Genomic DNA, 52768 nt, shown 5'->3' with positions numbered 1-52768 from the left:
GCCCTGCGCGCGGCGACGTCGTCGGCGAGCAGGTCGGACATGACCTGATCGCGTCCGGCCGGAGCGGCCGGAGCGTGATCGTCGAGAGCCGCGCGCACGAGCGAGACGGCGGCATCCAGCGCATCGAGGTGACCCCGCGGAAGCGGTCGGCTCGCGTCGGCGAGCACACGGACCTGCCCGAGAAGCCCGGCACGACCGGTGACCGGCGCCTCGATGTCGACATCCTCCGCCCTCGACTCGTCGGCTGAGGCGACCGCGCGAAGGTGACGGGTGACGTCGGTTGTCGCGCCGCTGCGCATGCTGATGGCACGGCGCGCGTCGTGGATCACGACAGTGCGATCAAGAAGCGACGCCAGCTCTTCCACCACGTCTCGGAGCGCGTGGACCTGGTCTGCGTATGGTGCGAGGGCAACGTTGTTCATGGACACTTCCCTGCATGCATCGTGTCGCGCGACGCCTCGGCCGAGCCGGCCGACGCGTGTGACCGATTCCCGGACGCGGGAGACGGTCGCAGAACCATTGCACAGCCATCAGGCGACGAGGACCACGCAGAAAGCATGCAGAAGTGAGATGAAAAGCGCTCTCGCCACGGCAGAGCACAGCCCGAGCAATCGTCGAGGGACGGATATCGGAAGGACGCTCGACAGTTGTCGCGTCTTGCATCGCGAGCCGCGCCGTAGCGTCGGAGGACCGCTCCCACAGTCCGAGGCAGGCGAATGGCACCGCGTTTCACCTACGTGCTCGTGCATGGTGCGTTCACCGACGCATCCTGCTGGTGGCCGATCACACTCCGGCTTCTCGGGAGCGGACACCGCGTCCTGGTCCCCCCCGTCGCAATGCGCAGCTTTGCGGGGGACTGCGCGTACATCAGGTGCGTCATCGACAGAATCGAGGGTCCGGTGATCCTCGTCGGACACGGTTACGGCGCCGCGGTCACCGCAGTCTGCGGGTCATCGCCCGCCGTTGCCGCGTTGGTGTTCGTCAACGGGTACGTGCTCGACGGTGGCGAGAGCATCACCGAGCTGCGCGACCTCTTCCCCAGCGTCGACATCGGCCCATTCGTCGTCGCCTCGCTGTTCCGCGAGGAGGGCGACGGGGTGGGCACCGAGCTCAGCCTCGACATCGGACACTTCCCCTCTCTCGTCGCACAAGGCCTCGCCGATGATGAGGCGCAGGTGCTGGCCGTGTCGCAGCGACCCATCGCGCTCGCGGCCCTCTCCGAGCGCGCGCCGTGGGCTGCCTGGCGGACGAAGCCGACATGGGGCGTCCTCTCGGACGGCGACAACACGATCCATCCCGAGCTGCAGCGTTTCGGGTGCAGAAGGGCCCACGCCCGACGCATCCTCGAGCTGGACGCACCGTATTTCGTCATGCGCACGCACCCTGCCCTCATCGTCGATCTGCTGCTCGAAGCGGCCGTCGAGATCGACTCCTGACAGGCCGGCCTTCGGCGGCACTACGCGGCGCCGGATTCGGCCGCGGCTGTGCAGATCTGCAAGCATTGCAGGAGGGACGAATCGCGAGCGCATCCCCACGAAGGCCACCGCAGCTTCGAGGTCCCCGTTGCAAGGAGACGAGACTTCGTGCCGCAGCATCCCTTCGGAGAAGCCTTGCGCCGGCGACGCCAGCAAGCCGACCTCACGATCGAGCTCCTCGCTGAGGCCTCTGGGGTGAGCAGCCGGACCATCAGCGACATCGAGCGTGGGATGAGCGTGGGCCCGCAACGTCGCACCGTGGTCGCGCTCGCCGATGCGCTGGGACTCGCCGATCGCGAACGGTCGGATTTTCTCAGCTCGGCGCGCCCTGGTCGGAGAGGAGCGGCGATCGAGACCGCGTCCGCATCCGTCCGCCCGTTCCGGTTGCCGGATTTCGTCGGCCGGGACGCGGAGATGGACCTCCTGGCGTCGGTGCTTTCCCCGTCGCCCAGCGCGGGCATGGCTCCGGTCCTCATCAGCGGCACAGCCGGCATCGGCAAGACGACTGTCGCCCTGGAAGCACTCCACCGCTCCGCCGACGACAGTTCCGACATTCTGTTCGTCAACGTCCACAGTCCCGATGCCCTTCCGCTGTCGCCACTCCAGGTTCTTCAGGCCCTTCTGCGCCAGACCGGCGTGGCCGACGAACCCGGAACGATGGACGAAGCCGTCGCAGCGTGGCGGCGGGTCAGCACGACCCGGTCCCTCGCCGTCCTGCTCGACAACACGACCACTGAGGCGCAAGTGCGAGCCGTGCTGACGGCGACGCGGCCGGTCCGAGTGGTCTTGACGTCCCGACGATCGCTGACGGGGTTGGAGGGGTGTCGGCGGGTCGTTCTCGGCGCACTGGCGCGGCCCGCCAGCATCGCCCTGCTCAGCCGGATCATCCCCGCTGCCCAGCGCGTCAGCGGTGACGTCGGTGAACTCGCCGAGTTGTGTTCCGATCTGCCCCTTGCGCTGCGGATCGCGGGAAACCGGATCTCGTCGCGGCCTGCGTGGACCGTCGAGGATTTTGCCAAGCGGCTGCGCGCGCACGAGACCCGCCTCCGTCAGCTGGTCGCGGGAGATCTTCGCGTCGAGGCCACGTTCGCGCTGTCCTACGAGTCGCTCACACCGCGATCTCAGCAGGTTTTCCGAAGCATCCCGCTGATTACCGGATCTTCCTTCCGAGCCGACATGGTGGCCGCGATCCATGCGTTCGACGAAGAGACGACGGCGGACATCCTCGATGAGCTGACCGATCTTGCGCTGCTGGAGCCGCTCAGTGGCGACAGATATCGCATCCACGACCTGCTCCGCATCTTCGCCGAGGCGCGGCTGACTGCGACGCAGTCGACGAGCGACATCTACGCTCTGCGTGACCGCCTTCGCCGGTGGACACTCGACACCGCCCGCAGCATGGCCTTGGTCCGGGAGGAGCAGGATGCGGCTGCCGGGCCCGGAGACCCCACGCTCGCATCCGCGCGGGAGTGGCTCCGAGCGGAGTCGGACACGTGGCTGGAGGCCCTCAAAGTCTCCGCAGCAACACCGGCGGACTCGCTGGTCGCGGTGCTGGAGACCGCGAAGGCACTCCTCCGGTTCGCCGAGCGATGGCTCAGCTTCGCGCACTGGCGAACGGTCGCAGGCATCGGGGTCGCTGCGGCAGAGGAGGTGGGAGATCCGGTTGCGCTGGCCGAACAGCTCCACTGGATGGCTGCGGTCGAACTGGCGCAGTTCGACGGAGATGCGGACGTCGCGCGGGCCGCTGCGCTGCGCGCTCGCACGATTGCCCAAACCGCCGACTCCGGCAAGACTGCGACGTGGGCGCTCGTGTCGATCACGTGGAGCGAGGTGCGGCGAGGCGAGTTCGATGCGGCGTTGCAGGCGGGGAGACAGGGACTCGAGGAATCACTCGCCCAACGGGACATCGAAGCGCAGATCCAGTTCCGCTACTGGATGGCCATGGCGTTGATCCAAGATGACCCGGATGGCGCACTCCAGCAGGCACGTGAGACACGTAAGACCTTGGATGAGAACGAGAACACACTCGCTCTTCGGGAGTGGAACAACGCGATCAATCTGGCCACCGCGCTCTCGGCGAAGGTCCTGCTCCGGCTCGAGCGCTACTCGGAAGCCGTCGACGTGGCCAATCAGATCATGGACAACGCATCGTTCTTCCGCCACGAGTCGGATTTTCTCGCCCGCGGCTACCGTCATCGCGGGTTCGCCTACCTCGGGCTGGGAGAGCTCGACAGAGCGCGCGAGGACCTACGGCGTGCACTCGACCTGGTCGAGGAGCACGAGCGCCCCGACTGGTGGGCAGCCGAGATCCAGGATGCGCTGGACTCGCTCGATCAGCCATGACGCTCCGTCGAGCGCTGTGCCCAAGGCGCCCGCGGCCACGCACTGTCCACCCATCCGGCGCGCTCGGTAGCGCGGTCAGCGTATCGGCGTGATTCCCTGCGTGGTGCGCGGGAAGGTGGCCAGGACCGTGGGATCGATGTTCAGGTGTGCCGACACCAGCTGCGGCGGTACGTGCGCGAGCCAGTTGGCGAGGGAGATCTCTTCATAGGTGGGCGCGCGGAACACTTCGAGGAATTGCAGAACGTCCTCGCCCGTGTTCTCCACGTAGTGGCCGAAGTTCTTCTTCACGACACCGACGTCGCCGGCACGGAAGTCTGTGGTGTTGGCGTGCGGCCCGGTGTTGAAGACGGTCATCCGCGCGGAGCCGCGAAGGTAGTACTGCCACTCGTCGGCGTTCGGGTGCCAGTGCAGCTCCCGCATCGACCCGGGTTCGACCGTGACCAGTGCAGCGGCCACGGTGTTCGCGAGTGGGAAGGTGGTGCTGTCGGCGATCTGGATGCTGCCACCGCTGTTCTGGTGGCGCGGCTGTGACCGGGACAGACGGAAGATGACCGGCTCCGAAGCCCCCCAGCCGACGCCTGCGGCATCCTGATCCGCGGCGAGATCGCCAGGCTCGTCAGCGGGGAAGATCCACAGGTTGTGGAGCGGGATGTCGGCGAACACTTCCTGCGCGACCCCGAAGTTCTTCGCGAGCACGTCGGGAGGCGTGTGTGCGAACCAGTCAGTGAGCAGAAGCGTGTTGCTCTCGGACTGATTGCCGTCGTCGAGGGCGAGGACGAACTCTGCGCCGTCGGGGCCGAGACCCTGCAATGAGTGGGGGGTTCCCGCGGGGAAGTACCAGAGATCACCTTCCTCGACGTCCTCGACGCTGGGGAGCCCCGCGCGGCTGAGTGTCGTCACCCGGCACCTGCCCCGGGTCATGACCGCCCACTCCGCCGTCTGGTGCCAGTGCAACTCGCGAACGCCCCCGGGCTCGAGGTACATGTTCACCCCGGCGATCTCTTCCTGGATCGCGAAGTCCTGCTTCGTGAGCTCGCGCGCCCAACCGCCCCTCTGCACGCGACGGGGCGAGATATTGAAGGAGGACCAGAAGAACGCCTGCGTGCTGATGTCGGTCGCGGGCGCGTCGATCTGATTGGGGAACTGGCTCTCGATCACCGGATTCTGCGGACCGTCCATGGTGGTGCTCTTCGGGTGATCGAAGGTGTTGATCTCCCCTTCTGCCGGAAGATCAGGGTTTCCGAATGTCGGCGCCTCGTGATTGGGCGCTGGGCTGTCGGTGGGTTCCATGAGTCTGCTCCTCGATCGTCGACAGGTTCCCGCCAGCATCCATGGCTCGGCGTCCGGATCTCTCCTGCAGATGTTGAAGATGTCTCGGCAGCTGTCGTGGATGCTGACGCGCCGAGGCGGGTGTGATGGTCCCGCTGGCACATTCACCCCGCGCGGAAGGACCGACCGATGCCCTCGGCAATGTCGACAGAACGCATGCGATATCCGCTTCTCGAGCGCCTTTCGGCCGCTATCGCTCTCGCCTTCGCCGCCGGGCTCCTGAACGCGTGGACCTTCGCGCACACGCAGACGTTCGCGACGGTTCAATCCGGAAACGTCGTGACCATCGGCTACTTCCTCGTCGCCGGGGACATCGGGCGCGTCGGGGTGGCCGGCATCTCGGTCCTCGCGTTCTTCGTGGGCGCCTGCGTGTGCAGCATCTTCATCCTGTGGCTGACCCGTCGGAGCCGCCCCTACTCGAGGATCATCCTCGCCCTGGAGGCGATTCTGCTGCTGGTGCTGGCCGCCGCCTCGACGATCGGCTCCGTCGATCCCTGGTGGATCGCGTGGACGATCAGCTTCCTCGCCGGAGTGCAGGGCAACGCCTTCCACCGGGAAACGGGCATGCTGTACGGCAACGTGGCCGTGACGCTCGTCGTGCAGACGTCGGGAAGTCTCCTCGGGCGGGCCATCGGGCGGCGTATCGCATCGGACGGTCAGCCGCATCTGCGGCCAGCGGGTGGGTTCCTGCTCGTGCTGGTGGGCTTCGCCGCAGGCGCTGCGGCGGGATCCGCTGTCGATCCCGTCTGGTCGGGTGGCCCTCTCGTCGCCGCCGCGCTGGTGCTGGCGGTGCTGTCCGTCGTCGCGGCCCGGCATCGTGGCCCGGTGGATCCGGCTCAGAACGCGCCGACGCCCTAGTCGCGGTCAGCGGGTGTGGCTTGTCCGTGGCGCTTTCTTTCGAGGGAGGTCCGGTTCGGGAAAGTAGTGGGTCTCGCTCGGTTCGCCGTCGACGTACGCGTGCGCGGCCGCCCTTATCTCGCGATCGCGGCCGGTGAGCCGCTGCGTCTGTTGCCGGCGATACTCGCCCCACGAGGGCACCATGAAGGACTCGAGCAGAACGTCCTCGACTTCGCCGCTGCGAAGCAGCGACCATCGGTACCCTCCGGTGCGCCGCCGAGATCCCTCGACCAATCGCATGGCATCGCGGAACGCGTCGACGTTCTCGGGATGCACGGTGTACGAGATCTGCACGAGCACCGGGCCGTCGGTCGGATCAGGCTCGATGACGAGCGTCGGAGTGGGCCATGAGGTCGAGACCGTTCGATCGACGGTTCCGGTGCCGGGCAGAAGCGGGAGCCACCGCACGCTCACGGCGACCAAGGCGAGCAGCGCCGCGGCCGAGCACATCGAGATCGGGGTGCCCAGCGCTTGCGCCAAGAGACCCCAACCGAACGAGCCGATCGCCATCGTCCCCATGAACACGAGGATGTAGACAGACGCACCCCGGGAGCGCACCCATTGGGGGAGTGTCAGTTGCAGCGCGGCATTCAGCACGGTGAGTGTGCCGATCCAGGCCACGCCGGCGAGGACGAGCAGCAGCAGCACCGGGACGAATGGCAGGAACGCCGCGGCGAGGGTGCCGATGGCGAACAGAAGCGCACTCACCGTGATCACCGCGTTGTCCGAGTACCGCTTTCGAGCAAGAGGCAACGCGAAGACCCCCAGCACGGCGCCGGCGCCGAGAGCGCCGAGGAGCAACCCGTAGCCGCTCGAGCTGAGCCCCAGTCGTGTGGCGGTCACGGGAAGCAGTGCCCACAGGGCGCTCGCCGGAAGTGCGAACAGGGCCGACCGGAGAAGGATTCGGCGCACCAGATGTGCAGATGCGACATAGCGGACGCCGGCACGGAGCGCGGCGGTGAACGGCTCCCTGTCGTCGAGGCCCATCTGGGGCGGACGTCGCCACCACCAGAGCGCCACGGCGGCTCCGATGAAGCTGAGCGCGTTGATCCCGAAGACGACGGGGGCACCGAACAGGGACAGCAGCACGCCGGCGAGAGCTGGGCCCGCCGCTCGCGCCCCATTCACGGTCACGCCCCCGAGTGCCGACGATGCACCGATGAGCGGGCGGGGCACGAGTTCGGGTTGGATCGCCTGCCACGCCGGCGAGGTGAGGGTCGAGGTGACGCCGAGCAGGAACGTGAAAGCGAGAATCGTCCACGGTGTGAGCACATTGAGGAACGCGATCACGGTGAGTGCCGCGGCGATCACCGCGCTGGCTACGGACCCCCAGATCAGCAGCCTCCGGCGGTCGAGGGAATCGGCGAGCACCCCTGCCGGAAGGGAGAACAGCACGGCCGGGGCCAGGCTGGCCGTCTGTACGAGGGCGATGACCGTCACGCTGGCTGCGGCTTCGACGAGATACCACTGCGCGCCGACCGTCTGCATCCAGCTGCCGATGTTGCTGCCCAGCTGCGCGAACCACAGCACCCGGAATGCAGTGATCGCAAGGGGGGCCCAAGCCGAGACTGCGGTGGGACCAGCGGCAACAGGTGTGGAGCTCATTTGTGCATCACCCTTCAGACTGACGAACCCGCAGAAGTCCCATGGTCACAACCCAACCGAACTTCCTCATCGCCACGTTCCGACAGGAGTCGTGACCTTCAGCGGCTGACTCTACGGTCTGCGGGAACGGTCTTGCGCTTTCCTCGCACGGTAACCTCACTGGCCTGCAATCACGCTGCCGTCGGGTTCTCAGCCACTGCACTCGGCTGCACTCGATCTCCTCAGTTGTTCACGCCGATGTTCACACGCCGCGGGCCGGATCGACTACCGGCGGTCACTCCACGGCCGCCGGGCACTGTGCGGCAAGGTTGGGCCAGTTGCCGCAGTAGATGCTCGGGACGGGGTTCTTCCACGCGCAGAATGCGGTTGAGTGCGGCAAGGTCGTGCAAGGCGGGACGTTTCAGGGCGCCGCTGGCTTTGAACTATCCGACGAGCTAGGCGAACTTCGTTGTCGGCGCTTGGCCGCCGCTTTCCACCCGAAGTCCAGGATCACAGCGAGGGCGATGATCGCAATGAGTGCGATCGCGGTGGCCGGCTCGTCGATGAGCGTAGTCGTACAGAACACGACGAACGTCCCGAGTGTAGCGACCAGCCCGACCACCAGCACGATCACACTTGCACCGGTCTTACGGAAGAGCCGAAGATGCGCGACGGAAACGGCCGAGAAGACGAGGAGTGCCACCGCGCTGCCAATGGAAGCGATCTTGTTCAGGTCGAATCCGATGACGAGGACGATCGCCAACACCGCCATCACGATCAGCCCGACCGGGAATCGGCCGACCGAGCGACCGAAGACCGGGGGGAACTGCCCGACCGACGCCAGGTGCGCCGACATCCCGATCGACGGGTAGAGACCGGCATTCACCGCGCCCGTTGTCGAAAACAGGGCCGTGATCACCATCAGTACATACCCCGCCTGCCCGAGCGTCGGTTTGGCGGCCTCCGCGAGGGCAGTGGTTCCGTACTCCACAACCTGATCTGCAGTGAGCGTGCCGAAGACTCCGAGCGATACGGCGACGTAGACCGTCGTGGCGATCGCGAGGGCGAAGTAGATGGCCTTGGGCAGCTGTCGTGCCGGATTCGGAAGGTCCTTGGCGGTGAAAGTGATGACACCGAACCCGAGGAAGGCGAAGAAGGTGAGTGCGACGCTCGCGATGATCTCTTGAACGCCGGGGTACCCAGCGGGCGAGAGCAGGCTGAGGTCCCAGTTGGCGATCGTGACGACGGCAAAGAGCACCAGGATCACGAGGACGATGACCACGATCACGGATTGCACTCGGGCCACAGCGGTCGACCCGATGGTGTTCAGGCCCGACATCACCAGGATGAGCGCGACCGCGAACACTTTGGCCCAGCCGGCGTCGTCGTCGGTGAGCACGGCGCTCGCATAACCGCCGAACGACGTGGCGATCATCGCAACGACGATCGAGCCTGCTGTGAAGAAAAGCCATGAGCCGATGCCGGCGACGTGGCCCTCGCCGAATCCCCGCGAGAGGAAAGTAAGGATGCCGCCCCCCGACGGGTACGTTGCTCCGAGCTTCGCGAAGGAATACCCCTGGAGGGCGGCGATGATGCCGGCGATCAAGAAGGAAACCCAGACTGCAGAACCCGCCACAGCACCTGCCGCACCCAAGAGGGCGAAAATTCCGGCGCCGACCATGGAGCCGACGCCAATGAAGGTCGCCTGCAGGACGGTCATGCGCTTCTCGGTCTGCGGAACGGACATCACCCGACTCCTGCCTTCTCGTCGCCCCTCACTCTCGGACGGTTTCGGCGAGGTTGCGGATGAAGAGCGTCTGGGCGACGATCATCCGCTCGATCTCTGCGGGATCGACCGATTCGTCGGAGGCGTGGATGCGGGACTGCGCTGTGTCTTCAGCCCCCCAGAGCAGGATCGCCGCGTCGGGCGACACTTTCTTCAGAGAGGCCACGAGCGGGATGGACGCACCGCTGCCGATGTTCTCGACGGGCGCGCCGTACGCCTCTTCAAGTGCGGCCTCGGCTGCGACGATGGCGGGGTGGGACTCGTCGACCGCGAATGCGTGTCCGACCTTCACCTTCTGCACGTCCACTTCGCAGTTCCACGGCCGCTGTGCGCGCAGATGCGCCATCAGAGCCTCGAGTTGAGCATCGCCGTCAGCACCGGGCACGATGCGCATCGAGAGCTTCGCCGTGACTTCGGGAAGGAGGACGTTCGATGCCTCAGCGACGTTCGGCAGATCCATCCCCAGCACGGTCACGGACGGCTTCGCCCAGATGCGATCGGAGAGCGACCCCGTTCCGAGGAAGTCCACCCCGGGGAGGATCGCCGAGCCCTCCCGGTAGACCGCCTCGTCCATGTCGGCGCCTTCCCACCGGGAACTGTCCACCCCGGCAATGGCTGTGTCTCCGTTCTCGTCGTGCAGCGTGTCCAGGATGCGAATCATCGCGGTCATCGCGTCCGGGGCCGCCCCGCCGAACATGCCCGAGTGCACGGGATTGGCAAGCGTGCGCACTGTCACCGTGCAGGCGACGTCGCCGCGCAAAGCGGTGGTCAGACCCGGGCGACCGACGCGCTGCGGTCCGATGTCGGCGATCACATAAGCATCCGCTCCGAAAATCGCGGGATTGTCTTCGACAAAAGCCTCAAGGTGCGAGATCGTCTCCTCCTCACCCTCCACGAGGATCTTCACGTTGCACGGCAGGTCGGCGCCGAGCATCTTCAACGTGCCGTAATGGATGACAAGTCCGGACTTGTCATCCGCGGCTCCCCGCCCGTAGATGCGGCCGTCATCCTTCGTCACCGGCTCGAACGGCTCGCTGGTCCAGTTCTGGCTCTCGGGCGCCGGCTGCACGTCGTAGTGCGCGTACAGGAGCACTGTCGGCGATCCTTGCGGGCCGGGGATGTCCGCGTAGACGCAGGGGTAGCCGTCCGGAACGTCGAGAAGCCTCGCCCCGACGACGCCGGCAGCCTCGAAGAGGTCGACCACCGCCACTCCCATGGCGTGAACGGGCGCCGGGTCGAACCCCGGAAAGGCGATCGATGGAATGCGCACGAGCGCGTCGAGCCGCTGGAGGACATCGGGCATCAGCGCGGCCACAGAGTTCTTGAGGTCCGTGAGGTCGGTCATGATTCTGCCTCTCTTTACGTGGCGCGCGTGCGCGTCGGGCGCTGCGCGTTCCGGATCATGCGGGAATGACGAGCTGGATCAGCAGGCCCGCCACCACTACTGCGACCCACGACACGAGCATCGGGATCGTGAACGAGTGCCAGACCGGCACCTGGGTCAACTTGGTCGACCCGGTGAGGTCGGTCTCGACGGCCGCGATCTGCGAGCCGTTCGCCGGGAACAACCACACCCCGACGAGCGAAGGCCACATTGCGACGACGATGCCGGGCGCGAGGCCTGCGGCCAGGGCGATCGGTATCAGCGTGTTGGTCGTGGCGGACTGGCTTGTGGTGAGACCGGCCACGATGAAGAGGGCGACGGCCAGCCAGAGCGGGTTGTTCTTGATCAACTCTCCGAGCGGCTCGATGATCGTCTCCTCGTTGGCGGAGATGAAGGTGTCCGCCATCCAGGCGATACCGAACAGTGCCACGGCCGCAGTGAAACCCGCCCTGAGCAGAGGCTGCTCGACCACGACAGACGGCTTGACGTGGCGCACCAGGATGATCACGAGCGCAGCCGAGAACATGACCATCTCGATGATCGTCGTCATCCCGATCGGCACGAGTTCGCCGTTCTCGTCGGGGAAGGCCGGACGCAGACCCGGGAACAGCCCGAACAGCACGATGAGGAACGTGCCGGCCACGAAGATCATCGCAGCGGTCTTCCCGCCCTTCGGCACCGGATGCTCGATCAGCACGGGCTTCGCCACCGGAGCGGCCGGCGCATCCGAGCCGCTTCCTCCCACCGAGGGTGCCGCTGAGGAGGTGACCGGGGCGCCTGTGCCCACCATGGCCGCGTACTTCGCCTTGAGTACCTCGGGAACCTCGACCGTTCCCTCCTCGACCCGTTTGAGGTACTTCGGGTCATCCAGCAGGTCCTTACCGATGCGCTGCTGCACGAACGCCGCAACGATGCATGCCACGATCGCGGCAGGAATCGTGATCAGCAGAATCTGCGGCAGTCCGTAGCCGGTGCCCTCCATCAAAACCAGGAACGCAGCCATGGCCGCCGACACGGGGCTGGAGGTGATGCCGAGGGCAGAAGTGACGGTGGACGCGGCGAGAGCCCGCTCCGGGCGCTGCCCATTGCGGTATGCCGTCTCGTAGATCACCGGGATCAGCGCGAGGTAGATGTTCGAGGTGCCCGCGAGCAGCGTGAACACGAACGCCACCAACGGGGCGACGTAGGTGAGCCGCTTCGGATTTCGCTGAATGATCTTGGACGCGATCGACACGAGGTAGTCGATACCGCCCGCCGCCTGCATCGCGGAGGACGCGGTGATCACCGCGATGATGATGAAGAAGGCATCCACCGGGATGGACCCGGGCGGAAGGTGGAAGGCGAACACCAGAACCACGGTGCCGACGACTCCCCACAGACCGAGACCCAGACCGCCGGTTCGCACGCCCATCACGATCGCGCCGATGACGACCGCCCCTTGCAGGGCAACGATTGCGTACTCCATGACTACCCCTTCCCGCCGATCAACCGTGTGACCACGCGTGCACGTCCAACCGTCGTCGCTTCGCGCCACCACGAAGCACGGCCGGAAGTCGAAGGTGAAGAAGAGCCAGACTCGACCTTTTCTGAGCGGTTCTCAAACGCGAGCGGCAAGACTGCTGATTCCGGGGCATCTGCATAGCGGCCGCTGGCCATCCGGGACTGTGCGGTCGGCATCGACGGAATCATCAGCAGTCCATTCGGCGAGAATCGAGCTGGATAGCGCTGACTATACGGCTGTTCGTAAACGTCCGCGAGAGGTCTCCGGTTTCGTCCCTGGGCGCGCCGCTCGTGGTCCCGTGACCGACCCAGCTGATCCACGATTGAGCGACAAGGTGGGTTCGGATGAGTCCCGATGCCCAGAGTTCACATTTTTGCGGCGGACGAAACGATAGCGGGAACTGGCCCACCACATCGATCCGGCATACCGCGCGGGCGGGCTGAGTGTCGAGGTCGTGTTGGGTGCCGTTTCGGGGCTGACGACGAGCGTCAGGGCGATGTTGTCGGGTCTGTTGCTTCGGCGGCTTCGACCTGAGGAGCTACCGCGTCGACTTCGGCAACCGCCTCGTCGCTCGGACTAAGCACGTGTGCGTCGCCACCGAGCTCGGTGAGCTTGTTCATGACCCCCGCCGCCTCGGAGGACTTCACCAGCGCTCCGACGGCCGCCTGGCCGTTGCCCAATGCGGCTGACAGGCGCTCGCGCTCGTCGCTGTCGATGCCGAGCCCCTTGTGATGCAATGCACCGATCAGGCCACCGCCGATGGCCCCGGCCAACAGCCCCACGGGGGTCAAGGCAGCGAGGATAACACCGATACCGGCACCCTTGCCCCAGCTTCGACGACCCATCTTCTGGGTCTTGACCTTGCCCTCGTCGTCGAGCACGAGCACACCGATCGCGTTCAACTTCACGTCGTCGTCGAGCTTGTCCCACTCTTTCAGGGATTGGGCAGCAGTGTCCGCTGCTGCCTCATTCGGAAAGATCGCCAATACGACCTGCTTCTCGCCCATCCGGCTCCCCTATTTCGCGCGCGTTCAGCGCTCTTGCAGAATGGCTGAGGGCCCGTGCGGCGTCAAGGGGGTCTGTCGTGCGGCGCAGAGAAAAGCCCCTGGCGACGACATGACGGCCGCTATCGGCGGTACGCCACGGAACTTCGCATAGGCCGTTCGCGGTGTACGAGCGCTCGCCGCGCACCTTGCGCCGCGGCCAGTGCCACAGCGCCCGGAACTGGTGCGACATCGACCGGTGGGGACGGGGGGGTGACGAACCCCTACGGTGGGGCAGATCCCCACCCCTAGGTCGCGCTGGTCGGATTCGACGGAAGTCCCGTGATTCCGCGGGGTGAGAGCGACCGCCCTCGACTCGAATGCATCGCAAACCGCCTGACTGTGAAGGAAGTGTGAACAACCGCTGTTCCACTTTGTTCACACCCGGACACTGGCGATAACCGCCGAACCACGCGGATTTCCGGCCATGAGACGGGCCCGAAACCTCGGGATTGTTCACACTTCCGTTGAACGGAAGCAAGAACCACCCTCTGACCAGGGATTTATGGCGGTGACGGTGGGATTTGAACCCACGGTAGGGGGTTACCCTACACAACTTTTCGAGAGTTGCACCTTCGGCCGCTCGGACACGTCACCGCCGAAGAGTTTACGTCACGACGCGCGCACCCGCTAATCGGCGGCGCACGCGTGCGGGACTAGAACCGGGGCGGGTTCAGCGGGAGCCACTCCTCGAGGTGCGTGGCGAAGATCTCCGCGCCTTCCACCGGGAGCAGAGTCCGCTCGTCGATCTTCGCGCCGTAGTAGGGAGCGTCGTCGTCCCGGACGACCGTCCGCGAGTCTCCCCGGAACGTCAGTCCCCGCCGGACGAACTCATCGAGACCGAACGCCTCAGGCCCGGCCACCTCGATGTCGCCGACCGGCGAGCCGGCCGCGGCGCGGGCGACGGCGGCGGCCACGTCGTCGGCGGCGATCGGTTGGATGAGCGCTCCCGGAAGGCGGACGGTGCCGCCGTCGGTGGAGATGTCGGCGATGCTGCCGAGGAACTTGAAGAACTGCGTCGCATGCACGAGCGAGAACGGCACGCCGGACTCGCGGACCAGTTTTCTCCTGGGCGGCCTTTGCGGCGAAGTAGGGGATGTGCTGGGGGCGGTCGGTGCCGACGATGGTCAAAGCGACGTGGTGGGTGACGCCCGCTGCCCTCTCGGCCTCGAGGAGATTGGTCGTCGAGGTCGTGAAGAACGACATCACGTCGTCGGGCGCGAACGACGGCGAGTTCGAGACGTCGACGACCACATCGGCGCCCGCGAGCACTTCAGCCACGCCCTCGCCGGTGATCGTGTTCACTCCCGTGTTCGGAGATGCCGCGACGGCCTCGTGGCCGTGTGCCGCGAGCTTCGCGACGACCTTCGAACCGATGAGACCGGTGCCTCCGATGACGATGACTCTTGCCATGTTCCTCTGCCTTTCCGATGGGGTGCCCGAAGCGGGCGTCATCAGGTTCGACCGGAACCCGGCATCCGATGTGACACCGCCGTCACATCGGGTTCCAGTGGTGCAGCTTCTCCGCGTTCACCACGATCCACATCTCGTGCACGCGTCTGCCCCGGCGCACGGCATTGATCACGCCCACAACGCGGCCCTCGCAGTTGATGACGATTCCGGGCCGGCCGTTGATGTGGCCGGGCTTCATATCGAAGCCGGGATACTGTCGCAGCAGGTCGATGATGGCCGCTGCGATCGGCGCGGGAGCGTCGGCGCGGGAAACGCCGGCAACGGATCCGCCGCTGTCGATCGTCAACGCGGCGTCGCGACGCATCAGGCTGGCGACAGCTGGGGGGTCGGCTCCCTCGCATGCCGCGATGAACGCTTCGACCAGGCGACGGGCTCGGCGCGACCACGCTGCGCGCAACGGCGCGCGGGCGCTGTGTCGAGTCATGTCGTGGACGGCGCGACGTGGTGAAGCTTGTCGGGACTCATGATCCACAGCAGCCGCGTGATGCCGTGGGCGGATGCAGTGGTCGCCAGGGCTGTCGTCACGACCCCGTCTTCGGTCAGCGTCACCGCCGGGCGACCATTGAGCTCCACCCAGTCGACCTGCTTGCCGCGCCAGAAGTGAGTCGAGAAGGCGGCGACGAACTTCGCGACGCGTTCGACTCCGCTCACGGGAATCCGCGCGGCGAGCTTCACCCCATTGCCGTCGCTGTAGCTGACGATCTCGGTGGCGAACAGGGATTCGAGCTCGGAGGTGTTCCCGCTCTGCGCCGCTGCGAGGAACGCGCTGAGCAGTCGGCGCTGCTCATCGGAGGATGCGGTTCGCCTGCGCTCGGCGGCGAGGTGCTTGCGCGCCCGGCTGACCAGCTGACGGCACGCCGTCGGTGTGCTCTGCACGATCTGGGCGATCTGCTCATAGGGATAATCCAGCGCTTCTCGCAGCACGTAGGCCGCCCGCTCGGTCGGGGTCAGCTTCTCCAGGAGCAGCAGCACCGCGTACTCCAGCGCCTCTCCGCGCTCGGCGCCCAGGGCGGGATCATCCTGCGTGTTCACGGGCTCGGGCAGCCAGGGGCCGATGTAGGTCTCGCGCCGTGCGTGCGCCGACTGGAGAAGGTTGATGCAGGTGCGCGTCGTCATCGTCGTCAGGAAGGCCTGCGGCTCGCGGATCTCGGCGCGATCCGCCTTCTGCCAGCGGATCCAGACGTCCTGAAGGATGTCCTCGGCATCCGCGACACTGCCCAGCATGCGGTACGCGATCCCGAACAGGCGCCGGCGCCCGGCCTCGAACTGGTCGCTCGCCCAGACGATGCCCGAGGATTCCGTCTGTGGTCCGTTCATCGGCTGCTCCTCCCCTCGTGTGCTCGGCGGGACGACGCGAGGGTCCTTTTTCATGATGCCCCGGGATGCCGTCCGGCCGCGACCCGGGAATGTACGCGCCACCGGTTCACCCGGTCGACGAGATGAGCGCACGGCGCCCTGCCTCCTTGACCGGGGAGCGCGCGGATGTGTGACGGGTGCGCCGAAATCTCCTGTGCGGCTTCCCCCCGAGGTGCCCGCCGGGTCATGCGCGACGGAACTCGCCACGAATCGCCCTAGCCACGCCGACCGAATCAGCGAATGATCGAGGTGACGAAAGGTGCCTCCTCATGGCTGATCCCAACTACACACTCCTCATCGCCGCGTACGACGACGAGGCTTCCGCGAGGGCCGACTTCACCGCGATCAAGGACGTGGACGATGTCGCTGTCGTCGCCGCCGTCGTGCTGTCGCGGGATGCCGACGGCAAGGTCGCAGTGAAGGAGCACGGTGGCGGGCTGATCTCGCGCGGCACGGCGATCGGAGCCGTCGGTGGCCTCGTCGTGGGGCTGTTCGCTCCGCCCCTGCTGCTGTCGGGGATCGTCGGTGCGGGCATCGGCGCCGGTGTCGCGAAGATCGCCAAGCACCACGAGGAGAAGAAGCTCGGCGTCGAGGCCGAGGAGTGGCTTCCGGCCGACTCGTCCGCCATCGTGGCCGTCGTCGACGACCTCTATCTGGACCGGATCGACGCCGCGTTCGAGCAGGCGACCAAGAAGATCGGCAAGGCGATCGACAAGGGCGACTACGACGCCGTGGTCAAGGCGGTGAACGAGGGCGACGAGAAGATCGTCGACGCGATCGACTCCTGACCGATCACATGACCTCGACCCCTGTGACCTCGACCCCTGTCGCGTCGACGCGCACGGAGATCGTGTGGAGCCTCGTGCGGGCACTGCTGTCGATGACGATCCTGGTGGCGCTGTACTACGCCGGGCCGCTCGACGGATTGCGCAGCATCCCGATCGGAATTTCGCTGGCGGTGGCGGTGGCCATCCTCGTCGGCATCGGCGTCTGGCAGGTGCGCGCGATCTCGACATCGGATCATCCCCGCCTGCGCGGCGTCGAAGCGCTCTCGGTCACGGTGCCGCTGTACATCCTGCTCTTCGCGGCCGCGTATTACGCGATGGCGTCGCAGGACGCCGGCGCCTTCGACGTCGCCGAACTCACGCGCACCGACACCCTGTACTTCACCGTGACGGTTTTCAGCTCGGTGGGCTTCGGCGACATCTACGCCGCCAGTCAGGGCGCGCGCGTTCTGGTGACCGTTCAGATGATCCTCAATCTGCTGGTCCTCGGGGCAGGCATCCGGGTGTTCGTGAGTGCGTCACGACGACGCCGGGGCGATGGGACTTTCGGCCCTACACGCGGCGACGGTCAAGGAGTGGACTGAGCACATCGGGGGGCGTCGCGGGCTTCGGATCCCGCACGCAACGCATCGTGCGCCTCGAGGGCCCGTGCGGTCTCCGGGGGGACGCCGCACGGGCCCCTTCTGCGCAGGCGGTCACTCGTGCTCGGGCAGCAGCGGCGTCGACCAGCCGGGGTCGCGTCCGAGCTGGGTGGCGCGCGAGACGGATGCCGTGCCGAATCGATCGCGGACGGCATCCAGCACCGCGTCGAGGCTCGCGCCGTCGTTCCAGTCGATCGGCAGCTCCGGCTGGATGCTGTCGGCCCTGCCGAGCTGCGACAGCGAGACGCCGATCAGCGTGATGCCGCGCTCGGCGATCTCGGGAAGGGCCACGGCGAGCAGTCCCCGGGCGACCGTCACCAGCACGGCCGTGCGGTCGGTGGGGAAGCGCAGGGTGTGCGATCGGGTGGCCTTGACGAAGTCTCCGTATCGCAGACGGAGCACCACCGTCCGGCAGACGCGATCCCGGTCGCGGAGGCGGCCCCCCAGGCGATCGACGATCTGCGCGAGGATCACATCGAGCTCCTCGACGGAGCGGGGACGGCTGCCCAGTGCTCGCTGCGATCCGATGGAGCCCCGGCGTCGCGTCGTGTCGACCGGACGCGGGTCGCGCAGTCGCGCGAGGGCGTGCAGGTGGGCGCCCGTCGCCTTGCCCAGCAGTCTCTCGGCGGTCGCCTCTTCCAGCTCCGCGAGTTCACCCACGGTATGGATGCCGAGACCGTGCAGTTTCGCCGCGGTCACCGCTCCGACTCCCCAGAGCCGCTCGACGGGCAAGGGGAGAAGGAACTGCTGTTCCCTCTCGGGCTCGACCACGAGCAGCCCGTCGGGCTTGCTGACGGCACTGGCGACCTTCGCCAGGAACTTTGTGCGCGCGACTCCGACCGAGATGGCGAGCCCGACTTCGGTGCGCACGCGCTCGCGCAGTCTGACGGCGACCTGTTCGGGCGTCCCCGCGATGCGCCGCAGACCTCCGACTTCGAGGAACGCCTCGTCGATCGAGAGGCCCTCCACGAGCGGTGTGGTGTCGCGGAAGATCGCGAAGACATCCTTGCTGGCCGCAGAGTACGCATCCATCCGCGGCGGCACGACGACGGCATCCGGGCACAGGTCGCGCGCCTGCCGTCCGCCCATCGCGGTGCGGACACCGCGTGCCTTCGCCTCGTAGCTCGCCGCAAGCACGACGCCCCCGCCCACGATGACGGGCCGACCTCGCAGCGCGGGCGCGTCGCGCTGCTCGACCGACGCGTAGAAGGCGTCGAGATCGGCGTGCAGCACGGTCGCCTCACCCCGCATTCGCCCTCCCGCCGATCGCCCGCTGTGCGGATCGTCGCACGCACCGGCGACATCGACTTGGGCGGCCGTCAGGGCTGGAGGCGCTCCAGCGACCAGGCTCCGGCCCCCGCGCGCTCGCGCGTGAAGACGATGCGGTCGTGCAGCCGCGACGTGCGCCCCTGCCAGAACTCGAAGCGCGACGGAGCGATGCGATAGCCGCCCCACCTCTGCGGCCGAGGGATGTCCTCCACGTCCGCGTAGCGCTTCTCGACCTCATCGACGTTGCGCTCCAGCACCTCGCGCGAGGGGATCGGCTGGGATTGGGCGCTCGCAGATCCCGCGATGCGCGATCCGCGAGGCCTGCTCGACCAGTAGGCGTCGGACTCGCGATCGCCGATCAGGGCGACCTCGCCGGTGACGATCACCTGACGGTGGAGGCCGTACCACGGGAACAGGGCCGTGGCCACGGGGTGCGCGGCGAGCGCCCGGCCCTTTCGGGAGGACCGGTCGGTGTAGAAGGCCAGGCCGCGCTCGTCGATTCCCCTCAACAGCACGGTGCGGCTGGACGGAGTGCCGTCGGCATCGACGGTGCTCAGCACCATCGCGTTCGGCTCGTAGACCCCTCGGTCCGACGCCTCGGTCAGCCAGCGCTCGAACTGCACGAACGGGTCGCGTGAGATCTGCGCCTCGTCGAGCGCCTCCGCGCCGTAGTCGGTGTGGCGGGCGAGGGGAAGCTCGGCGTCACTCATCTCATTCCGGGCTGTGCAGGTGATCGCGATGCTTGCGCGCCTGCCGGGAGCTGACCTGCAGATCGATCGGGCCGGTGACCGACAGCTCGTCCTCCCAGCACTCGATGCCGCCGACGTCGGGCAGGAGGGCGCGGGTGAAGACCGGATCGCGACCCTCACGACGTTGGGTCGTGTAGTCCTTCAGGAGTCGGAACGCGATGCCGGAGAGCAGGCCGATCGCGATGAGGTTCGTGAGTGCCATCAGGCCCATGACCCCGTCGGCGAAGTTCCACACGAGGTCGGCGCCTGCGACCGACCCGGCCAGAACGGCGACGACGACGAGGATGCGGTAGCCGGTCAGCACGGAGGGCCGGGTGGTGATGAACTCGATGTTCGACTCGCCGTAGTAGTAGTTGCCGAGGATCGACGAGAAGGCCAGCAGGAAGATGATCACGCTGAGCGCGATGTTCGACCACTGGCCCAGAGTGCCCACGAGGGCGTCCTGGGTCAGGCCGATCCCACGTTCTGCGCCGGCGAGATCGGGCACGGACACGAGGATGATGAACGCCGTGATCGAGCACACCAGGAACGTGTCGAAATAGACCCCCAGGGTCTGCACCAACCCCTGCTTGACCGGGTGCGTCACCGCGGCACTGGCGCCGGCATTCGGCGCCGAGCCGAGTCCGGCCTCGTTGGAGAACATGCCGCGCTTGACTCCGGTCAGGACGATGTAGCCGAACGTCGCGCCGACCACCTCGTTGTATCCCCACGCAGAAGTGAAGATCTCGGCGAAGACCGGGCCGATGCGGTCGACGTGCAACCCCACCACGATCAGTCCCAGCAGAAGGTAGGCCAGGGCCATGATGGGGACCAGGATCTGGGTCACCGACGCGATGCGTCGAACGCCCCCGAAGACGACAAGGCCTGTCAGGACGGCGATGCCCAGGCCGATTCCCCAGGGGAGCCAAGCGGCCTCCACGCCGACGCTGGAGGTGATCGTCGCGGAGATGGTGTTCGCCTGCAACGAGCTGAACGCAAAGGGGAAGCAGATGATCAGGATGATCGCGAACCAGATTCCGAGCCATCGTGCCTTCAGTCCGCGCTGCATGTAATAGGCGGGGCCGCCTCGGAAACTGTCGCGGTCACGGACCTTGAACAGCTGGGCGAGAGAGGACTCGATGAAGCTCGACGAGCCGCCGATGAATGCCATCACCCACATCCAGAACACGGCGCCGGCGCCGCCCACGGCGATCGCGGTTCCCACTCCTGCGATGTTGCCCACCCCTACTCGAGACGCCGCGGAGATCGTGAATGCCTGGAAGGCGGACACCGATTGCGGCTGCCCCGAGGCATCGCGCGGAGTCTTGTCCGTCAGTGTGCGGAACATCTCCGGAATGAGGCGAAACTGCACCACCCCCGACCGGACGGTGAAATACAGCCCGAGGATGACGACGACCGGCAGGACGATCCACGTCCAAAGATTGTCGCCCCAGGTCAGCAACCACTCATTCACGGAGTCCATGCTCGCCAGTATGGCGAACGCGCCGCATCATCGGCCACATCGGACACGGTTCGGTGGAGGTCGGCGAACCTGACCCACGGGATCGCGTGCCCTGCATAATTGTGTAGACGCTATGAATGGGACCGACGGAGTGATGATGCCCTTCCGCAACCTGGACACACTCGAGTCGTGGCTTCAGGAGTTCCGCGCGCTCGGCTACCCCATCGCGGGTTCGGTGCGGGTCATTCCTCAGGACGGAGACGGCGGCGCGAACACGGGCCTGGTGACCGTGCGCCTCGCCAACGCTTCCACTCCGACGTCGATCCAGCCCAGCGACGAAGACCCCACGCGGTGGGTGGCCACCATGGAGCCGCGGGACGCCTCGGTCATCCTGGATGCCCCACGGCTGCTCGAACTGTCGGGCGAGCTGGCGATGATCTCGGCGCTGTGCGGCTTCCTCCAGGCGAAGTCGCAGGCGTACACCTCCGCCGACGAGGCCTGACCCGGCTTCGGCTCAGCGCCGCGCGCCGACCACGCTGGCGGTGAGCTCCGCAAGGAACGTCGCGAACTGGTCCGCGATGGAGATGTCGGACTCGCTGCTGGCCCGCTTGAAGTCCTCATCGAACTGGCACAGCGCGCACCAGGGCTCCTGTGCGATGTCGATGGTCGCCGTCAGGCGGTTCACCCGGCGGTCGGCTTCGTCGACGTCCCGGCGCACGACCTCGCGGCTCACCAGTCGGTCGATCAACGTGGTTGCGCCCGCGCCGGTGATGCCCAGATAGTCCCGCAAAGTGGTGGCCCGCGTGCCGGGATTGTCCACGACGAACATCAGCGCCTTGGCGTCCGTCTCGCTGATGTTCAAAGTGCGCCGGGCGATCATCATCGCGGTGTTGCGCGCGTCGACGTAGCCGCGCAGGGCGTCGGCCAGGGTGGGTGCAGACGACGCATCAGGCATTCGTCCATCCTTCCCTCGGTGTGGCCTCACTGCTCACCCTAGCAAGTTTTGCTAAGGAAAATTGATGATTAGCAAAATTACCTAAGACGGTTAAGTGTCTGGTAGATTCATCGATGAAGCGGCACGGTGCTCGCCCGGTATCGATGAGGAAGAAGGCAGACATGGTCCGTCGTCTTCTCGCACTCCTCCGGCCCTCTCCCGTTCGCCGAAGCAGCTTCGTCCCCCTGCGCGCCGTGTCGTCGATCTCCACTCGGTCGCTGACGTGGCGCAACACCTCCCCCCAATAGAGAAACGAGCCATCATGGGCCAGCTCTACTACGGCAACTCCGCCGAACCGATCATGATCCCCGACGAGCAGCTGGCCTACCTCAAGGCCGTGGCGACCGTGAAGCTGCGACGCAACGAGAGCTTCACGTTGAACTGGCGGCACGTGGACGACACTCCCGGCGCACGCAGCACCATCTGGTTGCAGCCGTCGATCCCCCTTCGCTTCGTCTTCGACGAGAAGGAGACCGCGCAGCTGAACGGCGCACAGCTGCGCGACCTGGCGGCGCAGGCGAATTCGTCCGCCGGTCTGACTCTCGACCTCGCCGCTGACCTCGAGGCCGATCTCGACAACCTGTCGAACATCAAGCGCGAGCCCGCGATCGCGTAGTCGCGGCCGAGCGAGTTTCCGACGATCACCGGATTGTCAAGACCGTGTCGGGACGCTCCCGGTGCGGCCTACCGTGCTGGCATGAAGCACGTGAGTCTCGGAGACAAGTCCCTTCTGATGGGGGACGACCTTGCTGACACCCTGCTGGAGTACGCGCGCCTGGTCGGAGACTCGGACGGTGCGGACACCGTGACGCTGAGGGCGATCGGACCGGACGGCTCGACCGCGGAGGTGGGTATCCTCCTCAATTCCAGCACGAGTCTGGTCGTCGAGTCGACGCACTCCGACGTGGTCCCGCCCGACAACAGCGAGGTCGTGGAGGACCTCAGGGAGCGGATGCGGGCGATCACTCGTCCCGCGTCGGCGCAGCCCGAGGAACGCTGGGTCGAGAGCGAGTACGACAACACCGACATGATCTGATCCTGCTGACGCCGAGATGCGTCTGCCGGCTCCGATGCCGAGGACGCGGATGCCGCGCCGCTCGGCCTCGGGGGCGCTGACGGCAACGACACCCGACGGGTGATGCGCCTCGACATCCGTCGAAGGCGCAGGTGCGCGCGGTCGAATAGGTTGGACACACGCCGCGGCACGATCGGCCCGAGGGGAAGTGTCGATGAGTGCATCACACCCGGACCGCCGGGCCGCCACCCGTCCTCGTGGGTGGCAGCGCCCGCAGGCACCCCATGGCGCGGGCTTCTGGATCGTTGCGACCACGTTCGTCCTCGTGATGGCCTACTCCACGGTGCCGACCCCGCTGTACCCGCTGTACGAGGAGCGCGACGGCTTCGCGGTGTGGATGATCACGGTGATCTTCGCGGCGTACGCCGTCGGCGTCATCATCAGCCTCTACCTGCTCGGTCACGTCAGCGACTGGTTCGGCAGGCGGCGGATGCTGGTGATCGCGGTGCTCGTCTCGGCCCTGTCGGCCGTCCTGTTCCTGATGTGGGCGGACCCGGTGGGACTCGTGACGGCGAGGCTCGTCAACGGCGTGAGCATCGGCACCCTCGCCGCCACCGCCACCGCCCACCTCGGCGAGCTGCGCTCCGTGGCCAAGCCCGATGAGAACCACATCGTCGCCGCATCGGTCGCCGGCGCCTCGAACCTCGGCGGGCTGGCGCTCGGACCGCTGATCGGCGGTCTGTTCGCCGAGTTCCTGCCCGACCCGCTCGTGCTGCCGCACGCGGTGTTCCTCGTCGTCCTGCTCGTCGCGGCCGTCGTCGTCATGTGCGTGCCGGAGACTGTCGATCCGCCCATTCAGCCCGTGCACTACCGGCCGCAGCGGCTCTCCGCCCCGCGCGGCGGCGGCCCGGCGTTCACTGCCGCGGCTTTCGGAGCCTTCGCGGGCTTCGCGGTCCTCGGTCTGTTCACTTCGCTCGCGCCCACGTTCCTGGTCCTGTCCTTCCACGAGGGAGACCACCTGCTGGCCGGGGCGACGACCTTCGCCGTGTTCGGCGCCGCCGCCCTGGCGCAGCTCGTGTTCGGCCCCCTCTCCACGCGCACCCAGCTCGCAATCGCGGCGACAGGCTGCTTCTTGGGACTGACCGCCGTCGCGGTGGGCGCCGTGACCCTTCAGCTGGCGATCTTCCTGGCCGGTGGGGTGATCGCCGGCATGGGGGTCGGCATCCTGTTCAAAGGAGCCATCGCCACGGCGACAAGGCTGGCCGATCCGCAGCGGAGGGGCGAGACGCTCGCACTCGTCTTCCTGATCGCCTATGCGGGACTGGCTCTGCCGGCCCTGGCCGTCGGCGTCGCGCTGATGTTCGCGCCTGCGACGACAGTGCTGCTGATCTTCGTCGCACTGGTCATCTTCGCGACGGTCACCGCCGCCGTGGTGATGCGCCGCCAGGAGCGGCTCCCGACCGGACCCGAGAGGCACCCCGCATGAGCATGTCCACCCCCGCGCGGCGAGTCCCGATCGAGCCCCAGAGCGTCGACGCGCCGCTCACCGTATCGGCGGTGTTCCTGGTGCTGGCCGTCGTGGATACGCCCGAGGCGCTCGCGGCCGCACGCGACGCGGTTTCCCGGGTGCCGGACGTGCTGAAGAACGTCGCCTTCCGCGACCTCGGCGCTTCCCTGTCGTGCACGGTGGCGATCGGCGATGCGGTGTGGGAGGGCGTGATGCGAACGCCCAAACCGTCGGAGCTGCGCTCCTTCCAGCCGGTGGTCGGCGCGGTGCACACCGCACCCGCCACAACAGGCGACATCCTGCTGCACATCAGGGCAGACCGGCGCGACCTGTGTTTCGAGCTCGAACGCCAGCTGCTGGATGTCTTCGGCGACGCGGTCACCGTCGTGGATGAGACCGTCGGATTCCGCTCGTTCGACGTCCGCGACCTGCTCGGCTTCGTGGACGGAACCGCGAATCCGGTCGGGCAGGCGCTGGCCGAGTCCACGCTGGTCGCCGACGAGGATCCGGATGCCGCGGGGGGCTCCTACGTCGTGGTGCAGAAGTATCTGCATCCGCTCGCCGCATGGCGGGCCCTCACGACCGAGCAGCAGGAAGCGGTGATGGGGCGCACGAAGTCGGACAACATCGAGCTGGACGACGCCGACGAGGGACAGAAATCGCACAAGACCCTCGCGACGATCGTCGATGACCAGGGCGAGCACGACATCCTGCGCGACAACATGCCGTTCGGCAGCCCTGCGTCGGCCGAGTTCGGCACGTACTTCATCGGCTACGCGCGTCACCTGTGGGTCATCGAGCGGATGCTGCAGCGCATGTTCCTGGGCGACCCTCCGGGACTGCACGACGGACTGCTGGACTTCTCGACCGCGACGACGGGGACCGTTTTCTTCGCTCCGTCGGCCGCGGCACTGGACGCGCTCGCCGAGATCGCCGGCGGCGCCGGCTCGTAGGCGCGGGGACTCAGCCGGATGTCGACCGGCGGACGATCAGTTCGGGGAGGAAGACCGTCTGCCGCGCGATGCTGTCGGGGTCCGCGGCCTCCTCGAGCAGGATCCGCAGCGCGGTGCGCCCGATCATGCGGCTGGGCTGACGCATCGACGAGAGGGGGACGGCCGCCGCTGCGGCGAAGGCGATGTCGTCGAAGCCGATGATCGCGATCTCGTGGGGAACCAGCATCCGTCCCTCCACGATGAGCGACTGCAGCAGTCCCAGCGCGATCAGGTCGTTCGCCGCGAAGAGCGCGTCGGGCCAGTCCCGACGCGGGCGGGCGAGGATGCGGGCCCCCGCCGCGGCACCCTCTTCGACGGTCATCGCGCCCGTGGCGATCACCTCGATCTCGACCGGCCGTGCGGCGTTCTCAGCGGCCACGCGCGCGCCGGCGAGCCGGTCGTTCACCTGCCGGATGTCGAAGGGTCCGCCGACGAAGGCGATGCGCCGGCGGCCGGTCTCGATGAGGTGCTCGACGGCCATGCGTCCGCCCATCACGCTGTCGACCGAGACCGACGAGAACCGGCCGTCTCCGCTGAAGCGGTCCACGAGCACCGCGGCGATGCCCCGGGCGCGCAGGCGCTGCAGACGCGCGGTGATGTCGCCGTACGGTGCGATCAGCACGCCACGCACCTGCTGCTCCTCGAACAGGTCGAGGTACACCTTCTCGCGCGCATGATCTTCGTCGGTGTTGCCGTAGAGGATGGCGATGTTGTGCCGGGTGCCCTCGTCCTCGGCGCCGCGCACCACGTCGTTGTAGAACGGGTTCTGCCCGTCGAGCACCACGAAGCCCACCGTCGAGCTGGTTCCGGCGCGCAGCTTGCGCGCCGCGTCGTTGCGCACGTACCCGAGCTCCTCGATGGCGCGGCCGACGCGTTCGACGGATTCGGCTGAGACCTCTTCGGGCCGGTTCAGGACGTTCGACACGGTGCCCACGGAGACGCCGGCGCGCTGCGCGACATCTCGGATACTCGCCGGCACTGGCGTCCGCCCTTCATCGGTCACGATTCGGTCAAGGTTCCTCGGAGACTTGACCGCTTCACTCGGTCTCCATAGAGTATCTGAAATCAACCTGAATCGATTCAGGAACTTTTCACCCTCGACGAGGAGGCCGCCGTGGCAGATGCCGACGCCGAAGCTCCGACCACCGCGCACGCACTCGAACTGCGCCGGGTGGTCAAGTCCTTCGGGCCCGTTGTGGCGCTCCGCTCCGGCAGCCTCACGCTGGACAGAGGCTCGATCCACGCGCTGATCGGCGAGAACGGAGCGGGCAAGTCGACTCTCGTGAAGGTCATCGCGGGCCTGTACCGCCGGGACTCCGGCGAGTTCCTGCTCGACGGCGAGCCGGTCGACTTCTCGAGCACCGCGCAGTCCAAGGCCGCGGGCATCGCCGTCATCTACCAGGAGCCCACGCTCTTCCCCGACCTGTCGGTCACCGAGAACATCTTCATGGGCCGGCAGCCCACCAACCGCCTGGGGCGCATCGACCGTCGCGCGATGCGCGATGAGGCGACGCAGATCTTCACCCGCCTCGGGGTCGCGCTCGACCCGGAGCGGATCACCGAGGGCCTCTCGATCGCCGACCAGCAGATCATCGAGATCGCCAAGGCCATCTCGCTGGATGCGAAGGTGCTGATCATGGACGAGCCCACCGCGGCGCTGTCCGGCGTGGAGGTGGAGCGGCTGTTCGCCGTCGCCCGGAGCCTGCGCGACGAGGGACGTGCGCTGCTGTTCATCTCGCACCGGTTCGACGAGGTCTTCGCGCTCTGCGACACGGTCACGGTCATGCGCGACGGATCGTACGTCGACACGACGCCGATCGCCGAGACCAGCGTCGACGAGCTCGTCCGGCAGATGGTCGGACGCGATGTGACCGACCTCTTCCCCAAGCTGCCCTCGCAGGTCGGCGATGTCGTGCTCGAGGTCGCCGGTCTCACCCGCGCCGGGGTCTTCCGCGACATCTCCTTCTCGCTTCGCGCCGGCGAGATCGTGGGTCTGGCCGGTCTGGTCGGTGCCGGTCGCAGCGAGGTGGCTCGCGCGATCTTCGGCGTCGACCCGTATGAGAGCGGAAGCGTCCAGCTGCACGGCAGGTCGCTGCCGAAGGGCAATCCCCGCGCCGCGACCTCTCGCGGCCTCGCGCTCGTTCCCGAAGACCGCCGCAAGCAGGGCCTGGTGCTCGACGAGAGCGTCAGCCGCAACGTCACCCTGGCGATCCGCCAGAAGCTCGCGCGGTGGGGCCTCCTGTGGGGCGGTGCCGAGAACCGCGCCGCTCAGGAGTGGGCGAGCCGGCTCGAGGTCAAGACCGCCGCGCTGGATGCCGAGACCGGCACTCTGAGCGGCGGAAACCAGCAGAAGGTGGTGCTGGGAAAGTGGCTCGCGACGGAGCCGACCGTGCTGATCGTCGACGAGCCGACCCGCGGCATCGACGTGGGAACCAAGGCCGAGGTGCACCGCCTGCTCAGCGAACTCGCCCAGCAGGGCCTGGCGATCCTCATGATCTCGTCCGAGCTGCCGGAGGTGCTGGGAATGGCCGATCGCGTCCTCGTCATGCGGGAAGGCCGCCTCACGGGCGAGTTCGCCCGCGCAGAGGCCACACCGGAAGCCGTGATGTTCGCGGCCACCGCCGATGCCGAGGTGGCGAAGTGACCGCCCTCGACGTGCGCCCCGTGGCCCCGGGATCGAGCTCGGCCACCGCGCTGGTACGCCGGATCGCCACGGCGCGCGAGACCGGCATCCTGATCGCCCTCCTGCTGGTGATCGTGGCGGCGACGCTCGCGAACCCGTCCTTCCTGTTCTCCGGCGACGGATTCCGCGACCTGCTGCTCACGCCGTCGCTCCTGCTCCTGGTCGCCATCGGCTCGGCGATCGTGATCATCACGCGCAACGTCGACCTCTCGGTCGGCTCCATCGTGGGGCTCACCGCGTATCTGACCGGTCGCATGTTCATCGACATCCCGGGCATCCCGCTGATCGGCGTCTTCATCGGGGGAGTCCTGCTGGGCGGATTCCTGGGTCTGATCAACGGTGCGCTGGTGGCCTTCGCGCGGGTGCCGGCGCTGGTGATCACACTGGGCACGCTCTACATCTACCGCGGCATCAACGTCGCGTGGGCCGGCGGCAACCGCATCAACGCGTCGGACCTACCTAAGGACTTCCGTGCCCTGGGAACGGACCGGATACTCGGCATCCCGATCCTCACGATCATCGCCGCCGTGGTTCTGATCGCGGCCGCGTGGTACCTGCGCAACCTCCGTTCGGGTCGAGAGCTGTACGCGATCGGCTCCGACCCCGCCGCGGCTCACCTCTACGGGCTGCGGGTGACCCGCCGCGTCATCGGCGCCTTCGTCGTCAGCGGAGCGCTCGCCGGGCTCGCCGGCGTGCTCTACGCCGCCCGTTACGGCACGGTCAGCTCGGCGGCCGGATTCGGCTGGGAGCTCCAGGCGATCGGCGCGGCCGTGATCGGCGGGGTGGCGATCTCGGGCGGCGTCGGCACGGTCTGGGGTGCCGCGATCGGCGCCTTCCTGCTGCTGACCATCAACCGCGCTCTGCCGATCCTCGGCATCGACGACTTCTGGCAGCGCGCCGTGGTCGGCGCGCTCATCATCGGCTCGATCGTGCTGGACCGCGTCCTCGCGGTGCGCCAGCATCGACGACTCATCGCTCAACGGGAGGTGGACCGATGACCGCCGCCACTGCGACGAGCGCTCCGGCGCGCGTCTACAAGCTGCACGCGCGTCCCGCGTGGCGCCGCTACCTGCTCACCCGCGAGACCGCGATCATCGCCCTGCTGATCCTCGTGATCGCGGTCGCATCGCTCACGGTCCGGAACTTCGACAGCCCGCTGACGGTGACGTACCTGCTGCGCGACGTCGCGCCCATCCTGCTCATCGCGCTTCCGATGACCCTGATCATCATCACCGAGGAGATCGACCTGTCGGTGGCGAGCATCGTCGGCCTGTCGAGCGTGACCACCGGCATCCTCACCAACGCCGGATGGCCGTTCCCTCTGGCCGCGGTGACCGCGATCCTCGTCGGAGTGCTGTGCGGCGTCGTCAACGGGTTCCTGGTGACGGTGGTCGGGTTGCCCTCGCTCGCCGTGACGATCGGCACGCTCGCACTGTTCCGCGGCATCGCGGTCGGGCTGCTGGGCACCACGGCCATCACCGACTTCCCCGAGTTCTGGACGGACCTCGCGAAGGCCAACATCCCGGGGACGCCCATCCCGGTGATCACGATTCCCTTCGTGATCCTCGCGATCGTGTTTGCCGTCCTGCTGCACTTCACCCCCTTCGGGCGGTCGCTGTACGCGATCGGCCTCAACAAGGAGGCCGCGCAGTTCTCCGGCATCGATGTGGGCCGCACCAAGTTCATCCTCTTCGTCCTCAGCGGCGCGGTCTCGGGCTTCGCCGGTGTGTACTTCACGCTGCTGTACAGCAACGCGCGCGGCGACAACGCGATGGGCATGGAGCTGCAGGTCATCGCCGCCGTGCTGCTGGGCGGCGTATCGATCTTCGGCGGCCGGGGCGCGCTGCACGGCGTCATCGCCGGCGTCCTGCTCATCGGCACCCTCGGCAGCGCGCTGCGCCTTGCCGGCGTGACCAGCGACATCATCAACGTCATCACCGGAGTGCTGCTCATCCTCTCGGTGGTCTCGGCAAGCTTCCTCGCCTGGCTGCAAGCACGTCGCTCCGCGGCCGTCGGCAAGAAGAAGGGCAGAGCCGGGACGTCATCCGACGGATCCTGACCGCATCGCCCCGCACGCACCACCCTGCACCGCATACCCCGCACACCTCGTGCACCAAGGAAGGAAACAATGATGTTCGGAATTCAGCGAAGGGGGCGCCTGGCGCTCTCGGCAGCGGCGATCGCCGTGGGCGTCGCGCTCGTCGCGACCGGGTGCTCCGGCTCCGGCGGCGGCTCCGCGAGTGAGGGCGGAGACAGCGGCGACGCGAACCTGTCCATCACCATGCTGCCCAAGAACCTCGGCAACCCGTACTTCGACACCTCGACCGGCGGCGCCCAGGAGGCCACCGACGAGTTCGGCGGCACGTTCGAGGAGGTCGGCCCGAGCGAAGCCTCGCCCACCTCGCAGGTGCAGTACATCCAGACGGCGGCCCAGCAGGGCGCCGGCGGACTCATCGTCTCGGCGAACGACCCGGAGGCCATCTGCGACGCCCTCAATGAGGCTCGGGATGCCGGCGTCAAGGTCGTCACGTTCGACTCGGACACGAACCCCGACTGCCGCGACCTGTTCATCAACCAGGCCACCGCCGAGGGCATCGCCAAGATCCAGGTCGACCTGATCGCGGAGCAGATCGGCGACGCCGGCCAGATCGCCGTGCTGTCGGCATCCGCCAACGCGACCAACCAGAACGCCTGGATCGAGACGATGAAGGAGCTGCTCGCGTCGGATCACCCCGACATCGAGCTCGTCGAGGTCGTCTACGGCGACGACGACGACCAGACCTCGTTCGACAAGACCGCCGCGCTGCTGCAGACCTACCCGGAGCTCAAGGGCATCGTCTCGCCCACCACGGTCGGCATCTCGGCCGCGGCGCGCTACCTCTCCACCTCGGAGTACAAGGGCAAGGTCGCACTGACCGGCCTCGGCACCCCGAACCAGATGCGCGAGTACGTCGAGGACGGCACCGTCACCGCGTTCGCGCTGTGGAACCCGGCTGACCTCGGCTACCTGGCCGCGTACGCCGCGCAGGCCCTGATCACCGGTGAGATCACCGGTGCCGAAGGCGATTCGTTCGAAGCGGGCAAGCTCGGCTCGTTCGACGTGGGGGCGGACGCGACCGTTCTGCTGGGCGACCCGTACGTGTTCGACGCGGAGAACATCGGCGACTTCGACTTCTAGGCCGATGGACCACGACAGCGCGCCCGATTCCACCGAACCGGGCGCGCTGTCGCGCTCAGAACCGTCGACCGGCACGAAGGGAATACCGATGACCACGCCCACCCGCGTGTGCTTCCAGCTCCAGGTCGCACCCGCGCTGCTCGACGAGTACATCCAGCGCCACACTCCGGTGTGGCCGGAGATGCTCGCCGAGATCGCCGCCTCCGGCCGGCGCAACTACTCCCTCTACCTGGGGTCAGGCGGAATGCTGATCGGCTACTACGAGACCGATGACGATGAGGCGGCGCGCGCGTATCTCGCGGCCTCGCCGATCGCCGCGCGGTGGGAGGCGCAGATGCAGCGCTTCTTCGTCGGGCTTCAGGGTCGGCCCGATCAGGCGGCCGCCCCGCTCACCGAGGTCTTCCATCTCGAAGACCAGCTTGCGGCTGCGCCTTCGGACCCGTGAGCAGCAGCAGGCTGTCGAGCCCCTGCTCGGAGCCGGTCCAGTGCCGGGTGACCGCCTCGACGCCGGCGTGCCTGATCGCGAATCGCAGGGCGATGACGATGGCGATGGCGTCGTCGGCGAAGCCGAGCACGGGGATGAAGTCCGGGATGAGGTCGAAGGGGAGGAGCAGGTAGGCGAGGAGTCCGATCAGCCACCAGCGCGTGGCGCGCGGGACGGTCGGGTCGGCCACCAGTGCTCGGACCAGCCGCACGACATCGGGGACAAGGCGAGCCGTCTCGCGCCAGTCGACCGAGTGGCCCAGGTGCCGTTGCTGCCGCCAGAGCACGAGAACCAGGGCGACCCAGATGACCGCCAGTGCGCCGACGCAGGCGACCAGGAGCAGCATCCCGTCCGGCATGGCGTCTTTCAGCCGTGGATGGTGCCGGGGAGGTTCGCCGCGAACACCCGCTCGGAGTAGGCGGCGAGCGCGGCCGTGGCTCTTTCGAGCCGGGCGGCGGCTTCGGCGGCGATGTCGAGCTCGAAGACGTTGCGTCGCAGCAGGTCGCGGTACCAGCGGCGGAGGCGCTCGAGGCTCTGCTCCTCCTCCTCGAGCTCGCCGAACGTGAACTTCTGCTTCTGCACCTCCCGGTCGATCTCGGCGTCGAACTTCCCGCAGTCCGCGACGAACTCGTTCCACTCGTCCACGCGTGCCGCGGTGAACGCGTCGCGCAGCACCGCGACGTCGTCCTCGCCGTACGAGGTCGCCGCCAGCACGGCGACCGATCCGCCTCCGGCTTCGGCGAGCGAGCGCACCACCGTGAGCGATTCGGTGAAGGCCGGCAGGTCGGGAATCGTCCAGGCGCCGGATGCCGCGGGCACGGCTCCGACCCGCCGCAGCTCTCGCCAGACGGCGACGCGATGGCGAGACGGCTCGGCGGGCACGCGGGGGATGACGAGCAACCAGCCGGGCGATGTATCAGGCGTCATGCAATCACTGTAACAGTCGTTACAACGCCGCCGCACTACAGCACGGGGATGTCCGCGGGCAACTGCCGGGTCGATTTCAACACGAAGGCTGCGGAAAGCGGAGAATACAGCGAACGGATCACCCGTCAGCAGATGCCGTCAGCGACGGCGAGGGAGAAGAGCATGCGACTCGGAATGGTCGGCCTCGGCCGAATGGGAGCGAACCTCGTACGGCGCCTGATGCGCGACGGTCATGAGGCCGTGGTCTTCGACGTCAGCGCGGAGGCGGTCGCCGCGCTCGCCGCCGAGGGTGCCGTCGGCATCGGCGACGTGGCGGAGTTCGCGGCCAACCTCGAATCCCCTCGCGTCGTCTGGCTCATGATCCCCGCCGGAATCACCGGCAAGGTGGTCGATCAGGTCGCCGACGTGCTCGAACCCGGCGACATCATCATCGACGGCGGAAACTCGAACTACCGCGATGACGTCCGCCGAGCGGCCCGGCTCAAGGAGCGCGGCATCCACTACGTCGACGTGGGCACCAGCGGCGGAGTCTTCGGCCTCGAACGCGGATACTGCCTGATGGTGGGCGGTCCCGACGAGGCAGTGCAGATCATCGAGCCGATCCTGCGGACGGTCGCGCCGGGCAAGGGCGAGATCCCCCGAACGCCCGGCCGCGAAGGCGATTACGCACCGGAGGAGCAGGGATACCTGCACTGCGGGCCGTCGGGCGCCGGGCACTACGTGAAGATGGTTCACAACGGCATCGAGTACGGCATCATGGCTGCGCTCGCGGAGGGGCTGAACATCCTCGAGAACGCGGATGCCGGCATCCGCGAGGCGGAGCATTCGGCGGAGATCGCACCGCTGGAAGAGCCGGAGTTCTATCAGTTCACGATCAACACCCCGAAGGTGGCCGAGCTGTGGCGGCGCGGGTCCGTGATCTCGTCGTGGCTGCTGGACCTGACGGCGGCGGCACTCGTGGCCAACCCGACGCTCGACGGCCTGGCCGGCCGGGTCTCGGATTCGGGTGAGGGGCGGTGGACGATCAAGGCGGCGGTCGACACCGGCGTGCCGGTGCCGGTGCTCGCGGCATCCCTCTTCGAGCGCTTCGCTTCACGCGGCGAAGACCACTACGCCAACCAGCTCCTCTCGGCCATGCGCCTGCAGTTCGGCGGACACCAGGAGCTTCCGGCCGGCGACGTGCTGGAGGCGGGCAGCCGCAAGGCCGACTCGGACAACGCGTAGCCCACGTTCTGCCCAGCGCCCCCGGATAACCCCGGGGGCGCTGTGCTGTCAAGCCCCGCGCGGGTCGGGCACGCGGTGACGAGACTCGTTGACGTCCACAAAGTCCGTGGCAACGGTTGGGGCCGCTGCCGCTGAGGCACTCGCATTGTGAAGAAAAGCGCCCCGACCATGCAGATCGACCGCCCGGCACCGGAGGACATCCGGTCTTCCGGCCGCGGCATCCGTCATGTTCGGTGTGCCGTCTCGCGCCCGCTCGACCGGCGTCGAGACAGGTCCTCCGAGGCCCGCAGGGGGGCAGACGGAGCCTCGGAGGACCATCTCCGCTCGACGCGAGTACCGCGTCCGCGAGGAGTTGAGCTGCGATGTCGATGAGAACCGAACGAGGTCACCTGGAAGCCACCTCCGTGGGCGAGGAGGCATGGCGCGTCAGCGATGTCTCCGTGCCCGAGGAGGACGCGCGCCACGTGGTCGCGTTCATCGAAGAGCATGAGGACGACGTCGAAGTCGTCTGGCTGCGCGGCGCCATCTCGGCGCCCGGGCGCTTCGGCGATCTCGACGCCGCTCTGGACGCGATCGACGACGTGCTGACGATCGGCGAGGTGCGCGAGCCGCGCGAGATCGCACCCGAGTGAGCGAGACTCCGGTCCCTTTGTCTCACCCTCGTGACGCCGCACGTCAAGCCCTTCCCTCGCGTGCGAGCCGAGCGGATGCTGGAAGACCGATCACCGATGGAGGCATTCCGATGACGAGCGATTCCCAGGCACCGCGCGAGCACGAGAGCAACGAGACCCCGTCGACCGAAGAGCTCGAAGAGCCGAGCACCGAGAAGGACCCCGGCAACGAGCCGAAGGCCCCCGAGCCGGCTGAGCCCGAGCCGAGTCACGAAGCTGTCGGAATCGGCGTCATCGGTGGACCGCTCGTCGACCCCGCGCCCAACCCCGACCCTGATCCGACCGACGCGGCGGAGAGCGATCAGTCCGGCAGCTGAGAGCGACGCTCGCCGATCGAGACGAGCGCGAACTCGCGAACGGATGCCGGACGCGTTGCGCCGCACGTGCTCAGCAGCGGCGCAGATCGCATCTCGCGCAGGACCACCCGCATCACGCCCTCGTGTGTGCCCAGCTCGACCGTCCAGGTGCCATCGTCCTCCCGCCGCTCGTGCAGCGGTGGGTAGGCCTGGATGCGTGCATCTCCGTATCGGCGGCGTGCGAAGGACTGGGCGGCCTGCACCACGTTCGTGACGGAGCTGCGCCCGCGGAACAGTTCGTCGACGACCTCGCCGTGCAGATAGCGCTCCACCACCGTCACCGCATCCGTCGCGCTGACCCGGCCGTAGTACAGGCCGTGCGGCAGCAGGATCATGGTCGCCGCGAAGCGGTCGCCGCCCAGGTGCGAGCTCTCCCACGTCTCCTCCGGAAAGGCGCGGGCGAGCCGTTGCGCGACGGGACGCCCGCGCACGGCGCAGCACTGATCATGACGGGCATGCGTGCAGACGAGCAGGACCGGGCGGTCGGAGGGACCGCCGGCGGCGCCGTCGAGCGGGACGGTGAGCAGCTCGGCGGGATCCGTGGCCTCTCCCCACCGGACCGCCTCGCGTCCGGGACGCGCGTCCACGATCGCCCACCGCCAGCGCGGGCGAGCCCGGCGCTCATCGGCGCGGCGGCCGAAGCGCCGGATCGCGACGGGGCGGATGCCGGCGGCTTCGGCCCTGGCGACCAGAGCCCGTCCGAGCCCCGGGTCGAGCGCGGACTGGAAGAACGCATGCATTCCCCACGCGCCATCGATCTCGACCAGCAGCCATCGCGCGCCGTAGCCGCCGGTTCCCGCGAGCGGGTCGTTCCGCTCGAGCGACCGATCGCTGCACGGCGCCCACCCACCGGCCGGGCCACCGGTCGCCGGCAGTGCCGTGGCACTCACGGCGACCCGCTCATCCGGGTACCACGATCCCCTCGCGCAGCAGTCTGCGCACGACGACCAGCGCGGAGTCGGCATCCAACCCCGGCAGAGCGCCGGCCGCGAGGGTGCCGCTTCGCAGGGCGTGCACCGCTTCGGACGCCTCCACCGGCAGCGACACGGCCTTGTCCTCCAGAACGATCCGGACCCGCGGACCATCGTCTTCGATCCGCGCGCGCAGGCCGCTTCGCCAGCGGAAGGTCATGTCGGGAGCGATCTCGGACGTCAGCTGCACGGTCGCGAGGGGTCGCACGGGCGGAGGTCGCACGGCGCGGGAGAATGCGTCGTGCAGCGCGTGCTCGATGGTGTGATCGTCGCGTGCGGCATCCATCAGCTCGGAGGCGGCAGCGATCGTGGCGGCGATATCGGCATCCAGCCTGCGCCCTTCGCCCGCGCCCAGCGGCAGCGGCCGCCGGAGTCGCTCGTCGTCCCCGCCGCGGGCGAGGAGCTGTGTGAGGATGTCCTGCCTCGTCGCCGCGCGCACCCCGATCGTCAGATGGATGGATGTGCCGCCGAGCGCCTCGGCGGAGTGGATCCAGCCGCGCGGCAGATACAGGACATCGCCCGTCTCGAACGTCGCGTCGATCGTCGGCTCCTCGCGGGCGCGCGCGGCGACGGAGTCGCGGTGGTCGGTCCACGGCTGGTCGGCGAGGGGATGCCGGTGCACCGGCTCGTGGATCCTCCAGTGCTTGGCACCGGCGATCTGGATCACGAAGACGTCGTGCGTGTCGTAGTGCGGATCGAAACCTCGTGAGGAGGCGGGGGTGATGTAGGCGTTGACCTGCGCGGGGTGCCCCAGGTCGTCGATGAGCCGGCGGGTGAATGCGGCGATCGGCGCCCAGGTGCGGTGCAGTCCCTGCAGGACCAGGGTGGCGCCGCCGGCGAACTGCTCGAGCACCTTCGCCGAGTCCAGCTGATCTCCGACTTCGGCGCCGAAGCCGCCGGAGGACGTGAACTTCGCCGGGGGGAGCACCGTGCCCTCGGCGGCCATGCGGACGAAGGGCGTCCGCAGTGCCCGCTCCGCGACGAGTTCGTCCACGGCGTCGGCGCTGAACAGGTCGTCGAAGCCGGAGGGGCTGCGGCGAAGCAGCGGTCGTTCACCCCAGTGCTCGCGTTCGAACTCGTCGGCCGACAGCCCGGTCAGCCGAAACAGCGCGGGCCGATCACTCGGCCCGCGCTCGTCGCTCTCGGTCAAGCGGAGCCGTCAGCGCCGCCGTCGTGGCCGCCGGGGTTCGCGCCGCCGTCCGCGGGACCCTCGTCAGCGGAGCCGTCGGCACCGCCGTCGTGGCCGCCGGGGTTCGCGCCGCCGTCCGCGGGGCCTTCGCCGGCGGAGCCGCCGGTCGTGGTGATGTCGTCGTCGTTGATGCTCATGTGCGGACCTCCGGGAGGATCGGAATGGCCCGGGCGGGCCGTTGCCGACGATACTCGCGCGCGGCGACCGCGGGCGAGACCTTGACAGCGGGCATCCGCACGATTCACCCGGGGTGGGTGAGCGCCCGAGGCGGCCCGCGCAATAGCCTTCGGGTGTCCGCACACGACTCGAGCTGCGGCGCGCCGAAAGCGGGGACCGCCGTGTCCGACCAGAAGAAGACTGCGAAGAAGCCCCGCAGCGAGCTGAAGAGCACCGGATACGAGATCTTCATCGGCATTCTGTCGATCCTCTCGATCATCAATCTCGTTCTGATACTGGTGTTCCAGGAGAACTCGCTGCAGACCGTGCTCGGGGTGATGAATGCACTGTTCAGCCTGATCTTCCTGATCGACTTCACGTACCGGATCTTCACGGCTCCCTCCGCGGCCGCCTACTTCTTCAGGCACTTCGGCTGGGCCGACCTGCTGGCGAGCCTGCCCTTCGCCCAGCTGAAGGTGCTTCGCATCTTCCGGCTCGTCCGCGTCTACCGACTGCTGCGCGATGTCGGGCCCCGCACGGTCGCCCGGACACTCATCAAGGACCGCGCGGGCAGCGCCCTGTACGTCCTGCTGCTCATGGGCATCTTCGTGCTGCAATTCGGCAGCCTGACGATGCTCGCCCTCGAGCAGGACGCCGAAGGCGCGAACATCACGTCAGCGTCGGACGCCCTCTGGTACACGATCGTCACGATCTCGACGGTCGGGTACGGCGATCAGTACCCGGTGACCTCACTCGGACGGCTCTGCGGCGTGGCGATCATCGTCGTGGGCGTCGGCATCTTCGGCACGTTCACCGGCTACCTGGCGACGGTCTTCCTCGCGCCGAAGTCACCGGATGCCGCAGCCGCGGATTCCGTCGGCGCACCGCTCTCCGAGGCATCCGTCGAGACCCTGCGCGGGCTGCTGGCCGAATCGGAGGCGAAGATGGCGGAGATCAAGCGGATGCTGAGCTGAGGCGCGGCGGCGGGAAGGCCGGGATCGGGATCGGCTTTGTCGGGCCTTCCCGCGGGCGTTCCCATCGCTCGAGGCTCTCCACGGCGTCCTGCGGGGTGGCGAAGATCACCGGGAGCGGCAGGGGCGCGGTCCAGGTCACCTCCGCCATGTCGTCCTCATCCACCCGGATGTGCGCGAGCGGGCGGACGGCCAACTCGGGCGCATCAGCGTCGACGATGACCCAGTTCTGATCCATGGTCCGTCGCAGCGCGAAGCGCGCTGGGCGTCCTGAGCTGCGTCTGCCGCCGCTCGAGCGCGTCTCCGACATGTCTGCCCCCGAATCCCTGGCGAGGGTTCGTATGAGACGATTCTCATCCGGTCGGGTCCGAACGTGACGGGCCTTGACAGGTCGAGGCAGGAGTGCTCCGCTGAGCCGAGCGGTCAGACCGCGAGGCTCTTCAGGTGCTTCTTGGCCTGCTTCTCGACGAGGACTTCGACGAAATCCTTCACGCGGGCATCGCGCAGCTCGTCATACGCCGTGGTGACGGCATCCGCGATGGTGGGCTCCGGCAGATCGGGAAACCGCTTCTGCAGGCGTTCCACGATCTCGGCGATCGTCTTCTCCGGCGAAGGTGGCTGGTGGGTCATGAGGGGGTCTCCCGGGCGAGCGGCATGCGATTACGCTACCTGCCCGCACGCGATCCGTCACCGCCGTTCTCTCGCTCTCTGCGTACGGCGATGGCTCGTAGACTCGGCTGCGTGAATACCGCACGGGATGGCATGAGGCCTGTCGTACTCTTCGTCTGCGTCCACAACGCCGGCCGCTCGCAGATGGCCGCCGGGTACATGCGCGAACTCTCCGGCGGTCGGGTCGAGGTGCTCTCGGCCGGCTCGGAGCCGAAGGAGCAGATCAATCCGATCGCGATCCAGGCGATGGCGGAGGAGGGGGTCGACATCGCCCGAAGCGTCCCCAAGGTTCTGACCACCGAGGCGGTCCGAGAGTCCGATGTGGTCATCACGATGGGCTGCGGCGACGCATGCCCGATCTTTCCCGGCAAGCGCTACGAGGACTGGGAGCTCGAAGACCCCGCGGGCAAGGACATCGTCACGGTGCGCCGGGTGCGCGATGAGATCAGGGGCCGCGTCGAGGTGCTGCTGTCCGAGATCCTGCCGGTCGCGCGCTGACCGCATCGACGCGCCGCACCCTCGGCTCAGGCGCTGCGCGGAGTCATCGAGCGCACCGGGCTCGGGGGCGCGATGGATGCCGCGGACTCGTCGGGCTCGGGCACGATGGTCAGGCCGTTCGGGCCGCTGGCCGACTCCATGAGTGCTTCAATCCAGAGTCGGTTGATGTGGACGGGACGGTTGGTGAAGAACTGGAACTGCAGGGGCACTCCCGGATGCAGCCAGAAGCTGCGGTGACCGCTGCCGTCGTGCATCAGCACCTCGAACATGAACGGCTCCGACCGCCGCAGTTTGTTCATCACGACGATGCGCAGATGCGCGAGAGTCCGATCATCCAGCTCGACGTGATTGGACGTGCTGTCGTAGATGAAGGTGCCCATGCGCTGCCTCCGGGTCGCGTGCGGTGTGCCTGCTCTCTTTAGGACGCCGCTGCGCCGGTTCCATTACGCGAAGCCGAGGGATAGATCGTCACCGCGTCCGACGCGAAACCGAAATGCACACGCGTGCCGACGGTGATCTGCGCGTCCGCGACCTCGGCCGGAGTGAGGTCGGCCGAGATCGTCTCGGATCGCACGCGGATGATGTCCCCGCGCGGCTCGAGGTCCAGGACGATCCCGGTGAGCCGGTTGAAATCGGCGCCGTCCGGCGCGTTCGGATAGATGCGCACCGCCGAGGGCCGGACGGTCGCGGCCACGGCCTCGCCCGCCGCCGCGTCGCTGTGCACCGTGCTCGCGATCTCATCCCCCGCCGCGGTCGTCATGCCGTGCGCGGTGCGGGTGCCGGTGAGCAGGTTCAGCGCGGCCAGATCGGCGGTGAACCGCGTGCGCGGACGCTCCAGCGTCGCGCGGGTCGGGCCGTGCTCGACCACGCGACCGTGCGAGAGGACCAGCACCCGGTCGGCGAGGGTCAGCGCATCGAGGATGTCGTGCGTGACGATGATCGCGGTGCGATCCTTCAGCACGCGCAGCAGGGTGCGGCGGATCGCGGGGGCGCTCGCGACGTCCAAGGCGGTGAGGGGTTCATCCAGCAGGAGAAGCCTCGGATCCGAGGCGAGCGCGCGCGCCACCGCGATGCGCTGTGCCTGACCTCCCGAGAGCTCCGTCGGTCGCCGGGACGCCAGCGGGGCGGCATCCACTTCGTCCAGCCAGTGGCGCGCCACCTGGTGCGCGCGCGACCTGCGCACGCCCTTGCTGCGCGTTCCGAACGCGACGTTCTCGAGCACGCTGAGGTGGGGGAACAGGTCCGCGCTCTGCGCGAGTGTCGACACCCCGCGCGCGTGCGGGGGAGTCCAGACGCGGCGGCCATCCTGCAGGTCGAACAGCGTCGTGCCGTCGAGCTCCGCGTGGCCGGCGTCGGGACGGACGAGTCCGGCGATGATGTTCAGCAGCGTCGACTTGCCCGAGCCGTTGGGGCCCAGCACCGCGACGGTCTCGCCGGTCTCCAGCCGCAGGTCCACCGAGAAATCGCGGGCTGCGACCTCGGCCGAGAAGGTCAGAGTCATGGCGCGCTCCGGGCGAGAGCGGACGAACTGCCGGCGCGGTGGGCGAGAGCGACCACGATGACCGCCACCACGATGAGCACGAGAGACAGCGCGACAGCCGCGTCGGGGTCGACCTCCCGCTGCAGGTAGATCTCCAGCGGCAGGGTACGCGTCGTCCCCTGCAGGCTGCCCGCGAAAGTCAGAGTGGCGCCGAACTCGCCCAGTGCCCGCGCGAAGGACAGCACGGCGCCGGAGATCAGGGCCGGCAGCACCAGCGGAAGGGTGATGCGTCGCAGCACGGTCGTGGGACGGGCGCCGAGCGTCGCGCCGATGGCCTCGAACCGCGTGCCGACGCTGCGCAGCGCGCCCTCGAGGCTCAGCACCAGGAACGGAAGGGCGACGAAGGTCTGCGCTATCACGACCGCGGTCGTGGAGAACGCGATGTCGATGCCGAGCACCTCCAGGCTCGATCCCAGAAGCCCGCGGCGGCCGAACGTGGTCAGCAGCGCGATCCCGCCGACCACGGGCGGCAGGACGAGTGGCAGCAGGACCAGTGCCCGCAGGAGTCGCTGACCGCGAAAGCGCGTTCGCGCGAGGACCAGCGCCATCGGGATGCCGAACACGATGCACAGCATGGTCGCGGCGATCGATGTGCGAAGGCTCAGCCACAGTGCCGCCAGCGAAGACTCCGACGTGATGAGCGGCACGAACTCGGCCCAGTCGACGCGCGTCAGCATCGCCATGATCGGCAGGAGCACGAACAGCGCCCCGATGGCGGCCACGCCGATCACCCAGCGGGGCACGCCGGAGAAGGACGATGAGCGGGCCATGTCGGCTACGGCGCGCCGAAGCCGGCGGCGTCGAGGACGGCGCGGCCGGCATCGCCCGTCACGAAAGCCACGAACGCGGCCGCGGTCTCCGGCGCTCCCGCGCCCGTCAGAGCAGCGACGGGGTAGGTGGTGACCGCCGCGGTGGACTCGGGGAACGGGACGCCCTGGACCGCTGGGCCCGCCGCCTTCACGTCTGTGACGTAGACCAGTCCGGCATCCGCCTGGCCGGAGGTCACCTTGCCGAGAACGTCTGTGACCGACGACTCCTCGCTGACCGGCGTCAGGGTCACCCCGCCCGCCTGGGCGGCGGCGACAATCGCCGCACCGCACGGCACCTCCGGTGCGCAGACCACGACGGCCACTCCGGGGGCGGCGAGATCGGTGAGGGTCTGGATGCCGGCCGGGTTGTCCGGAGGGACGGCGATCTCGAGCGTGTTGGTGGCGAAGTCCACGCTCTCGCCCTCGACCAGGCCCTCGCCCACGACCTTCGCCATGTTCTTCTCGTCGGCCGACGCGAAGACGTCGGCCGGTGCTCCCTCGATGATCTGAGTCGCCAGATCCGCCGAGCCGCCGTAGTTCAGCTGCACGGTCGTGCCGGGATTGACGGCCTCGAACTGCTCCGCGATCTCTGCGAACGCGGCGCGCAGGGAGGCGGCCGCGAAGACGGTGATCGTGCCCTTCGGGGGCTCGTCGCCGCTGACCGCGCCCGCGCCGCCGGCAGCGCAGCCGGTGAGCGCCAGAAGCGCGAGCAGTGCGCCGGTGGCGGCGCGCCTCACGTGGAGCTCCGGGACGCAGGGGTCTCGACGAGTACGGTCGTCGCCTTGACCACCGCGGTCGCCACCGACCCGGGCTCCAGGCCCAGTTCGCGCACGGCCTCGGTGCTCATGAGGGACACCACGCGGTGGGGCCCGCACTGCAGCTCCACCTGAGACATCACGGTGTCGGAGATGACCTCGGTGACCAGACCCACGAATCGATTGCGGGCGGAGCGTCCGATGCGCGAGGGGTCCACCGGCAGGACGGAGTTGCTGCGCGCCAGGCGAGCCAGTTCCAGCCCGTCGACGACCGTGCGACCGGACTCGTCCTGAGCGCTGGTGAGAACCCCGTTGTCGATCCAGCGGCGCAGGGTGTCGTCGCTCACGCCGAGGTAGGCGGCGGCATCCCGGACCCGAATCTGCGTCATAATGGCGATCTTACAGCCGCAGATGCGGAAAGGGGCGGATACCCCCGTAGGCTTGAGCCCTATGGCCCTCGGCGCGACGATGCACACCTTCACGGTGCAGCTCGCCGACGTCGACCGCGGTGTCTACGAAGAGCTCGCCGTCCGCGTCGCCCGGCACCCTTCCGAAACGGCGGCGTTCCTGCTGACCCGTGTGCTCGCGTACTGCCTGGAGTACGAGGAGGGCATCGTCTTCAGCGAGGGCATCTCTTCGACCGACGAGCCCGCCGTGCTCGTGCGCGATCTCACCGGCCGGCTCACCGCGTGGATCGAGGTCGGTGCTCCGGATGCCGACCGACTGCACTACGGCAGCAAGCTGGCAGACCGCACCACCGTGTACACCCACCGCGATCCCGAGAAGCTGATGGCGGCGTGGGCGGGCAAGCGCATCCACGCGGTGGAGACGATCACGCTGCACAGCTTCGATCCGGGCTTCATCGACTCCGCAGTCGCCGCGCTCGAGCGCCGCAACAGCATGACGGTCTCGGTGACGGAGCGCCAGCTGTATCTCGACCTCAACGGGACGAGCCTCAGCACGGCGATCCACGACCGCCCGCTGGCTTGATTCCGCTACTCCGACGCCACGACGACGGGGCTGTCCGTGCTCCACTCCTGCCGGGGCGTGGCGGCCAGAGCCGTCCAGCGCAGCGGCGGAAACTGCGCCGGCCAGTGGATGAACACCGTGTGGAAGCCCCGGCGGATGCGGGTCAGGAATGCCCGCCCCTCGCCGAAGGGCCGTGCCGAGATGCCCATCGGCAGATTCGCGACGTAGCGGATGCGACGCCCCTCGCCGAGGTGGAACGCGAGATCCAGGTCGTCGTGCACCAGGTCGTCGTGACGATGCACTCGCCCTGAGACGCCCACCCAGGCGTCGCGCCGGATGGCCATATTGGAGCCGAAGAGCGGGACGTGGCCCAGAGTGACCGTCAGCACGATGTAGTACGCGCCCAGATACAGGGCCGGCAGCACGCGGCGCAGCCGACGCGGGCCGTCCACGAGGCGGGCACCCCCTGTCACCGCCGCGAGCCGCGGATCCGCGGCGAACGCCGACGTGACCCGCTCGAGCCACTCGGGTCCGGGAATGCAGTCGGCATCCAGCCGCGCGAGCACATCCGAGCGCGCGGCGTCGTAGCCGGCAGCGCTCGCGGCGAGCACGCCGAGCTCAGGCTCCGCGACCACCCGCGCCCCCGCCGCGCGTGCGACGACGGCCGTCGCATCGGTCGACCCGTTGTCGACCACGATGACCTCGTCGGCTCGCCGCGTCTGCTGTGCCAGAGCGGCGAGACAGCGCCCGAGCAGGTCCGCGTCGTCCCGCGACGGCACGACGACTGAAACGGTGAGCATCCGACCTCCTCCTTGCGCGATGAGTCGACATCGACTGGACCACAACCCCCCGGGGGACGCCAGGCGCTGGCAGCGTCGGGGCACGTGGGTTACCATCCGCCGGCGTGTGGAGGTGCGCGACCGCGCGGATCCAATAGCGAGAGCGGGTTGGTTTGGCAAGGCCCACTCGCGCGGTCGAGCCGCGCGTGAGAATTCTCGTCCGGTCCGCCGGATCGTCCCCGACGGTATGACCGTCACCGCCCGTCCCCCAGGCCAGGAGCGCGAAATGAGCACCGACACCGCAACACAGAACCGCCGAGACGGCGCCGCCCCCGATCCGGAGTCGTCCGGCAAGCCCGATTCGCCGGACGATCTCGAGAAGCGCTCGTGGAAGTACGTGTTCGGCAAGACCTTCCGCGAGTTCTCGTCCGACCAGTGCACCGACATCGCGGCGGCGTTGACGTACTACTCGGTGCTGTCGATCTTTCCGGGGCTGGTGGCGATCTTCTCGCTGCTGGGCATCGTCGGCCAGGGGCAGGCTGCGAGCGATGCGGTGCTCGAGATCATCGGACAGGTGGCGCCGGGCGACACCGCCAAGGCCATTCGCGGTCCCATCGAGCAGATGGCGAGCTCGCCGGCAGCCGGGTTGGCCCTGGTCACCGGTGTGCTGCTGGCCATCTGGTCGGCTTCGGGTTACATCGGCGCCTTCAGCCGGGCGATGAACCGCATCTACGAGATCGAGGAGGGGCGCCCGTTCTGGAAGCTCAAGCCCGCCCAGCTTCTCGTGACGATCATCTCGATCGTCCTGGTGCTCATCTGCGTCCTCATCCTCGTGATCTCCGGGCCGGTGACCGATGCGGTCGGCGGGGCGCTCGGCATCGGGGATGCCGCGCAGACGGTGTGGTCGATCGCGAAGTGGCCGGTGCTGGCGTTCATCGTCGTGCTGACCGTCGCGATCCTGTACTACGCGACGCCCAACGCGAAGCAGCCGAAGTTCCGCTGGATCAGCCTCGGTGCTCTGCTGGCGATCGTGGTGCTGGCGATCGCGACTGTCGCGTTCGGCTTCTACGTGGCCAATTTCTCGAACTACGACCGCACGTACGGAAGCCTGGCCGGCGTCATCGTCTTCCTGCTGTGGCTGTGGATCGCGAACCTCGCCCTGCTCTTCGGCGCGGAGTTCGATGCGGAGCTCGAACGCGGCCGAGAGCTGCAGGCCGGCATCGCCGCCGAGGAGGAGATCCAGCTGCCGCCTCGCGATACGCGCAAGAGCGACAAGGCCGCCGCGAAGGAGCGCAAGGACGTCAGCGAGGGCCGGCGCATCCGGGAGCAGCACGACGACGACAGCTGATCACGGTGTGAGCCGTGCGCGCAGTGCTCTCGCGTCGCGCACGGCGTTTCCGCCGCCGTCGTTGTTGAAGTAGGCGTAGACGCGATGACCGCCCGACTCCCACTCGCGGATGCGCTCGGCCCACCAATCCAGATCGGCGGGCGAGTACGAACCGGCGTACAGCGCCGCCGGGTCGGGTCCGTGCAGGCGGACGTACACGAGCTCTGACGTGGCGCGCAGGACGCACGGAAGCCGGGCTCCGCTCATGACGCAGTAGGCCGTGCGGTGACGTTCGAGAAGTGCGAACACGTCGTCGACCACCCACGAGGCATGCCGGAATTCCATCACGGGCTGCATCCATGCGGGCACCTGCGCCAGGAACCTCTCCAGGCGCTCGTCGTCGCGCTCCATCGTGGGCGGCAGCTGCACGAGCAAGGGTCCTCGGCGTCCCGCCAGTTCGTGCAGGCCGGCGGTGATCCGCTCGATCCACTCCTGCGGATCCCGCAGCCGCCGGGCATGCGAGAGGCCGCGCGGCGCCTTCACCGTCATCTCGAAACCGGCCGGCAGGCGCTGCCGCCAAGAGGCGAAGCTCGCCGGTCGCGGCCACCGATAGAACGTGGCGTTGACTTCGACCGTGTCGAACTCGCGCATGTAGTGGGCGAGTCGTTCACGCGGGGGAAGTCCGGGCGGATAGAGGACGCCGGACCAGTGATCGTAGCTCCAGCCCGACGTCCCGATCCTGGCCACGGAAGGTCCGTCGGGGGCGCCGGCCGTTACGCGCCGAAGCCGACGCGGTCCACGCGCCGGTGGTACCGCATCCCTGTCACGCCGCCGAGCATCGCGCCGATCAGTGCGACGACGGCCGCGCCCACGGCGGTGAGGATGCCGGTGAGGGTGGCCGTCTCGGGCGTCACCGGGATCCGCGGGAAGCTGTCGAGGTTCGCGAGGATGTCCCACTGGCTTCCGGCGACCGCCGTCACGATGGCGACGACGATGGCGATGACCACCGCCCAGAGCCACACGGCGATGCCCTGCTTCAGCCCGCTGAAGCGTGCCATGCGCCCGGCGACGTAGCCTCCCGCGAAGTACGCGATGAACAGCACCAGCGCCAGCACGATCCCGCTCACGACCGCGGTCGCCACCGGGTTGTCGGCCGCCGCCTCTGCGGCGTCGTCCACCGTGCCGGTGTTCAGTCCGATCGCTCCGCCGATCGCGGCGACCAGCGCGGCCAGCAGCACGGCTGTGCCGGTGGCGGTCAGCCAGCCGAAGAACGCCGACCCGAACTTGAACCCGCCGAACCGCTCCTTCTCGCGGGCGAGCACGTCTTCGCGTGCCAGGCCGTCCTGGCGATATGCGGCCGCATCGGCGTCAGCAGGGCGGTCGTCGCGGTACTGCGGGACGGTGGCCGGCTGGGTCTGCCGGGGCTCAGGCGCATTCGAGGTCATGCCCGAAAGCTACTCATGCACCACCGGGGAGTAAGTGGGGTTGCGAACACGCGCTCGCCGACGTAACCTCTCGCACTTTCGGGCGGCGCGGACGGCCGCGCCCCGCCTCGCGATAACGCAGGTCCGGCGCATTTGCAAGGGGGGTTTCGCGGCTCTCGAGCAAGCGTAGAAAAGGTCGTCAACCGATCTGTTCGATCGGCCCGCGAAAGGAAGAACGATGTCTAACAGCTATGACACGAACGTGTCGGAGGGAACGCGAGTCGGCACCATGGGCTCGCCCGGCACGCGGGACACGGCAGCTCCCGACGGTGCTTCGCTGAAGCAGACGACCACCGAGCAGGCCAAGGGCGTCGTCGACACGGCCAAGGACGAAGCCTCGTCGGTCGTGAGCGAAGCGAAGTACCAGGCGAAGGACCTGTACGCGCAGACCCAGCGCGAATTGAAGGACCAGGCCGGCACACAGCAGCAGCGGATCGCCGGAGGTCTGCGCTCCGTCAGCGACGAGCTGAATTCGATGGCGGCGAACTCGCAGACAAACGGTATGGCTTCGGATCTCGTGCGCCAGGTCTCCAGCCGCCTCTCGACGGCTTCGACGTGGCTCGGCGACCGCGACCCGAGCTCTCTGCTTCAGGAGGTCAAGGGGTACGCGCGGCGCAAGCCGGGGACCTTCATCCTCGGTGCGGCGCTGGCCGGCGTCCTCGTCGGACGGCTCACGCGTGCGCTGGCCTCGAGCGCATCCGACGCCGCATCCTCCGGCAGCAATGTGGGCCGCACCCCCACCGCGCAGCCGGACGCGTGGGCGCCGCCCACGGCCGTGCCGGTGGTTGCGCCGAGTGCCGCCGTGATCGATGAGACCCCCATCTACGCGCAGTCGGCCGATGGGATCGACCCTGCGTATACGGAGGATGAGAATGTCCGACGCGACTCCTTCTGAGCAGAAAGCCGCGACCACCTCGCTCGGCGACCTGCTCGCCGAGGTGTCACGCGACATCTCGACGCTCATGCGGCAGGAGGTTGCGCTCGCCAAGGCGGAACTGAAGGAGACGGCGGCCAAGAGCGCGAAGGGCGCCGGCCTCCTCGGCGGGGCAGGGTACGCGGGCCTGATGGCCGTGTTCTTCCTGTCGATCGCCCTCTGGTGGGGGCTCGGCGACCTGATCGACAGCCTGGGGTGGTCCGCAGTGATCGTCGCGGTCATCTGGGCGGTCATCGCCGCGATCCTGTACGCGATCGGCCGCTCCCGACTGAAAGAAGTAGACGGCGCCCCGCAGACCGTGGAGACGCTGAAGGAAATACCCGAAACGCTGAGAAGGAATGAGGAGAACCGATGAGCGATTCACCGGACGTGATCCGCGCGAACATCGAACAGACGCGGCGTGAGCTCGGAGGAGACGTCGACGCGCTCGCCGACAAGGTGTCGCCGTCGAAGATCGTCGAGCGCCAGACGGACAAGGTCAAGGGAGCGGTGGGTTCCGTTCGCGACCGGCTGATGGGAACCGCCGACGACGTCGGAAGCAACATCGGCGACGCGAAGGACAGGGTCGTCGCGAAGGCGGAGGGCAATCCGCTGGCGGTCGGGCTGATCGCGTTCGGCGCGGGCCTGCTCCTGTCGTCGCTGATTCCCGCCTCGGCGAAGGAGAAGGAGCTGGCTCAGAACGTCAAGGAGCAGGCTCAGCCTCTGGTCGACGAGGTGGCCGGGGTGGCCAAGGACGTGGGCCAGCACCTGAAGGAGCCGGCCAAGAATGCGGCTGCCGCGGTGAAGGACTCGGCCGCCGATTCCGTGGACGCGGTCAAGAGCGAGACGCAGTCCGCGGCGGGCGAGGTCAAGGACCAGGCCGGCCGATCGCAAGAGACCGTTTCCGGGTACTGATCCCGGGAACCCGCAGGCGGGGCCGCCCTCTGGTGGCCCCGCCTTGCGGTGGACGCGGGCGATTATGCAGACAAACTGCGGGAGAGGCAACCCCTTCGCGGCGCAGGTCGGCTCCGGGAGATGGTGGTGACATGCGTCGACTTCACTACTCGGGCGGATACGTGCTGACTGCTGACGATGTCTGCAGGGCGCTCCTGCGGTACGCGCGAGCTCTCGCCGATACGCAGAGCTCCGACGTCGTGAGCATTCCGGTGCTCACCGAGGGGGGTGCTCGCGGCAACGCCCACTTCCTCATCGGTCCGGCCAGCCAGCTCTACTCCACGCCCGTGTCCGAAGCGGTCGAGGAGATCGAGGACGCGTCGCTCGTGGAGGAGCTGCAGCGCCGCACACGACGGCTCCAGACGGATGTGGCCGAGTGGCCGGACATGATGGAAGACGCCAATCTCGGCTACGGCGAGGACGAGTACTGACCATGGGAAAGTTCATCTACGACGGCCTGGTGAAGGTCGACTTCGAGGATCGCCTGCTGCTGCACCTCGAGATGGTCATCGGTGCCAAGCTGCGCCGCGGCGAGGCATTCCACTTCACGTGGAAGGACGACACCAGCATCGGCGACGGTCGAACGACGGTGTGGGTCAACCCGCGTTCGTCGCTCGTGTACAAGTTCTACGGCAGCCGCCGGCCCGCCGTGAACAGGGCCTGGATCGAGGCTCTGGCCTACACGGCCAATTCGCCGGCAGGACTGCACATCGTGCCGGAACCGGCCGAGCTCGACGCGGCGCCCGAGAGAGAGAGCCTGACGTGAAGCGGATCGACATCAGTTACGGCGGCCAGACCTACAGCATCGGAGGTCGTGCGCTGGCGGACATCACCCGAGAGGTCGAGCAGGCCGTGCAGGACGGCGGCGCCTGGCTCACCGTGAACGACGGCGAGGGTGAGCCCCGTGAGGCGCTGCTGTTCGTCGGCCCGGGCACTCCGGTCGCCATCATCCCGATCCCCGACCAGAACGACCCGGCAGAAGACGGAGCTGTGACGTGAAAGCACTGACATGGCAGGGAACGCGCAAGGTCTCGGTCGACGAGGTCCCCGATCCCCGGCTGGACTACGACACCGACGCGATCGTCCAGATCACCTCGACGGCGATCTGCGGTTCGGATCTGCACCTGTACGAAGTGTTCGGGCCGTTCCTCGAATCCGGCGACATCCTGGGGCACGAGCCGATGGGCGTCGTGGTCGAGGTCGGGGCCGCCGTGCGCAACCTCTCGGTGGGCGATCGGGTCGTGATCCCCTTCAACATCGCGTGCGGCATGTGCTTCATGTGTCAGCGCGGGCTGCAGTCTCAGTGCGAAACGACCCAGGTGAAGGAGTACGGGAGCGGGGCCGCCCTCTTCGGGTACACCAAGCTGTACGGCCAGATCCCCGGCGGTCAGGCGGAGTACCTGCGCGTGCCCCTCGCCGACTACAACCACATCCGCGTGGGCGACGATCTGCCCGATGACCGCTACCTGTTCCTGAGTGACATCCTCCCGACCGCCTGGCAGGGCGTGGAGTACGCGGACGTGCCCGACGGCGGCACGGTCGCCGTCATGGGTCTCGGCCCGGTCGGGCAGTTCGTGTCCCGCGTCGCCGCCCACCGCGGTCATCGGGTGCTGGCCGTCGATCCGGTGCCGGAGCGTCGCGCGATGGCCGAGCGCCACGGCATCCAGACGTTCGATCTCACCGACGACGTCGTCGGCGAGCTGCGCGACGCCACCGAAGGGCGCGGGGCGGATTCCGTCGTCGATGCCGTCGGCCTCGAGGCGCACGGCAATGCGGGAGTGAAGTTCATCCAGCACGCCGTCGGTCTGCTCCCGGACGCCGTCGCACGCTCGCTCATGGACAAGGCCGGGATGGACCGCCTCGCCTCGGTGTACCAGTCGATCGACGTGGTCCGCAGAGGCGGAACGATTTCGCTCAGCGGCGTGTATGCCGGCGAAGCGGACATCCTGCCGATGAAGACGCTCTTCGACAAGCAGATCTCGCTGCGCATGGGTCAGTGCAATGTGAAGCGGTGGGCGGACCGGATCGTCCCGCTCGTAGAGGACCCCGCGGACCCCCTGGGTGTGATGGACCTCGTCACCCACCACGCGCCGCTTCAGGACGCTCCGCGACTGTACGAGACCTTCCAGAAGAAGGAGGACGGCTGCATCAAGGTCGTGCTCCGCCCGGGTGCGGCGTGACCGGCGAGCGGTCTTGCGCGCGCCCACGCAGCCATGGTGATCGACGAGCGAGAGGATTATCCTGACCTCGTGGGTACCATCTTCTACGGTGGGTCAGCCACGCCGATTCACATCGAAGACCGTGCGCTGGCGCATCTCACGGTCGTGATCGCAACGAAGCTGCGGCGAAGCGAGAGCTTCACGCTGTCGTGGGAGCATCCGGAAGGCCAGCCGCCCGGCCGGAGCACTCTCTGGCTGCATCCGTCGATCCCGTTGCGGTTCGTCTTCGACGAGCCGGAAGCGCCGTCGCTCAGTCGCCAATGGATCGAGGATCTCGCTCACTCCGCGAACTCATCCGGGGGGATCATGCTGGTCGCCGAGCAGGTGGAGGGCCCTCAGGTGCATGTCCTGGCCCCGGAGGGTGCGATGTCGGTCGGCAAGGTCGAGATGCAGGAGGTCGCGATCGACAGGCTCACCGTCGCGGGGCGCGAAGTGACCGAGCCGGTCGCACCTCAGTCCATCACGCCGTAGCGCCGGGCGAGCTGCTGCGTCATGAGCGCGGCGATCGTCGACTCCGCACCGCGGTTGGCATTGCGCCCGGCGGGCTGCAGGCCGTCGAACCCCGCCCCCGCGGAGGGATCGTAGAGCTCGATGCCCACGTCGTTGCGCCCCGTGAACCATCCCCAGGCCGCCTCGAGGCCCACCAGCCACGCCGGATCGGCGGTCACCTCGAACGCGGACGCGCACGCCTCCGCGATGGCGGCCGGCTCGATGGGCTGCTGATCGAACTGCTGCTGTCCGAGCTCCCCGGGACCCCGACCCTGAACGCCCGTGACGGACAGGTGACCGTCGGCGGATTCCGCGTCCAGCAGGAACCGCAGAAGCTCGAGACCCCGCTCGAGAAGATCGCGACGCCCCAGTCCGGCACCGGCGAGCAGCAGCACCTGCGGAATGACGCCGTTGCCGTAGCGCAGCCGATCCTCCGGCCACGGCCACCGGGTGCCCCTGCCGGGGCCGATCGAAGAGGCAGCGGCACCCAGGAGCGCGCGTGCGCCCGCATCGTCGTGCCGGCCGCGCAGGACCGAGGCGGCGCCCACGCCGGCGAACGCCATGGCGCGCATGTTCACGCTGCGCTGTGTCGCGGCTCGGGCGAACGCACGCCCCGCGCGCCGCCGATGCGCAGGGCTCGGCGCGGTCGAGGAGACTTCACCCAGAGCCCAGACGGCGCGGCCCCACCAATCGCCCGTGTCGGGCATGTCGGTGAAAACGCCCTCGGGTGACATGCGGTTGTGGAAGCGGCCGTCCCGGGTGAGGGCAGCCTCGAGGAACGCGAGATAGATCTCTGCCAGGTCGGCGAGGCCAGGGGTCTGGTTCGGCTCGCGCGACACGAGGATCAGCGCGCGGGCGACGTCGTCCACGCAATAGCCGTGCTCGACTCGGGGTGTGTCGTACTCGGCATGCTCGAAGATGCCCCGTTCGTCCGTCAGCGCCGTCAGATGCGCGTACGACGGTTCCAGTGCGGTCCGCGCGGACCTCAT

61 protein-coding genes, 1 tRNA gene and 2 pseudogenes (2 of these 64 cut by a window edge) are annotated in these 52768 nt (G+C 68.1%); 30 read left to right on the top strand and 34 right to left on the bottom strand.

Going from position 1 to position 52768, the window contains the following annotated elements; genetic code table 11:
- Positions 1 to 422, bottom strand: the 5' end (the start) of a protein-coding gene (locus tag RWQ91_RS13400; protein ID WP_314506895.1) for a helix-turn-helix domain-containing protein. It extends 694 nt beyond the left edge of the window; 422 of the gene's 1116 nt are visible here — the first part of the coding sequence; it begins with the start codon at positions 420 to 422; its stop codon lies beyond the left edge, outside the window.
- 294 nt (positions 423 to 716) lie between these two features.
- Between RWQ91_RS13400 and RWQ91_RS13395 the strand changes: the two genes are divergently transcribed.
- Positions 717 to 1436 carry an alpha/beta hydrolase gene (locus RWQ91_RS13395; protein ID WP_314506894.1) on the top strand — a complete coding sequence of 240 codons (720 nt, stop codon included), beginning with the start codon at positions 717 to 719 and terminating at the stop codon, positions 1434 to 1436.
- Between the two features lie 48 nt (positions 1437 to 1484).
- The gene (locus RWQ91_RS13390) at positions 1485 to 3818 is read left to right on the top strand and encodes a helix-turn-helix domain-containing protein (protein ID WP_314506891.1); all 2334 of its coding nucleotides are present in this window, start codon (positions 1485 to 1487) and stop codon (positions 3816 to 3818) included.
- A 75-nt stretch (positions 3819 to 3893) separates the two neighbouring features.
- On the opposite strand, the gene RWQ91_RS13385 is transcribed toward RWQ91_RS13390, so the two are convergent.
- Positions 3894 to 5108 (bottom strand): cupin domain-containing protein, encoded by a 1215-nt coding sequence (locus RWQ91_RS13385; protein ID WP_314506890.1) that lies wholly within the window; start codon positions 5106 to 5108, stop codon positions 3894 to 3896.
- Between the two features lie 195 nt (positions 5109 to 5303).
- Between RWQ91_RS13385 and RWQ91_RS13380 the strand changes: the two genes are divergently transcribed.
- Complete coding sequence (locus tag RWQ91_RS13380) at positions 5304 to 6005, top strand: DUF1275 family protein (RefSeq protein ID WP_314506889.1); 702 nt, start codon at positions 5304 to 5306, stop codon at positions 6003 to 6005.
- 6 nt (positions 6006 to 6011) lie between these two features.
- Here the strand turns inward: RWQ91_RS13380 and RWQ91_RS13375 are convergent, their stop codons facing one another.
- The 10 genes and pseudogenes from RWQ91_RS13375 to RWQ91_RS13335 all read right to left on the bottom strand — a co-directional run bounded on the left by RWQ91_RS13375 (position 6012) and on the right by RWQ91_RS13335 (position 16132).
- A complete protein-coding gene (locus tag RWQ91_RS13375; protein WP_314506888.1) occupies positions 6012 to 7649 on the bottom strand; it encodes an MFS transporter in 1638 nt (545 codons plus the stop codon).
- 400 nt (positions 7650 to 8049) lie between these two features.
- The gene (locus RWQ91_RS13370) at positions 8050 to 9375 is read right to left on the bottom strand and encodes an APC family permease (RefSeq protein WP_314506886.1); all 1326 of its coding nucleotides are present in this window, start codon (positions 9373 to 9375) and stop codon (positions 8050 to 8052) included.
- Positions 9376 to 9403: 28 nt separating this feature from the next.
- A complete protein-coding gene (locus RWQ91_RS13365; RefSeq protein ID WP_314506884.1) occupies positions 9404 to 10759 on the bottom strand; it encodes a M20/M25/M40 family metallo-hydrolase in 1356 nt (451 codons plus the stop codon).
- 55 nt (positions 10760 to 10814) lie between these two features.
- Positions 10815 to 12263 carry an SLC13 family permease gene (locus RWQ91_RS13360; RefSeq protein WP_314506882.1) on the bottom strand — a complete coding sequence of 483 codons (1449 nt, stop codon included), beginning with the start codon at positions 12261 to 12263 and terminating at the stop codon, positions 10815 to 10817.
- Positions 12264 to 12787: 524 nt separating this feature from the next.
- The gene (locus RWQ91_RS13355) at positions 12788 to 13306 is read right to left on the bottom strand and encodes a DUF1269 domain-containing protein (RefSeq protein WP_314506879.1); all 519 of its coding nucleotides are present in this window, start codon (positions 13304 to 13306) and stop codon (positions 12788 to 12790) included.
- 542 nt (positions 13307 to 13848) lie between these two features.
- A tRNA-Ser gene (locus RWQ91_RS13350) sits at positions 13849 to 13939 on the bottom strand.
- 59 nt (positions 13940 to 13998) lie between these two features.
- Positions 13999 to 14385 (bottom strand): hypothetical protein, encoded by a 387-nt coding sequence (locus RWQ91_RS13345; protein WP_314506878.1) that lies wholly within the window; start codon positions 14383 to 14385, stop codon positions 13999 to 14001.
- A 163-nt stretch (positions 14386 to 14548) separates the two neighbouring features.
- Positions 14549 to 14755: pseudogene (locus tag RWQ91_RS17210) on the bottom strand (NAD-dependent epimerase/dehydratase family protein); the annotation flags it as partial.
- Positions 14756 to 14837: 82 nt separating this feature from the next.
- Positions 14838 to 15239: a hypothetical protein gene (locus RWQ91_RS17205; RefSeq protein ID WP_399546461.1), complete on the bottom strand. Its 402-nt coding sequence runs from the start codon at positions 15237 to 15239 to the stop codon at positions 14838 to 14840.
- Positions 15236 to 16132, bottom strand: a complete 897-nt coding sequence (locus RWQ91_RS13335; RefSeq protein ID WP_314506872.1) for an RNA polymerase sigma-70 factor — start codon at positions 16130 to 16132, stop codon at positions 15236 to 15238. Before RWQ91_RS13335 ends, RWQ91_RS17205 begins: the two co-directional genes overlap by 4 nt.
- Before the next feature lie 308 nt (positions 16133 to 16440).
- Between RWQ91_RS13335 and RWQ91_RS13330 the strand changes: the two genes are divergently transcribed.
- On the top strand, positions 16441 to 16959 hold the full coding sequence (locus RWQ91_RS13330; protein WP_314506868.1) for a DUF1269 domain-containing protein: 519 nt from the start codon (positions 16441 to 16443) through the stop codon (positions 16957 to 16959).
- Between the two features lie 8 nt (positions 16960 to 16967).
- Entirely contained in the window at positions 16968 to 17540 is a 573-nt protein-coding gene (locus RWQ91_RS13325; protein WP_314506866.1) for a potassium channel family protein, read from the top strand.
- Between the two features lie 111 nt (positions 17541 to 17651).
- Here the strand turns inward: RWQ91_RS13325 and dinB are convergent, their stop codons facing one another.
- The 3 genes from dinB to RWQ91_RS13310 all read right to left on the bottom strand — a co-directional run bounded on the left by dinB (position 17652) and on the right by RWQ91_RS13310 (position 21077).
- Entirely contained in the window at positions 17652 to 18848 is a 1197-nt protein-coding gene (gene dinB, locus RWQ91_RS13320) for a DNA polymerase IV (RefSeq protein ID WP_314506863.1), read from the bottom strand.
- 68 nt (positions 18849 to 18916) lie between these two features.
- Entirely contained in the window at positions 18917 to 19576 is a 660-nt protein-coding gene (gene pdxH, locus RWQ91_RS13315; RefSeq protein ID WP_314506860.1) for a pyridoxamine 5'-phosphate oxidase, read from the bottom strand.
- 1 nt (position 19577) lies between these two features.
- A complete protein-coding gene (locus tag RWQ91_RS13310) occupies positions 19578 to 21077 on the bottom strand; it encodes an alanine/glycine:cation symporter family protein (RefSeq protein ID WP_314506859.1) in 1500 nt (499 codons plus the stop codon).
- 112 nt (positions 21078 to 21189) lie between these two features.
- Between RWQ91_RS13310 and RWQ91_RS13305 the strand changes: the two genes are divergently transcribed.
- Positions 21190 to 21558: a hypothetical protein gene (locus RWQ91_RS13305; RefSeq protein ID WP_314506857.1), complete on the top strand. Its 369-nt coding sequence runs from the start codon at positions 21190 to 21192 to the stop codon at positions 21556 to 21558.
- Positions 21559 to 21570: 12 nt separating this feature from the next.
- Here the strand turns inward: RWQ91_RS13305 and RWQ91_RS13300 are convergent, their stop codons facing one another.
- Positions 21571 to 22011: a MarR family transcriptional regulator gene (locus tag RWQ91_RS13300; protein WP_314506854.1), complete on the bottom strand. Its 441-nt coding sequence runs from the start codon at positions 22009 to 22011 to the stop codon at positions 21571 to 21573.
- Positions 22012 to 22312: 301 nt separating this feature from the next.
- On the opposite strand from RWQ91_RS13300, the gene RWQ91_RS13295 reads away from it, so the two are divergent.
- The 4 genes from RWQ91_RS13295 (at position 22313) to RWQ91_RS13280 (ending at position 25525) form a co-directional block, all read left to right on the top strand.
- Positions 22313 to 22666 carry a hypothetical protein gene (locus RWQ91_RS13295; RefSeq protein WP_314506851.1) on the top strand — a complete coding sequence of 118 codons (354 nt, stop codon included), beginning with the start codon at positions 22313 to 22315 and terminating at the stop codon, positions 22664 to 22666.
- Between the two features lie 81 nt (positions 22667 to 22747).
- Positions 22748 to 23086, top strand: a complete 339-nt coding sequence (locus tag RWQ91_RS13290) for a hypothetical protein (protein ID WP_314506849.1) — start codon at positions 22748 to 22750, stop codon at positions 23084 to 23086.
- Between the two features lie 193 nt (positions 23087 to 23279).
- Entirely contained in the window at positions 23280 to 24551 is a 1272-nt protein-coding gene (locus RWQ91_RS13285) for an MFS transporter (RefSeq protein WP_314506846.1), read from the top strand.
- A complete protein-coding gene (locus RWQ91_RS13280; protein ID WP_314506845.1) occupies positions 24548 to 25525 on the top strand; it encodes a Dyp-type peroxidase in 978 nt (325 codons plus the stop codon). The genes RWQ91_RS13285 and RWQ91_RS13280 overlap by 4 nt, the downstream gene beginning before the upstream one ends.
- A 10-nt stretch (positions 25526 to 25535) precedes the next feature.
- Here the strand turns inward: RWQ91_RS13280 and RWQ91_RS13275 are convergent, their stop codons facing one another.
- On the bottom strand, positions 25536 to 26543 hold the full coding sequence (locus tag RWQ91_RS13275; RefSeq protein WP_314506842.1) for a LacI family DNA-binding transcriptional regulator: 1008 nt from the start codon (positions 26541 to 26543) through the stop codon (positions 25536 to 25538).
- 135 nt (positions 26544 to 26678) lie between these two features.
- Here RWQ91_RS13275 and RWQ91_RS13270 point away from each other — a divergent pair, with 135 nt between their 5' ends.
- The 5 genes from RWQ91_RS13270 (at position 26679) to RWQ91_RS13250 (ending at position 31870) form a co-directional block, all read left to right on the top strand.
- Positions 26679 to 28208: a sugar ABC transporter ATP-binding protein gene (locus tag RWQ91_RS13270; protein ID WP_314506840.1), complete on the top strand. Its 1530-nt coding sequence runs from the start codon at positions 26679 to 26681 to the stop codon at positions 28206 to 28208.
- Positions 28205 to 29245 (top strand): ABC transporter permease, encoded by a 1041-nt coding sequence (locus RWQ91_RS13265; protein WP_314506838.1) that lies wholly within the window; start codon positions 28205 to 28207, stop codon positions 29243 to 29245. The genes RWQ91_RS13270 and RWQ91_RS13265 overlap by 4 nt, the downstream gene beginning before the upstream one ends.
- Complete coding sequence (locus tag RWQ91_RS13260; protein ID WP_314506835.1) at positions 29242 to 30306, top strand: ABC transporter permease; 1065 nt, start codon at positions 29242 to 29244, stop codon at positions 30304 to 30306. The genes RWQ91_RS13265 and RWQ91_RS13260 overlap by 4 nt, the downstream gene beginning before the upstream one ends.
- A gap of 72 nt (positions 30307 to 30378) precedes the next feature.
- A complete protein-coding gene (gene rhaS / locus RWQ91_RS13255; RefSeq protein WP_314507034.1) occupies positions 30379 to 31425 on the top strand; it encodes a rhamnose ABC transporter substrate-binding protein in 1047 nt (348 codons plus the stop codon).
- An 88-nt stretch (positions 31426 to 31513) separates the two neighbouring features.
- Positions 31514 to 31870: an L-rhamnose mutarotase gene (locus tag RWQ91_RS13250; RefSeq protein WP_314506833.1), complete on the top strand. Its 357-nt coding sequence runs from the start codon at positions 31514 to 31516 to the stop codon at positions 31868 to 31870.
- Here the strand turns inward: RWQ91_RS13250 and RWQ91_RS13245 are convergent.
- Entirely contained in the window at positions 31815 to 32267 is a 453-nt protein-coding gene (locus tag RWQ91_RS13245) for a DUF1232 domain-containing protein (protein WP_314506832.1), read from the bottom strand. The two genes, RWQ91_RS13250 and RWQ91_RS13245, sit on opposite strands and share 56 nt — an antisense overlap.
- A gap of 8 nt (positions 32268 to 32275) precedes the next feature.
- Entirely contained in the window at positions 32276 to 32836 is a 561-nt protein-coding gene (locus tag RWQ91_RS13240; protein ID WP_314506831.1) for a Chromate resistance protein ChrB, read from the bottom strand.
- A 48-nt stretch (positions 32837 to 32884) separates the two neighbouring features.
- On the opposite strand from RWQ91_RS13240, the gene gnd reads away from it, so the two are divergent.
- The 3 genes from gnd to RWQ91_RS13225 all read left to right on the top strand — a co-directional run bounded on the left by gnd (position 32885) and on the right by RWQ91_RS13225 (position 35048).
- On the top strand, positions 32885 to 34060 hold the full coding sequence (gene gnd, locus RWQ91_RS13235) for a phosphogluconate dehydrogenase (NAD(+)-dependent, decarboxylating) (RefSeq protein ID WP_314506828.1): 1176 nt from the start codon (positions 32885 to 32887) through the stop codon (positions 34058 to 34060).
- 368 nt (positions 34061 to 34428) lie between these two features.
- Entirely contained in the window at positions 34429 to 34692 is a 264-nt protein-coding gene (locus RWQ91_RS13230; RefSeq protein ID WP_314506826.1) for a hypothetical protein, read from the top strand.
- Between the two features lie 110 nt (positions 34693 to 34802).
- Positions 34803 to 35048, top strand: a complete 246-nt coding sequence (locus RWQ91_RS13225; RefSeq protein ID WP_314506823.1) for a hypothetical protein — start codon at positions 34803 to 34805, stop codon at positions 35046 to 35048.
- Here RWQ91_RS13225 and RWQ91_RS13220 read toward each other — a convergent pair.
- The 3 genes from RWQ91_RS13220 to RWQ91_RS13210 are packed head-to-tail and all read right to left on the bottom strand — an operon-like array spanning position 35033 to position 37384.
- Positions 35033 to 35977 (bottom strand): sucrase ferredoxin, encoded by a 945-nt coding sequence (locus RWQ91_RS13220; protein ID WP_314506820.1) that lies wholly within the window; start codon positions 35975 to 35977, stop codon positions 35033 to 35035. The genes RWQ91_RS13225 and RWQ91_RS13220 overlap by 16 nt on opposite strands.
- 10 nt (positions 35978 to 35987) lie before the next feature.
- Positions 35988 to 37208 carry a JmjC domain-containing protein gene (locus RWQ91_RS13215; RefSeq protein WP_314506816.1) on the bottom strand — a complete coding sequence of 407 codons (1221 nt, stop codon included), beginning with the start codon at positions 37206 to 37208 and terminating at the stop codon, positions 35988 to 35990.
- Complete coding sequence (locus tag RWQ91_RS13210) at positions 37205 to 37384, bottom strand: hypothetical protein (protein ID WP_314506813.1); 180 nt, start codon at positions 37382 to 37384, stop codon at positions 37205 to 37207. The genes RWQ91_RS13215 and RWQ91_RS13210 overlap by 4 nt, the downstream gene beginning before the upstream one ends.
- A 201-nt stretch (positions 37385 to 37585) precedes the next feature.
- Between RWQ91_RS13210 and RWQ91_RS13205 the strand changes: the two genes are divergently transcribed.
- On the top strand, positions 37586 to 38377 hold the full coding sequence (locus RWQ91_RS13205; protein WP_314506810.1) for an ion transporter: 792 nt from the start codon (positions 37586 to 37588) through the stop codon (positions 38375 to 38377).
- Here RWQ91_RS13205 and RWQ91_RS13200 read toward each other — a convergent pair.
- Together RWQ91_RS13200 and RWQ91_RS13195 are read right to left on the bottom strand one after the other, a co-directional pair.
- Positions 38358 to 38684, bottom strand: a complete 327-nt coding sequence (locus RWQ91_RS13200) for a hypothetical protein (RefSeq protein ID WP_314506808.1) — start codon at positions 38682 to 38684, stop codon at positions 38358 to 38360. The two genes, RWQ91_RS13205 and RWQ91_RS13200, sit on opposite strands and share 20 nt — an antisense overlap.
- A 113-nt stretch (positions 38685 to 38797) precedes the next feature.
- Positions 38798 to 39004: a three-helix bundle dimerization domain-containing protein gene (locus RWQ91_RS13195; protein ID WP_314506806.1), complete on the bottom strand. Its 207-nt coding sequence runs from the start codon at positions 39002 to 39004 to the stop codon at positions 38798 to 38800.
- Between the two features lie 132 nt (positions 39005 to 39136).
- Between RWQ91_RS13195 and RWQ91_RS13190 the strand changes: the two genes are divergently transcribed.
- Positions 39137 to 39541, top strand: coding sequence for an arsenate reductase ArsC (locus tag RWQ91_RS13190; protein WP_314507032.1), 405 nt, complete (start codon positions 39137 to 39139; stop codon positions 39539 to 39541).
- A 26-nt stretch (positions 39542 to 39567) separates the two neighbouring features.
- Here the strand turns inward: RWQ91_RS13190 and RWQ91_RS13185 are convergent, their stop codons facing one another.
- From RWQ91_RS13185 to RWQ91_RS13165, 5 genes are read right to left on the bottom strand one after another with little or no spacing between them, the layout of a single operon-like run.
- On the bottom strand, positions 39568 to 39921 hold the full coding sequence (locus RWQ91_RS13185; RefSeq protein WP_314506804.1) for an ATP-dependent DNA ligase: 354 nt from the start codon (positions 39919 to 39921) through the stop codon (positions 39568 to 39570).
- Between the two features lie 38 nt (positions 39922 to 39959).
- Positions 39960 to 41042 carry an ABC transporter ATP-binding protein gene (locus tag RWQ91_RS13180; RefSeq protein WP_314506801.1) on the bottom strand — a complete coding sequence of 361 codons (1083 nt, stop codon included), beginning with the start codon at positions 41040 to 41042 and terminating at the stop codon, positions 39960 to 39962.
- Entirely contained in the window at positions 41039 to 41851 is an 813-nt protein-coding gene (locus RWQ91_RS13175) for an ABC transporter permease (protein WP_314506799.1), read from the bottom strand. Before RWQ91_RS13175 ends, RWQ91_RS13180 begins: the two co-directional genes overlap by 4 nt.
- A gap of 5 nt (positions 41852 to 41856) precedes the next feature.
- Entirely contained in the window at positions 41857 to 42627 is a 771-nt protein-coding gene (gene modA / locus RWQ91_RS13170) for a molybdate ABC transporter substrate-binding protein (RefSeq protein WP_314506797.1), read from the bottom strand.
- The gene (locus RWQ91_RS13165) at positions 42624 to 43034 is read right to left on the bottom strand and encodes a TOBE domain-containing protein (RefSeq protein ID WP_314506794.1); all 411 of its coding nucleotides are present in this window, start codon (positions 43032 to 43034) and stop codon (positions 42624 to 42626) included. The genes modA and RWQ91_RS13165 overlap by 4 nt, the downstream gene beginning before the upstream one ends.
- Before the next feature lie 61 nt (positions 43035 to 43095).
- Here RWQ91_RS13165 and RWQ91_RS13160 point away from each other — a divergent pair, with 61 nt between their 5' ends.
- Positions 43096 to 43635: a YaeQ family protein gene (locus tag RWQ91_RS13160; RefSeq protein WP_314506793.1), complete on the top strand. Its 540-nt coding sequence runs from the start codon at positions 43096 to 43098 to the stop codon at positions 43633 to 43635.
- A gap of 5 nt (positions 43636 to 43640) precedes the next feature.
- Here RWQ91_RS13160 and RWQ91_RS13155 read toward each other — a convergent pair whose 3' ends face one another.
- Entirely contained in the window at positions 43641 to 44414 is a 774-nt protein-coding gene (locus RWQ91_RS13155) for a glycosyltransferase family 2 protein (RefSeq protein ID WP_314506790.1), read from the bottom strand.
- Positions 44415 to 44679: 265 nt separating this feature from the next.
- Between RWQ91_RS13155 and RWQ91_RS13150 the strand changes: the two genes are divergently transcribed.
- Positions 44680 to 45741, top strand: coding sequence for a YihY/virulence factor BrkB family protein (locus tag RWQ91_RS13150; RefSeq protein ID WP_314506787.1), 1062 nt, complete (start codon positions 44680 to 44682; stop codon positions 45739 to 45741).
- On the opposite strand, the gene RWQ91_RS13145 is transcribed toward RWQ91_RS13150, so the two are convergent.
- Together RWQ91_RS13145 and RWQ91_RS13140 are read right to left on the bottom strand one after the other, a co-directional pair.
- A complete protein-coding gene (locus RWQ91_RS13145) occupies positions 45742 to 46467 on the bottom strand; it encodes a DUF72 domain-containing protein (protein WP_314506786.1) in 726 nt (241 codons plus the stop codon).
- Between the two features lie 26 nt (positions 46468 to 46493).
- Positions 46494 to 47165, bottom strand: coding sequence for a hypothetical protein (locus tag RWQ91_RS13140; protein ID WP_314506782.1), 672 nt, complete (start codon positions 47163 to 47165; stop codon positions 46494 to 46496).
- Between the two features lie 217 nt (positions 47166 to 47382).
- Here RWQ91_RS13140 and RWQ91_RS13135 point away from each other — a divergent pair, with 217 nt between their 5' ends.
- From RWQ91_RS13135 to RWQ91_RS13100, 8 genes and pseudogenes are all read left to right on the top strand, one after another.
- The gene (locus tag RWQ91_RS13135) at positions 47383 to 48099 is read left to right on the top strand and encodes a hypothetical protein (RefSeq protein WP_314506779.1); all 717 of its coding nucleotides are present in this window, start codon (positions 47383 to 47385) and stop codon (positions 48097 to 48099) included.
- Entirely contained in the window at positions 48077 to 48493 is a 417-nt protein-coding gene (locus RWQ91_RS13130; RefSeq protein WP_314506777.1) for a phage holin family protein, read from the top strand. The genes RWQ91_RS13135 and RWQ91_RS13130 overlap by 23 nt, the downstream gene beginning before the upstream one ends.
- A complete protein-coding gene (locus tag RWQ91_RS13125) occupies positions 48490 to 49032 on the top strand; it encodes a DUF3618 domain-containing protein (RefSeq protein WP_314506774.1) in 543 nt (180 codons plus the stop codon). Before RWQ91_RS13130 ends, RWQ91_RS13125 begins: the two co-directional genes overlap by 4 nt.
- A 131-nt stretch (positions 49033 to 49163) precedes the next feature.
- Positions 49164 to 49502: a hypothetical protein gene (locus tag RWQ91_RS13120; RefSeq protein WP_314506771.1), complete on the top strand. Its 339-nt coding sequence runs from the start codon at positions 49164 to 49166 to the stop codon at positions 49500 to 49502.
- A 2-nt stretch (positions 49503 to 49504) separates the two neighbouring features.
- Positions 49505 to 49837, top strand: a complete 333-nt coding sequence (locus RWQ91_RS13115; protein ID WP_314506768.1) for an ATP-dependent DNA ligase — start codon at positions 49505 to 49507, stop codon at positions 49835 to 49837.
- The gene (locus tag RWQ91_RS13110) at positions 49834 to 50070 is read left to right on the top strand and encodes a hypothetical protein (RefSeq protein WP_314506766.1); all 237 of its coding nucleotides are present in this window, start codon (positions 49834 to 49836) and stop codon (positions 50068 to 50070) included. The genes RWQ91_RS13115 and RWQ91_RS13110 overlap by 4 nt, the downstream gene beginning before the upstream one ends.
- Entirely contained in the window at positions 50067 to 51251 is a 1185-nt protein-coding gene (locus tag RWQ91_RS13105; RefSeq protein ID WP_314506763.1) for an alcohol dehydrogenase catalytic domain-containing protein, read from the top strand. The genes RWQ91_RS13110 and RWQ91_RS13105 overlap by 4 nt, the downstream gene beginning before the upstream one ends.
- 69 nt (positions 51252 to 51320) lie before the next feature.
- Positions 51321 to 51626, top strand: a pseudogene (locus RWQ91_RS13100) (hypothetical protein); the annotation flags it as partial.
- 116 nt (positions 51627 to 51742) lie between these two features.
- Here the strand turns inward: RWQ91_RS13100 and RWQ91_RS13095 are convergent.
- Positions 51743 to 52768, bottom strand: coding sequence for a glycosyltransferase (locus tag RWQ91_RS13095; RefSeq protein WP_314506760.1), 1026 nt, complete (start codon positions 52766 to 52768; stop codon positions 51743 to 51745).
- A protein-coding gene (locus RWQ91_RS13090; RefSeq protein ID WP_314506757.1) for a glycosyltransferase crosses the window boundary here: on the bottom strand, positions 52765 to 52768 show its 3' portion. The gene runs 1124 nt beyond the window's last position; the window shows 4 of its 1128 coding nt (coding positions 1125–1128); its start codon lies beyond the right edge, outside the window — the gene reads right to left on this strand; the stop codon is at positions 52765 to 52767. The genes RWQ91_RS13095 and RWQ91_RS13090 overlap by 4 nt, the downstream gene beginning before the upstream one ends.

It is taken from the genome of uncultured Microbacterium sp. (genome assembly GCF_963524805.1).
Lineage (GTDB): Bacteria > Actinomycetota > Actinomycetes > Actinomycetales > Microbacteriaceae > Microbacterium.
The sequence above is the reverse complement of the archived record's forward strand: the minus strand, read 5'-3'. Positions and strand labels throughout refer to the sequence as shown.

What these genes read in the sequence shown, in the direction of transcription:
- RWQ91_RS13305 (WP_314506857.1), top strand. Translation starts at nt 21,190, where the DNA reads ATGAATGGGACCGACGGAGTGATGATGCCCTTCCGCAACCTGGACACA.
- RWQ91_RS13325 (WP_314506866.1), top strand. Translation starts at nt 16,968, where the DNA reads ATGACCTCGACCCCTGTGACCTCGACCCCTGTCGCGTCGACGCGCACG.
- RWQ91_RS13095 (WP_314506760.1), bottom strand. Translation starts at nt 52,768, where the DNA reads ATGAGGTCCGCGCGGACCGCACTGGAACCGTCGTACGCGCATCTGACG.
- RWQ91_RS13395 (WP_314506894.1), top strand. Translation starts at nt 717, where the DNA reads ATGGCACCGCGTTTCACCTACGTGCTCGTGCATGGTGCGTTCACCGAC.
- RWQ91_RS13135 (WP_314506779.1), top strand. Translation starts at nt 47,383, where the DNA reads ATGTCTAACAGCTATGACACGAACGTGTCGGAGGGAACGCGAGTCGGC.
- RWQ91_RS13355 (WP_314506879.1), bottom strand. Translation starts at nt 13,306, where the DNA reads ATGGGCGAGAAGCAGGTCGTATTGGCGATCTTTCCGAATGAGGCAGCA.
- RWQ91_RS13125 (WP_314506774.1), top strand. Translation starts at nt 48,490, where the DNA reads ATGAGCGATTCACCGGACGTGATCCGCGCGAACATCGAACAGACGCGG.
- RWQ91_RS13310 (WP_314506859.1), bottom strand. Translation starts at nt 21,077, where the DNA reads ATGGACTCCGTGAATGAGTGGTTGCTGACCTGGGGCGACAATCTTTGG.
- RWQ91_RS13295 (WP_314506851.1), top strand. Translation starts at nt 22,313, where the DNA reads ATGGGCCAGCTCTACTACGGCAACTCCGCCGAACCGATCATGATCCCC.
- RWQ91_RS13370 (WP_314506886.1), bottom strand. Translation starts at nt 9,375, where the DNA reads ATGTCCGTTCCGCAGACCGAGAAGCGCATGACCGTCCTGCAGGCGACC.
- RWQ91_RS13195 (WP_314506806.1), bottom strand. Translation starts at nt 39,004, where the DNA reads ATGACCCACCAGCCACCTTCGCCGGAGAAGACGATCGCCGAGATCGTG.
- RWQ91_RS13250 (WP_314506833.1), top strand. Translation starts at nt 31,514, where the DNA reads ATGACCACGCCCACCCGCGTGTGCTTCCAGCTCCAGGTCGCACCCGCG.
- RWQ91_RS13130 (WP_314506777.1), top strand. Translation starts at nt 48,077, where the DNA reads ATGTCCGACGCGACTCCTTCTGAGCAGAAAGCCGCGACCACCTCGCTC.
- RWQ91_RS13260 (WP_314506835.1), top strand. Translation starts at nt 29,242, where the DNA reads ATGACCGCCGCCACTGCGACGAGCGCTCCGGCGCGCGTCTACAAGCTG.
- RWQ91_RS13330 (WP_314506868.1), top strand. Translation starts at nt 16,441, where the DNA reads ATGGCTGATCCCAACTACACACTCCTCATCGCCGCGTACGACGACGAG.
- RWQ91_RS13360 (WP_314506882.1), bottom strand. Translation starts at nt 12,263, where the DNA reads ATGGAGTACGCAATCGTTGCCCTGCAAGGGGCGGTCGTCATCGGCGCG.
- RWQ91_RS13210 (WP_314506813.1), bottom strand. Translation starts at nt 37,384, where the DNA reads ATGAGCATCAACGACGACGACATCACCACGACCGGCGGCTCCGCCGGC.
- RWQ91_RS13335 (WP_314506872.1), bottom strand. Translation starts at nt 16,132, where the DNA reads ATGAACGGACCACAGACGGAATCCTCGGGCATCGTCTGGGCGAGCGAC.
- RWQ91_RS13365 (WP_314506884.1), bottom strand. Translation starts at nt 10,759, where the DNA reads ATGACCGACCTCACGGACCTCAAGAACTCTGTGGCCGCGCTGATGCCC.
- RWQ91_RS13185 (WP_314506804.1), bottom strand. Translation starts at nt 39,921, where the DNA reads ATGGGCACCTTCATCTACGACAGCACGTCCAATCACGTCGAGCTGGAT.
- RWQ91_RS13165 (WP_314506794.1), bottom strand. Translation starts at nt 43,034, where the DNA reads ATGACGCAGATTCGGGTCCGGGATGCCGCCGCCTACCTCGGCGTGAGC.
- RWQ91_RS13120 (WP_314506771.1), top strand. Translation starts at nt 49,164, where the DNA reads ATGCGTCGACTTCACTACTCGGGCGGATACGTGCTGACTGCTGACGAT.
- RWQ91_RS13115 (WP_314506768.1), top strand. Translation starts at nt 49,505, where the DNA reads ATGGGAAAGTTCATCTACGACGGCCTGGTGAAGGTCGACTTCGAGGAT.
- RWQ91_RS13200 (WP_314506808.1), bottom strand. Translation starts at nt 38,684, where the DNA reads ATGTCGGAGACGCGCTCGAGCGGCGGCAGACGCAGCTCAGGACGCCCA.
- RWQ91_RS13175 (WP_314506799.1), bottom strand. Translation starts at nt 41,851, where the DNA reads ATGGCCCGCTCATCGTCCTTCTCCGGCGTGCCCCGCTGGGTGATCGGC.
- RWQ91_RS13230 (WP_314506826.1), top strand. Translation starts at nt 34,429, where the DNA reads ATGAGAACCGAACGAGGTCACCTGGAAGCCACCTCCGTGGGCGAGGAG.
- RWQ91_RS13160 (WP_314506793.1), top strand. Translation starts at nt 43,096, where the DNA reads ATGGCCCTCGGCGCGACGATGCACACCTTCACGGTGCAGCTCGCCGAC.
- RWQ91_RS13225 (WP_314506823.1), top strand. Translation starts at nt 34,803, where the DNA reads ATGACGAGCGATTCCCAGGCACCGCGCGAGCACGAGAGCAACGAGACC.
- RWQ91_RS13245 (WP_314506832.1), bottom strand. Translation starts at nt 32,267, where the DNA reads ATGCCGGACGGGATGCTGCTCCTGGTCGCCTGCGTCGGCGCACTGGCG.
- RWQ91_RS13190 (WP_314507032.1), top strand. Translation starts at nt 39,137, where the DNA reads ATGAGGCCTGTCGTACTCTTCGTCTGCGTCCACAACGCCGGCCGCTCG.
- RWQ91_RS13285 (WP_314506846.1), top strand. Translation starts at nt 23,280, where the DNA reads ATGAGTGCATCACACCCGGACCGCCGGGCCGCCACCCGTCCTCGTGGG.
- RWQ91_RS13180 (WP_314506801.1), bottom strand. Translation starts at nt 41,042, where the DNA reads ATGACTCTGACCTTCTCGGCCGAGGTCGCAGCCCGCGATTTCTCGGTG.
- RWQ91_RS17205 (WP_399546461.1), bottom strand. Translation starts at nt 15,239, where the DNA reads ATGACTCGACACAGCGCCCGCGCGCCGTTGCGCGCAGCGTGGTCGCGC.
- RWQ91_RS13150 (WP_314506787.1), top strand. Translation starts at nt 44,680, where the DNA reads ATGAGCACCGACACCGCAACACAGAACCGCCGAGACGGCGCCGCCCCC.
- rhaS (WP_314507034.1), top strand. Translation starts at nt 30,379, where the DNA reads ATGTTCGGAATTCAGCGAAGGGGGCGCCTGGCGCTCTCGGCAGCGGCG.
- RWQ91_RS13375 (WP_314506888.1), bottom strand. Translation starts at nt 7,649, where the DNA reads ATGAGCTCCACACCTGTTGCCGCTGGTCCCACCGCAGTCTCGGCTTGG.
- RWQ91_RS13385 (WP_314506890.1), bottom strand. Translation starts at nt 5,108, where the DNA reads ATGGAACCCACCGACAGCCCAGCGCCCAATCACGAGGCGCCGACATTC.
- RWQ91_RS13240 (WP_314506831.1), bottom strand. Translation starts at nt 32,836, where the DNA reads ATGACGCCTGATACATCGCCCGGCTGGTTGCTCGTCATCCCCCGCGTG.
- gnd (WP_314506828.1), top strand. Translation starts at nt 32,885, where the DNA reads ATGTCCGCGGGCAACTGCCGGGTCGATTTCAACACGAAGGCTGCGGAA.
- RWQ91_RS13155 (WP_314506790.1), bottom strand. Translation starts at nt 44,414, where the DNA reads ATGCTCACCGTTTCAGTCGTCGTGCCGTCGCGGGACGACGCGGACCTG.
- pdxH (WP_314506860.1), bottom strand. Translation starts at nt 19,576, where the DNA reads ATGAGTGACGCCGAGCTTCCCCTCGCCCGCCACACCGACTACGGCGCG.
- dinB (WP_314506863.1), bottom strand. Translation starts at nt 18,848, where the DNA reads ATGCGGGGTGAGGCGACCGTGCTGCACGCCGATCTCGACGCCTTCTAC.
- RWQ91_RS13300 (WP_314506854.1), bottom strand. Translation starts at nt 22,011, where the DNA reads ATGCCTGATGCGTCGTCTGCACCCACCCTGGCCGACGCCCTGCGCGGC.
- RWQ91_RS13290 (WP_314506849.1), top strand. Translation starts at nt 22,748, where the DNA reads ATGAAGCACGTGAGTCTCGGAGACAAGTCCCTTCTGATGGGGGACGAC.
- RWQ91_RS13280 (WP_314506845.1), top strand. Translation starts at nt 24,548, where the DNA reads ATGAGCATGTCCACCCCCGCGCGGCGAGTCCCGATCGAGCCCCAGAGC.
- RWQ91_RS13140 (WP_314506782.1), bottom strand. Translation starts at nt 47,165, where the DNA reads ATGACCTCGAATGCGCCTGAGCCCCGGCAGACCCAGCCGGCCACCGTC.
- RWQ91_RS13380 (WP_314506889.1), top strand. Translation starts at nt 5,304, where the DNA reads ATGCGATATCCGCTTCTCGAGCGCCTTTCGGCCGCTATCGCTCTCGCC.